This window comes from Bradyrhizobium sp. Gha (assembly GCF_900113735.1).
GTDB lineage: Bacteria > Pseudomonadota > Alphaproteobacteria > Rhizobiales > Xanthobacteraceae > Bradyrhizobium.
Window position 1 is genome coordinate 56,932 of sequence record NZ_FOQM01000029.1, and the last position, 50,861, is coordinate 107,792.

Annotated in this window: 45 protein-coding genes and 4 pseudogenes (1 of these 49 running past the window's edge); 23 read left to right on the top strand and 26 right to left on the bottom strand. The window is 59.9% G+C overall.

Going from position 1 to position 50,861, the window contains the following annotated elements; all coding sequences use genetic code 11:
- Positions 1-595, top strand: partial view of a plasmid partitioning protein RepB gene (gene repB / locus BM222_RS28425; RefSeq protein ID WP_092235482.1) — the 3' portion only. It extends 425 nt beyond the left edge of the window; 595 of the gene's 1,020 nt are visible here — the last part of the coding sequence; its start codon lies beyond the left edge, outside the window; its stop codon occupies positions 593-595.
- Between the two features lie 196 nt (positions 596-791).
- Positions 792-2,024, top strand: a complete 1,233-nt coding sequence (repC, locus tag BM222_RS28430; protein WP_092235485.1) for a plasmid replication protein RepC — start codon at positions 792-794, stop codon at positions 2,022-2,024.
- A gap of 440 nt (positions 2,025-2,464) precedes the next feature.
- On the opposite strand, the gene BM222_RS28435 is transcribed toward repC, so the two are convergent.
- A complete protein-coding gene (locus tag BM222_RS28435) occupies positions 2,465-2,665 on the bottom strand; it encodes a hypothetical protein (RefSeq protein ID WP_092235487.1) in 201 nt (66 codons plus the stop codon).
- A gap of 1,153 nt (positions 2,666-3,818) precedes the next feature.
- On the opposite strand from BM222_RS28435, the gene BM222_RS28445 reads away from it, so the two are divergent.
- Positions 3,819-4,124, top strand: coding sequence for a DUF736 domain-containing protein (locus BM222_RS28445; protein WP_092235493.1), 306 nt, complete (start codon positions 3,819-3,821; stop codon positions 4,122-4,124).
- 62 nt (positions 4,125-4,186) lie between these two features.
- On the top strand, positions 4,187-4,330 hold the full coding sequence (locus BM222_RS41375; protein ID WP_177243523.1) for a hypothetical protein: 144 nt from the start codon (positions 4,187-4,189) through the stop codon (positions 4,328-4,330).
- A gap of 18 nt (positions 4,331-4,348) precedes the next feature.
- On the opposite strand, the pseudogene BM222_RS28450 reads toward BM222_RS41375, so the two are convergent.
- Positions 4,349-4,560: pseudogene (locus BM222_RS28450) on the bottom strand (HU family DNA-binding protein); the annotation flags it as partial.
- Between the two features lie 692 nt (positions 4,561-5,252).
- Between BM222_RS28450 and BM222_RS28455 the strand changes: the two are divergent.
- The 5 genes from BM222_RS28455 (at position 5,253) to BM222_RS43425 (ending at position 10,256) form a co-directional block, all read left to right on the top strand.
- The gene (locus BM222_RS28455; protein WP_092235496.1) at positions 5,253-6,014 is read left to right on the top strand and encodes a ParA family protein; all 762 of its coding nucleotides are present in this window, start codon (positions 5,253-5,255) and stop codon (positions 6,012-6,014) included.
- Positions 6,004-6,984 carry a ParB/RepB/Spo0J family partition protein gene (locus BM222_RS28460; RefSeq protein WP_092235499.1) on the top strand — a complete coding sequence of 327 codons (981 nt, stop codon included), beginning with the start codon at positions 6,004-6,006 and terminating at the stop codon, positions 6,982-6,984. Before BM222_RS28455 ends, BM222_RS28460 begins: the two co-directional genes overlap by 11 nt.
- Before the next feature lie 424 nt (positions 6,985-7,408).
- Complete coding sequence (locus BM222_RS28465; protein ID WP_092235502.1) at positions 7,409-7,927, top strand: plasmid mobilization protein; 519 nt, start codon at positions 7,409-7,411, stop codon at positions 7,925-7,927.
- Positions 7,924-8,997, top strand: a complete 1,074-nt coding sequence (locus BM222_RS28470) for a relaxase/mobilization nuclease domain-containing protein (RefSeq protein WP_092235505.1) — start codon at positions 7,924-7,926, stop codon at positions 8,995-8,997. Before BM222_RS28465 ends, BM222_RS28470 begins: the two co-directional genes overlap by 4 nt.
- A gap of 995 nt (positions 8,998-9,992) precedes the next feature.
- Positions 9,993-10,256 carry an AlpA family phage regulatory protein gene (locus tag BM222_RS43425; RefSeq protein ID WP_143106078.1) on the top strand — a complete coding sequence of 88 codons (264 nt, stop codon included), beginning with the start codon at positions 9,993-9,995 and terminating at the stop codon, positions 10,254-10,256.
- Here BM222_RS43425 and BM222_RS42310 read toward each other — a convergent pair.
- The 3 genes from BM222_RS42310 to BM222_RS28500 form a co-directional block, all read right to left on the bottom strand.
- Entirely contained in the window at positions 10,253-10,498 is a 246-nt protein-coding gene (locus tag BM222_RS42310) for a hypothetical protein (protein WP_244547276.1), read from the bottom strand. The genes BM222_RS43425 and BM222_RS42310 overlap by 4 nt on opposite strands.
- A gap of 1,296 nt (positions 10,499-11,794) precedes the next feature.
- Positions 11,795-12,112 (bottom strand): PilZ domain-containing protein, encoded by a 318-nt coding sequence (locus tag BM222_RS28495; protein ID WP_092235514.1) that lies wholly within the window; start codon positions 12,110-12,112, stop codon positions 11,795-11,797.
- Between the two features lie 34 nt (positions 12,113-12,146).
- Entirely contained in the window at positions 12,147-12,449 is a 303-nt protein-coding gene (locus tag BM222_RS28500; protein WP_092235518.1) for a hypothetical protein, read from the bottom strand.
- Between the two features lie 963 nt (positions 12,450-13,412).
- On the opposite strand from BM222_RS28500, the gene BM222_RS28515 reads away from it, so the two are divergent.
- The gene (locus BM222_RS28515; RefSeq protein ID WP_143106072.1) at positions 13,413-13,613 is read left to right on the top strand and encodes a hypothetical protein; all 201 of its coding nucleotides are present in this window, start codon (positions 13,413-13,415) and stop codon (positions 13,611-13,613) included.
- Positions 13,614-14,124: 511 nt separating this feature from the next.
- Here BM222_RS28515 and istB (BM222_RS28520) read toward each other — a convergent pair.
- The 8 genes and pseudogenes from istB (BM222_RS28520) to BM222_RS40340 form a co-directional block, all read right to left on the bottom strand.
- Positions 14,125-14,988: an IS21-like element helper ATPase IstB gene (gene istB, locus BM222_RS28520; RefSeq protein WP_502690937.1), complete on the bottom strand. Its 864-nt coding sequence runs from the start codon at positions 14,986-14,988 to the stop codon at positions 14,125-14,127.
- 134 nt (positions 14,989-15,122) lie between these two features.
- Positions 15,123-15,320: pseudogene (locus tag BM222_RS43430) on the bottom strand (Mu transposase domain-containing protein); the annotation flags it as partial.
- A pseudogene (locus tag BM222_RS43435) lies at positions 15,319-15,560 on the bottom strand (helix-turn-helix domain-containing protein); the annotation flags it as partial. The pseudogenes BM222_RS43435 and BM222_RS43430, both read right to left, overlap by 2 nt.
- Positions 15,561-16,317: 757 nt before the next feature.
- Entirely contained in the window at positions 16,318-16,563 is a 246-nt protein-coding gene (locus tag BM222_RS28530; protein WP_092235529.1) for a hypothetical protein, read from the bottom strand.
- Entirely contained in the window at positions 16,560-18,380 is a 1,821-nt protein-coding gene (gene ligD / locus BM222_RS28535; protein WP_092235532.1) for a DNA ligase D, read from the bottom strand. The genes BM222_RS28530 and ligD (BM222_RS28535) overlap by 4 nt, the downstream gene beginning before the upstream one ends.
- 117 nt (positions 18,381-18,497) lie before the next feature.
- A complete protein-coding gene (locus tag BM222_RS41380) occupies positions 18,498-18,731 on the bottom strand; it encodes a methyltransferase domain-containing protein (protein ID WP_177243524.1) in 234 nt (77 codons plus the stop codon).
- A 78-nt stretch (positions 18,732-18,809) separates the two neighbouring features.
- Entirely contained in the window at positions 18,810-19,013 is a 204-nt protein-coding gene (locus BM222_RS41385; RefSeq protein ID WP_177243525.1) for a hypothetical protein, read from the bottom strand.
- 160 nt (positions 19,014-19,173) lie between these two features.
- Positions 19,174-19,242 (bottom strand): annotated as a pseudogene (locus BM222_RS40340) (DUF3606 domain-containing protein); the annotation flags it as partial.
- Between the two features lie 95 nt (positions 19,243-19,337).
- On the opposite strand from BM222_RS40340, the gene BM222_RS28545 reads away from it, so the two are divergent.
- The 3 genes from BM222_RS28545 to BM222_RS42870 all read left to right on the top strand — a co-directional run bounded on the left by BM222_RS28545 (position 19,338) and on the right by BM222_RS42870 (position 22,093).
- Positions 19,338-19,628, top strand: coding sequence for a hypothetical protein (locus BM222_RS28545; RefSeq protein ID WP_244547277.1), 291 nt, complete (start codon positions 19,338-19,340; stop codon positions 19,626-19,628).
- On the top strand, positions 19,629-21,308 hold the full coding sequence (locus BM222_RS28550; RefSeq protein ID WP_092235535.1) for a DNA polymerase/3'-5' exonuclease PolX: 1,680 nt from the start codon (positions 19,629-19,631) through the stop codon (positions 21,306-21,308). It begins immediately after the preceding gene.
- Between the two features lie 656 nt (positions 21,309-21,964).
- Complete coding sequence (locus BM222_RS42870) at positions 21,965-22,093, top strand: hypothetical protein (RefSeq protein WP_283810265.1); 129 nt, start codon at positions 21,965-21,967, stop codon at positions 22,091-22,093.
- A gap of 31 nt (positions 22,094-22,124) precedes the next feature.
- On the opposite strand, the gene BM222_RS28560 is transcribed toward BM222_RS42870, so the two are convergent.
- Entirely contained in the window at positions 22,125-25,223 is a 3,099-nt protein-coding gene (locus tag BM222_RS28560) for a GAF domain-containing protein (protein ID WP_244547278.1), read from the bottom strand.
- 813 nt (positions 25,224-26,036) lie between these two features.
- Between BM222_RS28560 and BM222_RS28565 the strand changes: the two genes are divergently transcribed.
- Both BM222_RS28565 and ligD (BM222_RS28570) read left to right on the top strand, forming a co-directional pair.
- Entirely contained in the window at positions 26,037-26,372 is a 336-nt protein-coding gene (locus BM222_RS28565; RefSeq protein WP_092235615.1) for a hypothetical protein, read from the top strand.
- On the top strand, positions 26,369-27,382 hold the full coding sequence (gene ligD, locus BM222_RS28570) for a non-homologous end-joining DNA ligase (protein ID WP_244547281.1): 1,014 nt from the start codon (positions 26,369-26,371) through the stop codon (positions 27,380-27,382). Before BM222_RS28565 ends, ligD (BM222_RS28570) begins: the two co-directional genes overlap by 4 nt.
- Here the strand turns inward: ligD (BM222_RS28570) and rnhB are convergent.
- Positions 27,332-28,156: a ribonuclease HII gene (gene rnhB, locus BM222_RS28575; protein WP_092235542.1), complete on the bottom strand. Its 825-nt coding sequence runs from the start codon at positions 28,154-28,156 to the stop codon at positions 27,332-27,334. The genes ligD (BM222_RS28570) and rnhB overlap by 51 nt on opposite strands.
- A gap of 893 nt (positions 28,157-29,049) precedes the next feature.
- On the opposite strand from rnhB, the gene BM222_RS28585 reads away from it, so the two are divergent.
- Positions 29,050-29,244: a hypothetical protein gene (locus BM222_RS28585; RefSeq protein WP_092235618.1), complete on the top strand. Its 195-nt coding sequence runs from the start codon at positions 29,050-29,052 to the stop codon at positions 29,242-29,244.
- 221 nt (positions 29,245-29,465) lie between these two features.
- Here the strand turns inward: BM222_RS28585 and BM222_RS41390 are convergent, their stop codons facing one another.
- The 5 genes from BM222_RS41390 to istA all read right to left on the bottom strand — a co-directional run bounded on the left by BM222_RS41390 (position 29,466) and on the right by istA (position 34,820).
- Entirely contained in the window at positions 29,466-29,639 is a 174-nt protein-coding gene (locus tag BM222_RS41390; protein ID WP_177243527.1) for a hypothetical protein, read from the bottom strand.
- Between the two features lie 107 nt (positions 29,640-29,746).
- Positions 29,747-30,916: an extracellular catalytic domain type 1 short-chain-length polyhydroxyalkanoate depolymerase gene (locus tag BM222_RS28590; protein ID WP_092235545.1), complete on the bottom strand. Its 1,170-nt coding sequence runs from the start codon at positions 30,914-30,916 to the stop codon at positions 29,747-29,749.
- 4 nt (positions 30,917-30,920) lie between these two features.
- Entirely contained in the window at positions 30,921-31,340 is a 420-nt protein-coding gene (locus BM222_RS28595) for a ribbon-helix-helix domain-containing protein (RefSeq protein ID WP_092235620.1), read from the bottom strand.
- Between the two features lie 1,324 nt (positions 31,341-32,664).
- Entirely contained in the window at positions 32,665-33,513 is an 849-nt protein-coding gene (istB, locus tag BM222_RS28600; protein WP_177243528.1) for an IS21-like element helper ATPase IstB, read from the bottom strand.
- Entirely contained in the window at positions 33,513-34,820 is a 1,308-nt protein-coding gene (gene istA, locus BM222_RS28605) for an IS21 family transposase (protein WP_092235550.1), read from the bottom strand. The genes istB (BM222_RS28600) and istA overlap by 1 nt, the downstream gene beginning before the upstream one ends.
- A gap of 792 nt (positions 34,821-35,612) precedes the next feature.
- On the opposite strand from istA, the gene BM222_RS28610 reads away from it, so the two are divergent.
- Complete coding sequence (locus tag BM222_RS28610; protein ID WP_092235553.1) at positions 35,613-36,095, top strand: hypothetical protein; 483 nt, start codon at positions 35,613-35,615, stop codon at positions 36,093-36,095.
- 158 nt (positions 36,096-36,253) lie between these two features.
- Positions 36,254-36,799, top strand: a complete 546-nt coding sequence (locus BM222_RS28615) for a class I SAM-dependent methyltransferase (protein ID WP_244547279.1) — start codon at positions 36,254-36,256, stop codon at positions 36,797-36,799.
- Here the strand turns inward: BM222_RS28615 and BM222_RS28620 are convergent.
- From BM222_RS28620 to BM222_RS28635, 4 genes are all read right to left on the bottom strand, one after another.
- The gene (locus tag BM222_RS28620) at positions 36,785-39,973 is read right to left on the bottom strand and encodes an adenylate/guanylate cyclase domain-containing protein (RefSeq protein WP_092235559.1); all 3,189 of its coding nucleotides are present in this window, start codon (positions 39,971-39,973) and stop codon (positions 36,785-36,787) included. The genes BM222_RS28615 and BM222_RS28620 overlap by 15 nt on opposite strands.
- A 2,451-nt stretch (positions 39,974-42,424) precedes the next feature.
- Positions 42,425-42,622: a hypothetical protein gene (locus BM222_RS28625; RefSeq protein WP_092235562.1), complete on the bottom strand. Its 198-nt coding sequence runs from the start codon at positions 42,620-42,622 to the stop codon at positions 42,425-42,427.
- Positions 42,623-43,736: 1,114 nt separating this feature from the next.
- The gene (locus tag BM222_RS28630) at positions 43,737-45,044 is read right to left on the bottom strand and encodes a caspase family protein (RefSeq protein WP_092235565.1); all 1,308 of its coding nucleotides are present in this window, start codon (positions 45,042-45,044) and stop codon (positions 43,737-43,739) included.
- Between the two features lie 7 nt (positions 45,045-45,051).
- Positions 45,052-45,960, bottom strand: a complete 909-nt coding sequence (locus BM222_RS28635) for a DUF4399 domain-containing protein (protein WP_092235568.1) — start codon at positions 45,958-45,960, stop codon at positions 45,052-45,054.
- Between the two features lie 385 nt (positions 45,961-46,345).
- On the opposite strand from BM222_RS28635, the gene BM222_RS28640 reads away from it, so the two are divergent.
- Positions 46,346-47,092: a formylglycine-generating enzyme family protein gene (locus tag BM222_RS28640; RefSeq protein ID WP_502690939.1), complete on the top strand. Its 747-nt coding sequence runs from the start codon at positions 46,346-46,348 to the stop codon at positions 47,090-47,092.
- A gap of 1 nt (position 47,093) precedes the next feature.
- Positions 47,094-47,525 carry a hypothetical protein gene (locus BM222_RS28645; RefSeq protein ID WP_092235573.1) on the top strand — a complete coding sequence of 144 codons (432 nt, stop codon included), beginning with the start codon at positions 47,094-47,096 and terminating at the stop codon, positions 47,523-47,525.
- Between the two features lie 223 nt (positions 47,526-47,748).
- Here BM222_RS28645 and BM222_RS28650 read toward each other — a convergent pair whose 3' ends face one another.
- Positions 47,749-47,982 carry a DUF6894 family protein gene (locus BM222_RS28650; protein ID WP_092235576.1) on the bottom strand — a complete coding sequence of 78 codons (234 nt, stop codon included), beginning with the start codon at positions 47,980-47,982 and terminating at the stop codon, positions 47,749-47,751.
- Positions 47,983-48,438: 456 nt separating this feature from the next.
- Positions 48,439-48,897 carry a hypothetical protein gene (locus BM222_RS41395; RefSeq protein ID WP_177243529.1) on the bottom strand — a complete coding sequence of 153 codons (459 nt, stop codon included), beginning with the start codon at positions 48,895-48,897 and terminating at the stop codon, positions 48,439-48,441.
- Positions 48,898-49,087: 190 nt separating this feature from the next.
- On the opposite strand from BM222_RS41395, the gene BM222_RS40345 reads away from it, so the two are divergent.
- The 3 genes from BM222_RS40345 (at position 49,088) to BM222_RS28665 (ending at position 50,817) form a co-directional block, all read left to right on the top strand.
- The gene (locus BM222_RS40345; RefSeq protein WP_143106075.1) at positions 49,088-49,390 is read left to right on the top strand and encodes a hypothetical protein; all 303 of its coding nucleotides are present in this window, start codon (positions 49,088-49,090) and stop codon (positions 49,388-49,390) included.
- 335 nt (positions 49,391-49,725) lie between these two features.
- A complete protein-coding gene (locus BM222_RS28660) occupies positions 49,726-49,941 on the top strand; it encodes a hypothetical protein (protein ID WP_092235581.1) in 216 nt (71 codons plus the stop codon).
- 663 nt (positions 49,942-50,604) lie between these two features.
- Positions 50,605-50,817: a hypothetical protein gene (locus BM222_RS28665; protein ID WP_143106076.1), complete on the top strand. Its 213-nt coding sequence runs from the start codon at positions 50,605-50,607 to the stop codon at positions 50,815-50,817.
- The last annotated feature ends 44 nt before the right edge of the window (positions 50,818-50,861 follow it).

Consider the following 50,861-nt stretch of genomic DNA (forward strand, 5'->3'; position numbering starts at 1 on the left):
GCTGTCGGATGAAGCGCTCGTCGTGGCGCAAGGACTCGAGAACGCACAACGCGAAGACCTAAGTTTCATTGAGCGCGCTACCTTCGCGATGCATATCGAAGATGCCGGGCATAGCCGAGCAATCGCGCAAGACGCCTTGTCGATTGACAGGGCGGAGGCCTCGAGGCTCCTCGCTGTCGCTCGATCAGTTCCAGCCGATGTCGTTCAAGCAATCGGGAAGGCTCCGAAAGTTGGCCGCCCCCGCTGGCAGACGTTCGCTGAATTGATCAAGGACGCCGCCGCGCTCGAACGTGTCAGAGCGTCGATCGCTGACCCGAAATTTGCAGAGCGTGAGACCGATGCCCGATTCCTTGCCGCATTCACTGCGGCGAGCCGTTCATCTTCCGCGGGGACGTCGAAGCCCTCGGAAGATAAGCCGGTCTTTTCCGTATCCGGCGATAAGATTGCGCACGTGCGTCAGGCCGAGCGCGAATTGACGCTTACCCTCGACAAGAAGGTCTCGGCGACATTTGCGGCATTCCTTGTCGACCAACTCCCGGCCCTGTTCGACGCCTTTTCCAAGACGAGCAGCGGTCAGGAAACTAACGAGGCCTAACCGCCTCGTCCCGCAATACGAACCAGGAGCAGACAAGGCAAAAGAAAAAGGCCCCCGAAACGGAGTTCCGGAAGCCCTTCTCTTCAAGTTTGGCGACTGACAGAGAATCACTTTCGCGAATCGCAGTCAAGAGTTTCTACGCGATTTTATCGTCGTTTCGGCGAGCAGGTTTCCTTTGCCCAGCTGAGGCAAAGACATGCAGTCACACTCCCCAACGACGCCCTTCGGGCGGCGATCGTTGACGCTTGCCCATGTGGCAAGCCAAATGGTCGCAACCGAACGCCCTCCGGAAAAGATCGTCCATAAATGGAAGATCTTCCACGCCATCTGCACGGCACGGCCGCGCCTTGGCGTGTCGGAGCGCTCGCTCTCGGTCTTGAACGCGCTTCTGACCTTCCATCCTGAGACAGCGCTCACAGGCGAGGATGATCTGATCGTCTTCCCTTCGAACCGTCAGCTCAGTCGGCGGGCACATGGCATGCCGGCATCGACGCTACGGCGTCACCTCGCTGTGCTGGTCGACGCGGGGCTGATCGTTCGCCGGGATAGTCCAAATGGCAAGCGTTATGCGCGGAAGGGCGATGCTGGCGAAATCGAGCTCGCCTTCGGCTTCGATCTGTCACCGCTCGTCGTACGCTCGGAAGAGTTCGAGAACCTGGCGGCCGACATCGAAGCGGAAGCCCGTGCACTTAAGCTGGTCCGTGAGCGAATTACGCTGTGCCGGCGCGACATCGCGAAGATGATTGCAACGGGCATCGAGGAAGGCGTCCCCACGCGAAGGGCAGGGCAGGGGCCTGCCGATTGGCAGGAGGTGCACGCCGCCTTCCGAGCGATGGTCGCTCAGATTCCGCGCACCGCGACGCCTCAGGAGCTCGAGCCGATCGCCGACGAACTGTCGCAGCTTGCGGACGACGTGCTCAATCTTCTGGAAGCACACATCAAATCCAAAAATCCGAGCGCCAATGAGTCCCATTCTGAGCGCCACATACAGAATTCAAATACCGAAACCTTTACTGAACTTGAACCTTGCCTCCGAGAAGGCAGGGCGGCGGGAGCCGAGCCAAAACCTCAACCACCGCGAGTCGGGGAAATGGCGTATCCGTTAGGAATGGTCTTGAGTGCATGCCCGGACATCGTCGATTATGCCAAGGGCGGAATTTCGAACTGGCGCGATTTCTTCGCCACGGTGGCCGTCGTGCGGTCGTCGCTGGGGATCAGCCCGAGCGCCTGGGAGGAGGCGCAAACCGTACTGGGTGAAATGCAGGCCGCAGTGGTTGTCGCCTGCATCTTGCAGCGTGGCACAGCGATTAGATCGGCTGGCGGCTACTTGCGCGGGCTGACGCGGAAAGCGGACCTCGGGGAATTCTCGCTTGGGCCGATCCTGATGTCGCAGATCAATTCCCGGCTCCATGAAAAACGGACGGCCTGACGGATGGGTAGCGACTGTGCGCCATCGCCTCCGCTACGGCTGACGCGTCGTGGTCTGAGCCGTGCGCTTAAGGTCGAATGGGCCTCGGGAGCGGCGTCCAATCCCATCAAGCGCCGGGCAGAAGACTGGCGGCCTCGAGATCGTCCGTGCGGCGATCGCGCACCCCGGGATCATGCGCCGGCGGGGTCGGATCGCGACGTTGTTTTACCGAGCACGCCGCTCTGCCGATCGATCGGGACCCGCGTGAAGGCTGCGGCGCCCCAAGAAACGTCAGGCCGACGCTGCGAACGATCAGCCTCCCAGCAGAATACAAAGCGTGGGCGGCGAGGTGGGCCTCTGGACCGACTAAGACAGTGAGTGAACAGCCGCCTCGGTCGATGGAAGACACGGAAAACCGACGATCCGGCAGCGATCGGACCCAGTTAACGGGATGGGATTGGTCAAGCTTCGCCGGAGCCGGAAAACAGGACGGTCGGCGGCGTCGCACGCGGCGGCGGGATGGACCGACCGCCTCCGGATCCTGGTCTGCTCTTGAGGTCGTATCGTTGGGCCAGGTCGAGTAGCCGCCGCCTGGTGAACGGGTCCGCATTTTCGGCCAAATCGCGCGCCCGCTGCGCGAAGCCCTTGTAGAAATCTTCCACGACGCACCCCGCAACTTCACTGAAGGGATAATTTCAGTCTTGACGCGCCGCGCGTCAAGCAACCGGGACGCATTCGGACAGATTTCGGCGCTTATCGTCGAAGGCGTAGACCTGGTGTTACCGGCACTCCGTGAAGCCGCTCGTGCACGTCGCGATCTCTTTGGCCATGGATGGGCACGGCTACGCTGGAATCATCGGCGCGGACTGAGCTCTCTGCAACTGGCCCAGATCCACGTTTTTGCGCTTAGCCCATTCCACGAGGTTCGCGGGCGATAGGTCTGATCGGCCCGCATCGTTTGAAGACGTTGGCGTTGCGACGCTATTCCACGTGCCGTCGAGAAAGACCGCCCATCGCATCTGCTGCTGCTGATTCCACGGCGGCGAGGCCAGATTGGTTGGCTGCCACCCTTTTCCCCCGGGCGGCCATGAAGCGCCGATGGCGATCATCACACGCCCAGGGGAACGATCGAGCGCGCGATCCGCCAGACCGAATGCAAAACTTCTATTCCTCACCTCGATTGTCTTGGGGGTGGTTAGGATGAACTCATTCGGTCCCGGCAGGGCTTGTCGTCAACCCCGCCGCGAGTAGACCCACAGTTGCTCGTACTGCTCATGGAGCTTGGCGCCTGGCCCCCGGCGGGCAGCGAACGCTTCCGCGGCTGCAGACGGATTCGACGCGGACGGAGGCGACTGGACGCGAGCTCGGGATTCTGGTCGGCGGCTTCTCCTGATGCTGGCGGACCGGGGCAGGCCGGATCGGCGAGAGGAAGCATCAGATAGTTGGCCTGCTTAGGGTGAACTGCGTTTTGCTGCTACGCCCGTTGCATTGGGATACGAATGGCTGAATCGATTGGGGCCGCCTGCAGTCATTCCATGTGTTTTCGCGATGGGCGCACCCATCTGCGTCCTCGATAGAGGCTGGTCTGACCGAAGGCCGATCCCGCTTCGCGGGCTCTCGATCTTGTCCCCGCAACGTCCGTCCTCGACTTTCTTCCCCTGGCGCTGCGCGCCATTCCTCGCGGTTCAAGAAAGTCGCTGCCGGTCGCCCTCCATTTCATTTCGGCCCTCTGGGTGCAGGTCGATCGCCTCCGGTCTCACGGCCGCCATCGAGTTCGCGATAGGCGCGGCCCGAGAAAACCAAGGGAATGAGACAATGGCTACCATCGGCACCTCCACGGGCAATGGCTTCTCCGGCGCGATCAAAACGCTCAATCTCAACGTCAAGGTCAAGCTGATCCGCGTCGAAAGCCCGTCCGACAAGGGACCGCAATTCCGCATCTACTCGGGCAACGTCGAGTTGGGCGCGGCTTGGCAGAAGACCGCCAAGGACACCGAGCGCGACTACCTCTCCGTCAAGCTGGACGATCCGAGCTTCCCCGCTCCGATCTACGCCACCCTGACCGAGGTAGAGGGTGCCGAGGCCCTCCAACTGATCTGGTCCAGGCCGAACCGGGACTGAAGCTCAGTTAGCGGGCTCCGCTGCAAGGCGGGGCCCGCTTCCCTTCGACAGCAGATACGGTCATGACCATCGACACCATTGAAGAATTGCGCGCCGAGTTACGCGAATGCGTATTCACGCCGGCGAAGCGCAAGGCGCTCGAACGCGAGCTGGCCGAACTCATCCGCCAACGCAACGAAGCGCTCGCGGAAGAGGAGGGGGCATAAGCCCCCTCCTCTTGCATCTTACGATGTACCGTCGTTGGGATCCGCTGCTCTGTTGAGAACGTTTTTGACAGCTTTGGCGGGCGTAAAGGTCAGCTTCTTGGAAGCTGCGATCGCGATCCTTGCGCCGGTCGACGGATTGCGGTCCTCACGAGGGGGCTATCCTTGACCTTGAATTTGCCGAAGCCTGGAAGGCTCGTCTCGGCTCCGCTGACGGCCGCACCGTCCAATGAGTTTCATGAATCGACCGGGCCGATCGGTTCATTTTATCGATAGGTCGGTTGCTCCGGAAAGACCGGGACGCGTTGTCCGATCAATACTTTCCTCAACGGACACTTCGCTATCGGGACGCTCGCGTCGCAACGCCTAGCTTGCAATTGCGCCAGTCTTCGTCGCGACAGCCAGCCGTAAGAGAGCGGCCTTTGATTCAAAGCGTCCTACCGCCAGCGTTTGGTAGTGTCGGCACTTTGTCGCTACAGCGGGCGACCTCAAGAGGGGCGACACGAATTTTTCTCGCGATACATAGAACGTGTTTCCTTCGATGCAGATAGCCCTCGCATAGATGAAATCGTTCCAGATTCTCCACTCTAGCAGCGGTTGGGCGAGCCCCTCCGGGGAGGCTCTACTCGCGCCGCGGGGTGACGTCCCGGAGCCCACAAACGGTCTCCCGCGCATTTGCGTGACGATCCTCTCGCGACCGAGTCGCAGTGCCCCAGCGACGAGCTTGAGCCCAGTCTCGCTTACGAGAATTTACCCCCAACGGTTGTAGGCTGACCTGACTCTTCTGGCAGGGGATTCGCTGGATGAATTTGGGGATCGTTCCCACGTTCGGATTCGGAATCGCTGTTGGTTCAAACCAACATTCCCCAAGACATGATGGACGAGGATATGCCCCCGTGCCGTCAGGACCCATTTCGGATTAAATATGAAGACCATTGTCATCAACAATCAAAAGGGCGGGGTCGGCAAGACGACTCTTGCTGTGCATTTAGCTTGGTTCATGGCGGAGACGAATCTCCGCGTTCTCGTGATCGACGTTGATGCGCAGAGCAATGCGTCAGACACGTTGAGGCAGTACGCCGGTTCAACGTTAGCCGCGGATTTGTTCAAACCGGGGATACGGGTCGTACCTCGAGCCGATGAAGGCCTGACGCTCGCGCCGGGCGATAGCTCACTGACTGATCTCGATCGCAGCAACGCAGCCGCCATCACGACATTGCAAGAGAACCTCGCTATCGCGTCGGATCAGTTCGATGCCTGCGTGATCGATACGCCGCCGTCACTTGGACTTCGCAGTGTCGGCTGTTTGGTTGCGGCGTCGCATGTGCTGGCCCCTATCTATCTGGAGGACTATTCGATCAAGGGCGTCAAAGGTCTGATGCAGACCGTGGTCGGCGTGCAGAGGCGCTATGGCCTTCAGGATACGAAGTTCCTCGGGCTGCTGCCCTCGAACTTCAACACGAAATCGCCGCGTCAAAGGACGCATCTTGAGCAGCTCTTGCGCGAAGCTGGCAAGTATGTGTTCCCGGGCCAGATCGTTGCAAGGGACGGCTACGCTGACGCCGTCGCGGAACGCCTGCCGGTCTGGAAGCTGAAGCGGCGCTCTGCACACGAGGCTGGTCGGGAAATCCGCGATGTTCTCGCCAAGATCGTCGCGCAGATAACCGAGACGGCACATGGCGCTTGATCTCAGCTTTAAGCAGCTCATCGCCGCCGCGGAAGATGATGCCGCCGCAATCGGTCAACCGACTTGCATCTCTATCGACCGTGTTGACGAGGATCCGGACCGGCCCCGTCGCAGCTTCGACGAAAAGAAGCTCGATGAGCTTGCGGAATCGGTTCTGCAGCATGGAGTGCTGCAACCGATCGTGCTGCGGCAAGCGAGCGAGGAAGGCCGGTACGTGATCGTAATGGGTGCGAGGCGGTATCGTGCTGCTAAGCGCGCTGGGCTGCGCGACATTCCGGCCTTCATTCATGTGGCTGGTTCTGCGGATCGTTATGTTCAGATGATTGAGAACATCCAGCGCGATGACCTCAATGCCCCCGAAATTGCGGCGTTCATCGCGGAGCGCTTGGAGCAGGGTGATAACCAAGCCGACATCTCGCGTAAGCTCGGTAAGCCCAGGGACTGGGTGTCTCGCTACGCGTCGGTCCAGAATATGCCGGAGTTCCTTCGCTCGAAGCTTGCCAGCTCATCAATCCGCGCTGTGTATGAACTCTTTCAGGCCTGGCGTGAGCAGCCGACCGCTGTCGAGACTTTTTGCGCAGCACAGGAAAGCTTCACCGACGCGCACGCCCGCCAACTGGCCCGCGAAGTTCGGGCGAATGTCCGCGGTTCCCCTGCTGATGACGAAGGGGCTCCTAGAGCTAAACCGCCACGACGCCAAGCCGCACCGAAACTGACATCACACCCCATGGAGAGAAGCCGTGAGGCGGCGAGAGCGGAGAAACGCCGGAGCTCCTCGGTCGATCGGCACGAGCGAATGGGTCCATCGTTGACGATCAGAGTGCGTCACCAAGATCGCACGGGCCGTCTTCTGGGTGATCGACTCGCGTCTCAAGGCTCACGCTATGCCGTGCTGCTGATCGATGGCGCAGAAGTAGCGGAAGAGGTTCCAGCATCGACGATCACGATCGAGGAGATCGTGTCGGCATGAAGCTGCTCTCAAACAGCCTCCTCGGAGGCGGTACTACAATTGGTGCGACGGCGGAGCGGATTTCCCATCCGAAGGATGGCGCGTTAGCGCAGCAGCCGGAGGCCGAACGCGCCCCCCACAGCGCTGTAGAGAGGCCGGAGGCTGCTGGAAAGCCGCGGTCCACAGATTCGGTGTCAATGTTCAGAATCTGCACGCGCAGGCTTCTTGGAGCACAAGCATTAGGGGTGACGGCTGCGTCATTCACGGAAGAACTCTCCTCATCGACCGTCGGTTCGGTTGGATCTCACCTGCAGCAACTGCCGAGCCTTGGCTGCCGAGCCCAATGGGTTGAACCAACATGGAGGACGTTGAGAGATTCGCGTTTTCTAGTGCAGGATAGGCTTCGCGCCAGCGATGTATTACATCGCGATTGGGATTGGAGTGCATGGCTCTGATCTCGCTTCGTGTCTCGGACGAAGTCGCGGCGCAGTTTTCCATCCTTGCAGCGACCCAGGGCGGCAAATCCGCGCTACTGCGGCGTCTCATTGCTGATGAATTAGCTGCACAAGCGCCGCGCATCTTGGCCTTGCCGGTGGGACGACCGGAAAAGGTGACGGTGCGGTTTCGCGAGAGCGAGATGCGGCAGCTGGCGGAAATTTCACATCAGCGTGGTATGACGCGAACCGGTTGGATCGTCGCGCTGGTGCGCTCACGGCTGGGGTCGCCAGTGCAGCATTCCCCGAACGAGCATGAGGCGCTTCGCGCGATGGTGCGCGAGCTCAACCGGATCGGCGGCAACATCACCCAGATCGCGCGGGCCGCAAACAGCAGTGTGCTGCAGGGCAGGGCGGTTGAGACCGATCTGTCCGCAATTCAAGAGGCCAAATTGGTCATCGAAAGAGAGCTCGCGGAATTGCGTAATGTGCTGCACGGCAACGCCGATTATTGGGATGGACGGCCATGAGCCGGCGCTCGCCGCAGCCGACCGATGTGGTCTCCGAACTTCCGCCGATCTCGTATGTCTGGGAAACGCCCAATCGGCGCCCACGGCGGGCCGAGTGGGATATCCCAGATCCGGCCGCTCCAGGCCGCCTTACGCCGGCGATGCGTGCAAAGCTCGAGCGCATCGTGCGCCGAGCACCAGAGGTGATGGTCAAGATCACCAGCCGCACAAAGGGTGTGGCGCATCTCAAGTCTCACCTTGCATACATCACGCGAAATGGCGAGCTCGATGCAGAAACAGAGCAGGGCGCGACACTGGCGGGTCGTTCCGGCTTGAAAGATCTACAGCAACGCTGGGAAGACGATGCCGGTCTCGACGACAAGCGCCGTCGCGATGGATCGCTCTCGGTCAACATCATTCTGTCGATGCCGGCCGGCACCGATGCCGTTGCCGTCAAGGAGTCAGCCAGGGCATTTGCCATCGAGACGTTCGGCTGCAATCACGACTACGTCTTTGTCCAGCATCTTGATGACAAGCATCCTCACGTGCACTTGACCGTCCGGTCCCACGGGCATGACGGCAAGCGTCTCAACCCTCGCAAGGCGGATCTTCAAGCGTGGCGCGAGCGATTTGCTGCCGAACTAAGGCTTCGCGGGATTGCGGCGGAGGCAACTCCGCGGCGAACGCGAGGGCGAGTTCGAAAGGCCGATCGCGCGGCGGTGCTCGCTTTGCGGAAGCGAAAGATCACACCCGACGTCGATCGACTTGCTCGTAAGGACGTCGTTTCGGAGGTGAGGGTCGGCAGGACAGCCAAAGATCCTTGGGACGAACAGATCAAGTCACGTCAGGATGCGATCCGGCGGCGATATCTCGACTATGCTGCCGAGCTGCAGCGCTCCAGAGTGGCATCAGATCACGTGCTAGCGCGTCATATTCAGCAATTCGTTGACGATATGCCCGCTATCGAAACTCGCCGGCATGCGTTGAAGAAAGAGCTTTCCGAGCTTGTTAGCAATCGGCGCCGCGGAGCAGAGCAGGGGGGCAATGACGACGTGCGCGCTCACAAGCGAGATGATGAGCGAACAAGGTGATTGGACTCGCATAACCAGATGCTCTTCGAGCAAAAAAAAGCCGGATCTCCGGCGGCGATCGGAATGGCTCAAACCCGTTTTCCCGGGAGGCGTCACTGCGACGAGACACGGGGTGAGCTTGCTGCTTCTGAACTTTCTATCCGGGGTTCGAGTCGCTTGCCCGCTATCAACGATCCCCCCGACATGGCTATGTTCGGAACGCGCGGCTAAGCGCCCTTTAATGACACAGCCTATAAATGTCATTGTCATCGCGAGGCGGGCGAAATCCATCGACGCATCCGTCGTTCCCATTTTTAGCGTCACTGAGGATTTTGTTCACGGCGTTCTGGAAAATCTCCTTCAGAACTCCACCGGAAACGATCATCAGTTCCGCGTCGGTCAATTCGTGGACGGTGTCCCTCATGGCTCCCCCCCTTGGATCGATTGGAGCAGCCTACCGGCAACTTAAGTGAAGGAATGTGCGGAGGGTCACACAAGCGCGCGGATAAGCTCGTTGGCTTTAATTTGGATCGAGTATGGGTCGACAAACAGCCTGGTGTCCTCTCGACATCGATGTCAACGAGGCGCGGCATGACGCAGGACGTCGGTGTCATGATCCTCGCGCGCGAGCCTCTTGGCAGCTCCCGCACAAACCGGAGAACGGCCTCGTCAGGCCCTTGCAGCGAGATCATGGGAGGCATGCCCGCGTTCGACGCAATCGCAGTCGGCGCCTGCAACGGGCGTTCCGGCGTCGTTGTCAAATCAGGTGGATGCTTGCGCTTCACCCGCAAGCATCAAGCAAATGGCTCCGCTTCGCACAATCCGCTTATCCACGAGCAATGTGCTGCACACCGCCGTTCCTGGTGGAGAGGCACACGCTCCGCTCTGATGCAGCGATGACCTTATTCTTCACCAGCACGTAGTCTAATATCGAGTTGCTGTGGGTAACCCTCTTCTCAAATCGCAAATTGGGTCTGGTTAGGGTGCGCTCTTACGCGATGAGGGTGCAGGTCGAGATGGATTGGCGTGCTTACTCAGAGACAGGAGCACGACCAAATGTTGTATCGCAGCAAGCGGCTGTGATTCCTCAACTGCGCGACCACGGTGTTCTGTTCGGACGCCGGCACATCGATCGTCTCGAATCTGAGGGGAAACGTGTTCCGATGGGCGCGAAGCGCGTCGGGTGGGTTGCCGCCGAAGTGGAAGGTTGGGTCAGTGCTGCGATTGCGCGGCGCTCGGGCAACATGGCGGGGCAGGCGGTGTCCGAGAGCGCTGCTTAGTCAAGCGAAAGGCGGCCCGCGACAGGCCGCCCTCCATCGTCTTTCTCAAGGAATTCAAAAATGTTTCTCAACAATAGCAGCGCGGGGCCGCGCGCATAAGCTGACCCGACGAAGCCATCTCCGCCATCGACTTCATCAACGATCCAGGGATATAGGTTGGCGCAGTCGTAGCCGCCGCGCGTGATCAGGCGCACGCGGTCGCCATCGCGCTCCAAGAGGAGGCGATAACCGTCGTATTTCACTTCATGAAGCCGGGGCCGTTCGGGACGATTGTGCCCTTGGTTGGCAGGCAAAACTCAAATAAACGCATTCGGAAAAGATAGATATTGTGGCCCGATTACGCGGTTTGTCATGGCTTGGGGGCCACATTCCGGTCGACATCGCTGTCCTCGCACTCGCTCATAGCTTGCTTCACTGCCGACGCGAGCACTAGGGTTCGGCTAATCGGGCAAACAACTCGCGCTTCTTGGGATCAGTCGTCAAGTCCCGAATAAGGGCGCACTCAGCGGCGTCTCGGGAAAGCTTTCTCGAACTGGGCCTGCATGTCTTGCATCTGCGGCCTCGATGTTCCGTCGTGGGACATTACAAATGCGCACTTGAGTTCAGAAGTGGACAGAGCGAAATCCGGGATTGGGACTAGCGTTAGATTTGCATGGCGCACTCCTCACGCGCCAGCCGTCGGACCGCCTGTCTCTATGTCCCCTCCAGCCCCGCACAGAGCACAGGCTGGTCCGAGGGGGGTGCGCAGGATCAAAGCAAGTCCTCCGTACCTGGCTAGGTTGGAAGCGTAGCCGAACAACCTGTTCTCAGGCTGCTGAGGTTATGGGACTCAGGCTCCTAGGCGGCCGGGCCCCTCTTGGGGCCTACTTATGCATGAGCTCGTTGGAGCCTCCAAAAACTGTGCTGACATCTCAACGCAACTGTGCGTTATGCGCTAGAGAAAATCCGTGCAGTTGTCTGCCTCTTCCACGCTGAAGTCACGATCCGTGGGCGATGATGCAGCCGAAAGCCATGCCCTTGAGCGCGCGAAGACGTTCGTCAAGAGCGACGACACGAATTGGAGGAATTGCATCAGCTAGGCCCTTCCGCGCGCGCGTTCGGATGATGCCTACTTCTTCAACAGTATTCCGACCCTCCGCGCCATACGCCTCACCGATCCGACGTGGCGGCCGAGTTCGGCGGCTATCCGCGATGTGCCAACTCCCTGCCGGGTGAGCCTGACTAATCGTCGGACCTCTTGGTCAGCCCAGTGCTTTGGCTTTGGTGTTTTCAAGGTGAGCGCGATCTACGGGGGAAAGTTCTCGGTCGATAAAGATCGTCATTTCCAGAGAGGAGATATGCCGGTCTAAGACGGTCGGTCTGACCGCCGTCGAACAGCACCGTCACGCCGGGCCTGCGAATACTGGTTTCGACAATGGTGCCGACCTTGTGGGCCAACTGTGGGAACTGAACGCTCCCCAGCTCGCTCATCTTGAAACGACTGCCGACAACAAGCCTATCAGCCTGCTGAGCCGTCATTTGGCAAACCCAAACCCGTCTCATTGTGAGCCGACAAGACCCTTCTGTGGGCTTGCCTTCGCCTTCGTCTTTGCTGTGACGAATTGAACTCCGACGTGAGATCCATCCACCCAAATCAGCTCGCAGCGCCGAAATGCCAGTCCAGTGGACGACAGAACCAGGAAGAATTCCTGTGCCTTCAGGGGGTCCGTTGAGCCTTCGACCTCAAGCTTGGCACCGCTTGCAGATGCGTCGAGGAGAATGCAGCTTCTTCGCCACGTGCCATCAACACCCATGATGCTCACGATGTGCTTGTGTTCAAATTGAACGCGGTGCGCCTTCCGATTGTTCTCCATGATCCGTAATCTCCAATTTCAAACCATCCTCTCCAAATTAATGCGCCGCCTCCGTGCGCGTCTCTGCAATAAGCAAATCGATCCCTGCCGACTGAGCCAGCGAAGTTCTTCTGGTCGTTTCGTTCAGTGTGGTCTGTCCAATGAGCATTCGGATGCAGTCATTCGCGAGTTCGAGAATGAACATGGCCTGACGGATGTCATCTGTTGTCTGGATGTCGAGAGTTCGAACTTGCGACAACAGAGCGGCGATGTTGGCGAGAATGTCAGGTAGTTTCGGGCGCGAGCGGTACGTCTTAGACTGCGCGTTGTGCGGCTGGCGAAATTTAAGCACCGACGACATCGTCGCAATCTCTATTTGGTTCGGCTGCGGTGCCGGAAGGGATCAAAAACGCATGAAAAACTATGCGCGAGTACAAACACAGCTCGACTACTCGGAACTAAGCCTCGTCACGACAACCATGACGCTGGCCCGTCCTTAGAATATTCAACTACTTTATGCCAAACTGGTTGATAAAAAATGAGGAGGTTGCGAGCAGCAGGTATCGTAGTGTGGAGGTTGCGTCCAGAACAATATCAAAATTTGGCGAGAATGGCTGTGCAACGCGCAGACCCCTCGCGGCTTGCCGGTTTAATGGTGGCGAGGACGCCGAGATCGCGCCCGAAGGGCAAGGGGTGAACTAGATCGGTCGCTTCTTCGCGATCGGGACACTTCGGACGTAATAGTGAACCTTGGACCTAATCCCGTCGCTTTACGCTGAGAATTCGCTTTCTGCTCTTGCGCCATTTGTTTGATGAGTACGCCGCGGGTATCGCGGCCCCTGTGATTAGAATGAGAAAGTGCCGCTTGGCATCGCGATAGACATCAAACATTTTGCGTCCCCACTGTTCGCATCAAGTAAACATAGAATATGCGTCGGCCGTCGCAATGGACGGGACGGGCTTAGTATCTTGAATGGCGAAGTGCCGCCCATCTCCCAAGTTTCGCACGATCTCCGGCGCCACCATGAAACGGCCGCGGACATCGATTTGAGATCCGATGTACCGGTCCGCAAACCAATGTTCGATAAATGGTGGATAGGAGAGGTGATCCTGAAGTAGAAAAACGAAGGCCTGCAAAGCTTACTTTAGTAAGCCGGCTCTTGCGATCGGATGGCCGGCGCGCCCCTTCTTCGATAGTTTCCAAGGAAGGCCGCTGTTCAAGGTTTTTGACAGCTCAATGCTCTGCATCTTGTACTGATTGATGGCCGCTGCGAGGCATTCTGATTGCGCCGCCATATCGGCTCCGGCCTGCAACGAGCTTGCTGTGAAGGCAATTGGGAACGAACGAGAACATCAACAGCAGGCAAAGTCGCTGAAGAACCTTGATTTGCCGACCGCGCTGCCCGGCGTCAGAATGAACATCAGCGAGAGCAACAAAATGATCTGGACGCAGCGTCAGCTTCAGCGCTGGAACGGCTCACGCTGGGAACAATTTGGCGACATTCTCGATGCGAGCTCTGAGTAGTGGATTTGCTCTGACGGGGATGAGAAATCCATAATGGTCGATGTGCGCACCTTCTCATATCTTCCGAACCCCGCGATCTGGAAGGCAACCATTGCGGCGTGAATGTTGAGTCAGAGGGGGCGCCCGCCAGGCACCAGCTCTACGGGGAAGGCGCCTATGAAGCCGGGATCGACAGCTTTCTCGTGTCAGTTTGGTCCTTGCGAGGAATTCGCAGATCCATATCCTCGCGCGCTATCGGGTGCCCGATCGACGGGCCCATTCACGCCCGTGCGAAGGAGGCATTCGCGATCTTATATGTCGCAGGCCTTGTTGCCACAGCGAAATACGCTGGTCGGGAATGGGATCACGCTGGCTGACATCTGCTTTGCGGCCGAAGTTGCGCTGTTCATGAACGAGTAGGCGCGGGCTGAACAACTGACCAGGCAAGGTGTCGACAAGATCCTGCTGTCAACGGCGCACGGAATCTCCTCAGAAGTGGCACCGCAAAATTCCCCAGTTGGCGGGATGGCGATCAGCCGTCGACGTGATCAGCACCTCCGTCTTTTGGTGGCCGGCCCCGGCGTTTCAGGGTCGGGGGAATGGGGTTCGCGGTTGCCTGCGTTTTGTGTCGGATTGTCTCGGGGACGAGATCAGCATGTTCGCGTAGGCGATAGCTCGAGCCCTCGATTTGGATGACGACGGCGTGGTGCAGCAGGCGATCGAGCAGCGCGGTAGCGACGACGGAATCGCCGAAGATCTCTCCCCACTCGGCGAAGCCGCGGTTCGAGGTTAGGATCATGGCGCCTTTTTCATATCGGGCGTTGACGAGCTGGAAGAACAAGTTGCCGCCCCCGGGAGTGACTGGGAGGTAGCCGATTTCATCGACGATGAGCAGCGCGAACCGGCAGTAGTAGCGGATCCGCTCGCGCAGAGCGCCGTCACGTTCGGCCTTGGCAAGCGAGGCGACGATATCGGCGAGAGAGCTGAAGTAGACGCTGCGCCCTGCCTTGACGGCCTCCACGCCGAGAGCGAGGCTCAAATGGGTCTTGCCGGTTCCTGGTGGCCCGATGAGATGGACGGCCTCGGCCCGATTAATGAACTGCAATCCGGCGAGCGCCAGGACGCGGTTTTTGTCGAGTGACGGTTGGAAGGCGAAGTCAAAGCCGGCGAGCGTCTTGATGGCCGACAACTTGGCCATTTGAACCGCCATTTTGATGCGACGGGTCTCCCGCATCGTGAGTTCTTCGGTGAGCAAGGCGTCGATGGCGTCGAGGGCGCTAGTTTCGCCGCGTTCGAGGCCGCGCAGGGTGACGTCGAGGATTTCCAGGGCGCGCGGCATCTTCAGGCTAACCAGATTGGTCTTGACGCGCTCGATGACGGAGGAAGCACTCATCATACGATCTCCTGGGCTGCCAGGCGACGGCCGACGGCCGCGTAGAAGTCAAGCGAGCGACGAACGGCGTGGTCACCGGCGCGCGTGAGGGTGACGGGTTCTGCACTGCCTGGACGGCGTCGGCCGAAGCTGGCGAGCTTGCGATGTGCCGGATCGAGCCGCTTCTGGCCCCGACCTTCGAGCGGGGCATGACTTGCCACCAGCACGCTGCCCTCGAAGATGCGGATTTCGTCAGCGAGGACATGGACGTCGAAGACCCGCCGCCGCGTCGTATCAGGCACGCTATACAGATTGCCGGCGACGCTCACCATGCCTTCGTGCGAGGCCCGTCGCTCGCCACAGCCGCACGGCGGTGAGCGCAGGATAGGCAGCCAGCCGCTCACGCAAATAAGCTTCGAAGTGGTCGACAATTCCGGGCCGCGCCGCTCGCTTTTTGTAGACCGGCGGCTCCAATCCTTTGGCGATGTAGGCCCTGACTGTCTTTCGGTCGACACCAAGTTGCCGGGCGATAGCGCTGACCGACAGACCTTGGCGATGCAAATCAGGATCATGACAAGTTCCCCAAGTTTGAGCACCGCGCCCTCCCTTCCGCCTGCAGGAGCAACGTCGGCGATTCGACGCTCCGGCCGACCGTCCAGGGCATGCCCTGGACGGTCGGCCGTCACGAAAACTGGGGAATTTTCAAATGCCATAAGTGGGGAGAATTACTCCGCCACTCACACCTGCACGCGGGCGGCCGCAGCGATTATCCTCTGGCCTTTGCTCATTCGGCCAGCTGCTCGCGCACGAGCACTTTCGTGCTGATCTCGCACACTATGTCGAGAAGCTGCTGGCTGGAGGCGCCGCATGAAGGCCGCCGCCGTAACAGGGAGTCTGATCGCATGACCGCCAGTTTGCTTGATTTCAGGTGTTGGCCTCGGTATGGGCTCGGCTATTGCCAGGAGCTTCGCCGATCGCGGGGCGCTGCTCGCTCGCAATGAGGAGCGCCTTGTGGCGCTCGAAGCGCAACTGCCGGGCCCAAGGGATTTCGCTGTGGTCGGGGTCGCAGAGAGGCGGCGGCGAACCAGACCGAACTGTTGAGGAACGTGCTCACGTCTCACTCCTTGACGGGGTATTCTCAAATCTTGCCGTTGGCAGCGTTCTGCTCAAGCCATTTTCGGCAGCTTGCTTGGCGGCGAACAACCTGGCCCAGTTTGTATCTTTGATGGCATCGAAGGTGGATCCAGGCTGACGTCTCTCGCGAACCGCCTTCGATTCCGTATTCCCACGCCACGCCTTCAGGATCGTGCTGGTGGAACCATGTGTCGACAGCTTCCGAGGACGCGAACAGCATCATTCGTCCAGGACCCCCGGGCTCGACTGTGTTCCGTTGTTGTGGTCGTTAAGGTAGATCCACGCAGTCCTACCGGTCCGACTCAGCTCGGCCTGATGCTCAACCGCGGGGTTGACCTTCTGCTGGTCCGCGTGATCCTCTTGAGGCAGAGACATCACCGTGGCGTAGATTTCGGACGCGAACCCCGCTCTTCTGCCGGACGGCCTGTTGGCCCATTCAATCCAACGGTCGAATGCGTCTGTCATGTGGATCTCCTCTTCAGCCGGAACGGGCTCTCGATCGTGAACGCGTCCGGCCGGATGCCTTTTGCCATACGGGCCCAGGTCACCGGCGCAGCGATCGGAAAGTCTTCCCGTACTCGTGGCGAATACGTGCCCACGGCCGTCGTGCCGCGGCCGTTGCGCAAATAGTCGAGGAAGATCCGCCCGCTGCGCCTTGCCTGGGCTGACAGGATGTAGCGCTGGGGATCACGCGCGGCGAACTCGGAGCACAGTCCACGCGCGATCCGGTGCGCTCGGTCGTGCAGCATCGCCTCATCGAGCGGCGCCATCAGATGAACGCCCTTGCCGCCGGTCAGCTTCGGCCACGGGTCGAGCCCTTCTCGTTTCATCAAGGCACGAAGCTCGAGCGCCGTGTCGGCGACCTCCTGCCACTCCACGCCTTCGCCCGGATCGAGGTCGATCACGACGCGGTCGGCGTGCTCGAAGTCCTCGACTCGAGCATTCCAAGGATGCAGCTCGACAGCGCCGATCTGCACCAGCCCCAAGAGGCCATCCAGGCTGTCGACCCACAGCCGCGTGCCCTGGCCCCCCTCTCGCTTCTGGATGCGGAGCTGGTGAACCGCTTCTGGAATGTCCTTCGGAAGCGGCCCCTTATGGTAGAACGTCGTGCCGTGCACGTGCCTCACCAGCTTGAGAGGGCGGTGGCCGAGATGAGGTAGGGCCTTCTTCCATACCCGTTTCCAATAGTCCGCGAGCGCTTCCTTGGACGGGACGACCGCATCGGGAAGGAGTTGAAGGATGTTTTCTTTGGGCACGCCGAGCTTCGGCCGCGCCGCCGAGGGGGGCGCCAGCCTCGGCGCTTTCACCTTCCGCACTGCGAGGTCGTCCCGAACGCCTTTGAACACCGCTTCCCGCAGCAGCCCGTCGTCCGTGAGCGCGCCATACTCCACCTCGGCTTCGATGGTCGGTTCGACCCAGGTCGCCTTCGGCTTTTTGATCCGGACATCGAGCGGGGTTGTTCGCCGGATCAGCGGATCCAGCCGCTCGCGCAGTTCACGCGCGGTCGTCTCGGTGTACCCGGTGCGAACCTTGCCGGCGTACACGAGCTTGCCGTCCTCACGGCGGCCCACGTAGAGCGAAGCGACCTTGCGTGGATGGGCGCCCAATTTCTCGACGAAGGCGACGATCGGAAACGTCTCGCTCTTCTTGCACTTCAGCTTGATCCACGTCTCCTGTCGGCCCGAGCGGTACGGGCGGCCGAGCCGTTTGGCGACCAGGCCTTCTAGTCCGAGCTGACAGGCCTTCGCGAAGATCTCGTCGCCGTCCGCCTCAAGAGCCTCGACATAGACAAAGGTTTCCGGTGCGTTCGTCAGGAGCTGCTGCAGCAGACGCTTGCGATCCTCATAGGCCGCGGCGCGTAGGTCGTAGCCGTCGAGGTACAGGAGGTCGAAGGCGTGGTAGCGCACACGCTCGCTGCGCTTGCGGCCGAGCTCGCGACGGAGCTGCTGAAAATCGGGCAGGCCGCCGCTGCCGTAGACGACGGCCTCGCCGTCGATGATCGCGTCCTTCGCGTTCAGCTTGTGAGCCGACGCTGCAATCGAGGAGAACTGCTCCGTCCAGTCGAGCCCTGTGCGCGAATAGACTGCGACATTGGCACCATCAAGATGCAGCTGTGCGCGATATCCGTCTGCCTTGATCTCGTAGACCCAGCCCTCACCCCGGGGCGATCTTTCGCGCAGCGTGGGATCGCACGGCTCGATGTAACCTGGAATAGCGGTTTTGCGGGCGCCTGCGACGCGCAATACTTCCGATCGAGACTGACGCAACGCCACGGCACACATGCAGATTCAACCTCGCAGACCTGAATCGTTCCCTTGCGGCGAGCGCCAATGAGCCTACTTCGGTGCGTTTTTCCCGCTGGCGCGCTTACTGAGTTTTTGCGATGCATCTTAAGTTTTCTAAATCGGGAAACGCCCGGTGCCGGTTATCACAGTGTCCCACGACTGAGGGGCACTCTGCGATGTTCGACGCGCAGACCACCGCGCTGCTCCGCGCGGTCCTCGACGCAGCCCAACGCGCCCCGACGCCCTGAGGACGCGAGCCATCTCTCTAAAAGCCTGCGGCCGGTCAGAAAAGAATTGCAGTCCAACTTGGCAGAGCACGACATCGAAGCTGCGCGATGCGAAGGGCAAACCCAGCGCGCTGCCCTCGGTCCACCTCCACCTCGCTGGATTTCGCCCCGGCGACGGCCAGCATTGCCCCGTTGAGGTCTATGCCCACCAGTCTTCCAACGCGGCCGCGCTCGGCCAGACGGGGCGCCACCACGCCGGTCCGCACGCACCGTACGCTTCTCCCTTCGTCGGCCCGATCCGATCGAGCAGGCCATCGGCCCAGACCGACGTGAGGGGGACGAGATAGCGCTCGTACAGCTCGGGAGCGCTGGCATCCATCTGCCAACGTTCGTGAACTGCCATAACATCCTCTTGACCGGGTGAAACCGAGACGCGATCAATACATATAATCCCGATGCTGGCCGATAAGGACGGCAACACAAGGTCCCTGAAGATATGCGTGGTTTCCCAAAGGAGGCGCCGACGATCGGCAGAAATTGGCGAAGAAGACCGACCGCTCAGTTCAGCGTCCTAGGCGCTTCTCGACCCGCTTGCGGCTGTTGCCGACCTTTTTGACAGCCTTCTTCACGGCCAACGTCGCAAGCATTCGCGGGTTCCCCGAATGGATGATGGGAGACCGTCCGTCGAGCAACTCGGAGTCCATCGAACTCCCGGCGGGAGCCGGCGTTGACCGACATCATGTCAGACGCATTCGACTACTTCAGGGCCTACGCCGTCCAAGCTCTCTGCAAAGCGAGATCCATGCCGCGGGGTAGGATGAAGCACCTGCAGGTGGTGGCCGGTCGTATCTACAATCTCCTCAAGAAAGAGGCTGCTTACGGCCCCAATATCCAGCACCTTGAGGACTTTCGCGCAGCCCGGAAGCTCGAAGGCTCACTGGATAGCCGCCCAAGTGACCGCCGGGGCGATCGCCTTAGTCCGGCTGCGCCGCAAAGCGCAGACGGGGAGGCGAGCTGAATGCCTTCGCTCGACGCCCGCGGTGTAGCAAGTCTCCTGCGAGAGTACGCGCAGCGCACAGCCTTGCGAGGCGGCAATCCCTACCGCGCGAAAGCCTACTCTCGGGCTGCCGACAGCTTGGCAGCCCTTGCCGTTCCTCTGGACGTGCTCGTCGCCGAAGACCGGTTGACTGAGATCCCCGGGGTCGGCGATGCGATCGCCGACATCATCACCAAACTCCACAAAACGGGCAGTCATCCCAGCCTCGAAAAGCTGCGGAAGGAGATTCCCAAGGGCGTGCTCGAGATGCTCACTGTGCCCGGCCTTCGTCCAGAGAAAGTGCTGCGGCTCTACAAAGATCTGGGCATCGACTCCCTAGCCGAACTGGAGGCGGCGGCCAAGGACGACCGGATCAAGAAGGCGAAGGGGCTCGGCGCCGGGCTGCAGACCAAGATCCTGCAGAACCTAGCTATCGCGAAAAGCGGAGAAGGTCGCCTTCACCTGCACCGAGCCGCCGCCCTGCTCGCGCACGCCAAGGACTCGATCCGCAAGTCCCGCCCCGAACTCAAGCGCGTGACGATCGCCGGCGATTTCCGTCGAGGCTGCGAACTCGTTGGCGATCTCGCAATCGTTGCGGAGGCTGCCAAGACAGATAAGTCGCCGGAGCCATTAGCCAATGGCCTGCAAATCTCCGTCTCGGACCGCAAACATTTCGGCGCCGCCCTTCTTTTCGCCACCGGCTCCGTCGCCCACATCGAGCAGCTCCAAACCCTGGCCGCGGAGAAGGGCCTTCGATTGGAAGCCGACGGTCTACACAAGGGGCGCACGGTAGTGGCAGGCGACGAGGTCGACATCTATCGCGCTCTCGGCTTGCCTTTCATCGATCCCGAGCTCCGGGAAGGGCGCGGCGAGGTCGAGCTGGCCCTGAAGGGCAAGCTGCCGAAGCTCGTCACCGACGAGAATCTGCGCGGAATCCTTCACTGCCACACCGATGCCTCGGACGGAACCGAGACCTTGGAGACAATGGCCAAAGCGACGCGCCAGCGCGGATTCGAGTATTTCGGGGTCGCCGACCACTCGAAGTCGGCCCACTACGCCGGCGGCCTTTCGATCGAGCAGATTGCCGAGCAGCACCGGGAAGCCGAGCGACTCAACAAGCGCTTCGGTAAGGACTTCCGGATCCTCAAAGGCATCGAGTCCGACATTCTGGCGGATGGCTCGCTCGATTATGCGGAAGACGTGTTGGAGCGCTTCGACTTCGTCGTGGCGAGCATCCACGGCCGGTTCAAACTGGACCGCAAGGCGCAGACGCAGCGGCTGCTACGGGCCGTTTCCGATCCTCACACGACCATGATCGGCCACATGACCGGGCGGCAGCTTCAGCGGCGGCCGGGCTACGAAATCGACATCGAGAGGGTGCTGCGGGCTTGCGCCAAACACGACGTGGTCGTCGAGATCAATGCCCACCCATGGCGGCTCGACTTGGACTGGCGATGGCACCAAGCCGCCCTCGAATTTGGCTGCATGCTGAGCATCAATCCGGACGCGCACTCGATTCCCGAGCTCGACCACATGCACTGGGGCGTCGAGATGGCCCGCAAGGGCGGCGTCCCCGCCGGAAGAGTCCTGAACGCGATGAAACTTCCTGAGATCATGCGCTACCTCCGTCAGAAGCGGCGCTCGGTCGCTCGCGCCGCCTGATGCCGCAAGTGCGGGGTTTGTCGCTCGAGGGAAGGGCGGTGGCTGTCGCCGCCGATCGCGGCCACCACTTCAGCTAGCCGTCACGGCATAAGATCATGCTGGTGGAAGGCCACGGCAGGGACGCACACGCGGGCGAGTTCGTACGGCACCGCTATCTCGCCCGCCGCCAACCCGCCTTCCCAATCCGCGGCAGGTTCACCTGAATCCGTCAGAGCTCTTCGCGGCTCTCCTGGAAGCTGGCTTCGAGATCGCAGCGGGCGATTGATCGAGAGTTGGGGCCCGCGGCGATCATCGAGTTGACAGGACTCCGGACGCCCTGTGTCCTCATCGATCGCTTTCAGTCTGGCTTGAAACGGCATGTGCTCTCGTCCGCGAAAACGGGCCCTCCGTTCAGATGTGGGGTGCTGGGTGTGCGGGTCTCCCGGCCACCGCGGCGCTCGCCCTGGCCTACTTCATCCCACACTGCCATCGTCCGCTGCGACCCCCCTCATCCTCTTCGTCCTCACGAGCATCAGCATCGCCGAAGCTGCTAGCGGATCCCGACTCGTCGGAAGATCGGAAGGCCGATCGCGATTGCCGTAACCAGCGCGAGTTCGTCAAGAGCCACTTCGGCCACCCGATCGGGGTGCAGCTGGCTCTGCCGCTGAGGCCGACCCATGGTTAGACCGGGCGCGACGCCGGGTGGAGAGGAGATCAAGGAGCGGCCACTACATCATTGCCCGATGTTCGGCGAGCTGCTCGACATGCGCGACCACCATGACATCTCGGGTTGCGCTCCTCGTTGAAGACGAGAATGTAACGCTCAACTCTAGCCTCCTATTGTCTTATATTGCTACGCGGTAGGGTGATCATGAACTCCGTAAATGCTCCCGGCTCGGTCTCGAAGCCGATCCTGCCGCCGTGCTGTTTGACGATGATGTCGTGGCTCATCGAAAGCCCCAGCCCCGTGCCTTCGCCGGCGGGCTTTGTCGTAAAGAAAGGACTGAAGATATTCGCTTTGACCTCCTCCGGAATCCCGAGGCCATTGTCGCGGATCCTAATCTCTACTTCATTTTCGAGAGCTCTCGTGGTGGCGCTCAATGTCGGCTCGAAGTCATCGTCGGCAGCTTCCTTACGCTTGTGAGCCGCATAGAAGCCATTGGAGATCAGGTTCAGGAGCACCCGCGTGATCTCCTGCGGATAAACCTCCGCCGTTCCGGCGTTCGGGTCGAGGTCGCGTTTGAGCGTGATGGTAAAACCGGATTTCTCCGCGCGGGCGCCGTGATAGGCGAGGTTGAGGCTTTCCTCGACAATTGCGTTGATGTCGGTCGGACGACGTTCGCCTGTCGCCTCGCGCGAATGAAGCAACATGTTCTTGACGATGGAATCGGCGCGTTTCCCGTGCTGGACGACCTTGTCGAGGTTGGCCTTCAGCATGCCCGCAAGCTCGTCTACGTCTGCGCGGATCTTCTCGTCGAGTTCCGCCTTTCCGAGCAGCTCGTTGAGTTCGTCGATTAATTCGGCGGAGAGAGACGAGAAATTGTTGACGAAATTGAGTGGGTTCTTGATCTCGTGCGCGATGCCGGCAGTGAGCTGGCCAAGCGATGCGAGCTTCTCGGTCTGCACCAGGCGATCCTGTGCGGCCCGCAATTCATCAAGAGATTTCGCCAGTTCGCGGGTGCGAGCTTGCACCTTCTCGAACAGGCGGGCGTTGCCAAGCGCTATCACCGCCTGATCGGCAAAGGTCTGCAGGAGCGCGATCTGCTTGGCGCTGAAGGGCTGCACCTCGGCGCGGCGAAGTACGACTGCACCAATGCTCTCACCTTCACTTAGCATCGGCACAGCAAGAATGGTCCGGCAACCATCCTGCCGTGACATCGCCTGAGCAACAGGAAACTTGCTGCCTTCATAGGAGAGGACGTCTTGCAAGTGTATGGGCACCCGTTCGGCAATTGAGAGACCCGACACGGAGGTGCGGTCGTCGGTCCACGTCCGAGTTCCCATTCCGATTGGTCCGTGGTGCGCGCGAACGACGAGATCCTGCCCCTCCTTCAGAACTACCACCGAATCATAGGCTTCGCAGAGCTCGCAAGCGCTCTCGACGATGGTGCGCAAGACCGGCTCAACGTCCGTCGGCGACGATGCAATCACCTTGAGAATGTTGGAACTTCCGGTCTGATAAGTTAGAGCCTCGGAGAGGTCGCGTGTCTTCGCTTGCACTTGTTCAAACAATTTGACGTTCTCAATAGCGATCACCGCTTGATCGGCGAACGTCGCTACCAGCTCGATCTGCTTGTCCTCGAAAGACCCGACGGCGAAGCGAAACAGGTTGATGACACCGAAGGCGTGCCCCGCCCGGACGAGCGGGACACCAAGTGCGGCACGCATGCCAATGAGCTTTTGTGCTTGCGGGCGATTGAAATCGGGATCAGCAAGTAAATCCGGGACGCAAACGGGACGCCCATCGAGAATAGTTCGGCCGAAAATCGAGCCGCGATCTGCCTTCGTCGTGTAGGTCTGGAAGTGCTCGATCCATTCGGGTTTGCAGCCATAGGCAGCGGCAAGCCGGTAATTTCCCTCCTGCTCATAACGGATCGTTCCAATCTCGGCGTCGCACAGCCGACAGGCTGAAGAGAGCAGGGCATCCAGCACCGTTCTCAGATCGAACGCCGAGCGACTGATCACCTTGAGTACATCGGCGGTCGCGGTCTGCCGCTGCAACGCCGCGCTCAACTCATTCGTCTTGAACCGAACCTGCTCGAACAGACGCGCGTTCTCGATAGCGATCACTGCCTGGTCGGCGAAGGTTTGCAGTAACTGCACGTGGTGATCTACGAACGATCCGGCTTCGAATCGCGTCACGCGGATCAGGCCGATCGGCACATTGTCGCCCATCAACGGCGCGAGCAGCATGCTGCGGAAGCCGCGCGCTCGAGCGATCTGCTTGATCTGGGAGTCCGGAAGCGTCTCGATATCGCCAATCTGAATCGGTTTGCCAGCTTGTGCGAGCATGAACGGCTCGAAGCGATCGACGGGCGTCGGAAATCCTGCCTTCAGCACCTCATCGGCGGCTGAGCTTGTGGGCGTGAAGGCCGCAAGGTGCGCAATATCGTCGACGAAGCGGAATACCGCCGCCGAAAAGCCGCCGATCAGCCGCTTGGCGCTGCTCGCGATGGCGTCGAACACCGGCTGTACATCGGACGGCGAGGACGCAATCACCTTCAGAATGTCGGCAGTGGCGGTCTGCCGTTCCAGTGCTTCTCTGGTCTCGTTGAACAGGCGCGCGTTTTCGATTGCAATGACAGCTTGGGCTGAAAAATTCCGAACTAGTCCGATCTGGTTACTTCCAAAAGGCCTGACCTCCCGGCGATAGATGGCAAAGGCACCGACCAGTTCGTCATCTTTGAGCATCGGTACGAGAAGAAGAGTGCGGGCTCCCGCGATGTCGACGAGCTCGCAGAATCGTGGGTCGCGATCGATGTAGCTTTGTTCGTTTCTGACGTCGCCGATGTGGATAACCTCTTTCGTGCGAATGATGCGGTTTAAGGGAACATCCGGATGCGGGTGAAGGACCACACCGCCACGGCGCCGTGCCTCGGCATAGGCGGCCGGAGCGCCATGCAGTGCCGCAGTAGCAAACTCCTTGCCATCGTAGATGAACAAATTTCCGAACTCGGCCTGACAGAGTCGGAGCGCATTTTCGACCATTGCGTTGAATACCGGCTCCAAATCGCCGGCCGATGAATTCATGACCCGAAGCACTTCGGCAGTGGCTCTCTCCCGCTCGATCGCCTCGTCGCGCTCGCGTCTTAAGCGTCTGTGCTGAGCGGTCGCTGCCGAACGATTCTCGCGCATCGCTTTGGATGGACTTACCGTTGCTGCCTTGTTGCGCGCCGGTTCACCTGGTTTGGAGCTCGTGCTTAAGCGCCGCTTCATTGTCTTTCCTCGGTGCCTCGCCAAACCTATCCTAACTGCTTCGGCCCACGTGCCGAAGCCCTCATTGCAATGCAACAATTGTGGCCTACCCACTTCGTTTCGGCCAAATGAAACCAGCATGGCCCTTTCGGGAAAGCCGCGTTGCGAATACGCCACCGTAAGTCCCAATGGAATGGCGCGAGTAAAACCCCGCTTAATCACCATCTGGGCGTGTCCGCCCTAGCACTGGCGCGTTGGCAGGGACGTCAACTGGCAGAGGCAGGTGAGCCAGATGCAAAAAGCCGCGGTGGAAGAACTGCGCTGGGAGCGGAAGATGCGTGCCGCGCCAGCGCACGGGCCAGGTCTATCAACGTGACGGCGCGAACGCGTCGTCCGAAGCAGCGGCGAAGTCCCCGTATGAAGCGAGCAGCAATGCCGGCAGCATCGCCGACCCTTGAATAAGCTGGCGTCGGTTCACGCGATCACCTCGCGACTACCGCCGCCGCCAAGCAGCCGCCGCCGCGCTCACGAGTTCCACCGCGCATCATGATTGAGGCGAGGGCAACAAGGCGCACGGACTCGACGCTTTGCGATGCGAACCACTTGCACTCTGCCCACCGTGGTCCCTTGTCGTAGGCCGCGCCTGCTCCGCCAGGCAGCGACCTCGTCCTCCAGGTCAGATGTTCGCTGCTCGCTATTGCCATCGTGGTCGCTGGCGGGGTCCATCCCGTGTTCCTTCGTTCGGTGCCGCCGGCATCAACGAGAAAATGGACGTGATGTTCCGTTATCGGGAACAACCGGCAACCGCGGCCGTTCTGTCCGGAGGAGATGTCAATGAGCTTGAGACGGTCGATTGAAAGACTGGGTCCGTACCCCTCGTTATTCATGCTGGCGCTGCCGACCGCTACCGTCGAACCCTTGAAGCTCGTTGCGGTGGCCGTGGCCGGAAAAGGCCATTGGATCACCGGGACCGCGATCATCGCCGTGTGTTATGCAGTCAGCCTTCTCGTGGTCGAGCGTCTTTTTGTCATCGTGAAGCCGAAGCTGCTCACAATCTCTTGGTTCGCAAAACTTTGGAAAGCGTTCGTTTCGGTTCGGACGCGCGTGCTAGGGATATTCCGTGTCGGCAGCACCGAGAGAGTTCTCGATCGGCAGTCGGCTTCGAAATGAGCCGAAAGTCAACGCCTAAGCGCCTGCAGCCGATGCTGGCCACGCTCACCGATGCCCCGTTCGACGATCCCCATTGGGTGTTTGAGGACAAGTACGACGGCTTTCGGATGGTATCCGAGATCTGCGGAGGCAAGGTGGCTTTGTATAGCCGCAACGGCAAGATCATCAACCATTCGTATGTGGAGGTTGCGCAGGCGCTGGAAAGCGTGAAGAACGACGCCGTGATCGACGGCGAGCTCGTCGCTCTCGGCGCGGACGGCGTTTCGCACTTCCAATTGCTGCAGAACGCGTTGAGACACGAAGCCAAGCTCCTTTACTGCGTGTTCGATCTCATGTTCGTCGACGGCGAAGACCTCCGGAATCTTCCTCTCCTCGAACGCAAGAAAAGGCTGAAGACCATCTTGCCGCGCCACAGGCTGATCGCGTTCAGTCGGCACCGAATAGCCGATGGCAAAAAGTTCTTCGCAGAGGCCGAGAAGAAAGGCCTTGAAGGAATCATGGCGAAGCGCGCCGACAGCGCTTATGCATCTGGAGGCCGGAGCGCGGACTGGCTCAAGGTGAAAACCGCACAGCGGCAGGAGGTAGTGATCGCCGGTTTCACGGCGCCGAGGCGAACCCGGCCGTTCTTCGGCGCCCTGGTGCTGGCGGTACGCGAAGGGGATGCATGGCGGTACATCGGCCACGTCGGCACCGGATTCAGCCACCAAGTTCTCGCAGACCTTCACGGAAAGCTCATGAGGCTCAAGACAGCCAAGTCGCCGTTCTCTGCCAAGGTGAAGGATGAGCGGGTCACGACCTGGGTGCGTCCTTCGTTGGTCGCGGAAGTGAAGTTCGCCGAGTGGACGAGCAAGGGCGAGCTGCGCCAGCCGGTCTATCTCGGCCTGCGGTTCGACAAAAAGGCCAAGGACGTCATTCGCGAAAAGAAGTGCGCCGCCGAGACGAAGCATACGACCTGGAGTTCAGTCGGCGGCACGCTCGAATGCCGAAGGCCACGGCGGCAGGGGCGGTAACCCGAGAGCCTTACGTACGGGTCCGAACGACCTTCGGTGAGCTGCGCATGCACCAAGCCTGGCGAGCGCCTCATAATGAGCCGGCACCGGGTAGCCCTTGTGATCCGCGAATCCGTAGCCGGGGTGACGCAGGTCGAGCGCCCGCATGACCGCGTCGCGCTCGACCTTCGCGAGGACGGACGCGGCGGCGATGCTGGCGGACTTGGCGTCGCCCTTTACGATGGCCTGCTGAGGGATGTCGATTTCCTTCAACCGCTTCGCATCGATCAGCAAGTGCTGGGGCGTCAACCCCAGTCCGCGGACCGCACGCTGCATAGCCTGGATGCCTGCCCAATAGATGTTGATCGCGTCGATCTCCTCGACCTCGACGAACGCCACACACCAACTCTCTGCCTTTTCCTTGATCTCCTTCGCGAGCTCTTCGCGAGCGGCGGGATCGAGCTTCTTCGAGTCGTCGATTCCGATTATCCTTGTCCCGGGTTTCAGGATCACGGCGCCCGCGGAGACTGGCCCGGCGAGAGGGCTCATTCCGGCCTCATCCACGCCTGCCACGGCATGATGGCCGCTTTCCCAGAGAGAGGTCTCGAAGCGGAGCATCTTGCGGAGGCGCTGCCCTTCGGACCTGTTTTCGAAACGCCGCTTATCGATTGAAGCCAGGATGGCACGGGCTCCCGCGCGGGGGTCGGCCCGCAAGATCTGCTCGACGCTGGTCTCGAGCGGTCTTTTCTCGACGACATAGCGCTGACGCAATACATCGAGCGAATATTGGGACATAGCGGCCTTGGTGGAGACTGACTGTAGGCAGCGTGTCGGTGAACTTTATGGCGATTGTCTGAAGTTAAGCATGCTTTCATCGACTCCGCAGCGCCCTCTCGAAGGAACCGGCCAGCTTTCATCTGACGTCATTTTGCGCGGCCGGTGCTGCGCGACGTAGAGATGTCGCCGCCGTACGTTGGCCACCTCTCGGGGTGCAATGCGGCAGCAAGCGAGTACGGCTTCTCGTTCCGACCGCATGATCGCCACGCGGGATTCACGCTGCTGCACAGGCGGCGAGCTGAGACCATGCCAGAGGCGAAAGCGTTCGCTCCCGTTCAGCTTTCGCAAGAACGGCCGAGCGACCAGCGGCCTGGGGCTGGCTAGGCCGAAGGTGCTCGACCGCCTGGTCGCGGACAACCCGCGGCCAGGCTCTAAGCATCGATCGAGCCGGCAAGGTTCAGTATCTAATTGTGCGCATCCGAGATTAAATTTCGGACAAGGCGAGCCGCGCGGAAGGCTTCCATCTGGCGACGGGCGAGCTTCACTGCTTGACGAGACCACTGTGGCTTGTCGATCGGCCCCTACTTGGCCGGAGCGGAGGGGGCTGTCAGCCCACCTGCGGGCCTCGGGATCATGCATCGGGTCGGCATCGCAGTGCGTGCAGGCTTATCGCTGCCGCTCCGCTGCGACATCGTCCGGAACAGCCGACAGCGGCTTGCCGCAAGTCGGACACAGCTTCCGGCTCGAAAACAGCACCGCCATCGGATTACCCCTGCCGACCGCGCCGTAGGTCCGCCGGGGGCGCGGGTGCAACAGTGTCGCGGAAAATTGTCCGCGATCTCGTCGGCCCTTGACCTGTTCGCCGCCCGCTACTGAAATCCCAGCTTTCAGTGATGTTGCGGGGGTGCGTCGTGGACGAGTTTTATGGATGCTTCGCGCAGCGGGCGCGGGACCTGGCGGAGAAGGCGGACCCGTTCACCAAACGGCGCCTGCTCGATCTGGCAAAACAGTACGATCTCAAGGGGCGCGGATCGAGCTGTCCACGGAGGCCGGCGCCGCGAGCAACGCCGCCGACCGTGCTCTTCTCGGGCCCCGGTGAGACCTGAGGGCCTCAGTGCTTCCCGTCCCTCGGGTCCGGCGAAGCAGTAGCCGGTGTTCGTATGCTTCCGCCCCGGCGGTGAGCCGCTCGATCACCTCCGGATCGGTGATGAAGCAGCCAGAGGCCTGCATCTCTGGGTTTCGGCGAGCAATCGGGTCTTCTCGTCTTCCATGCCAATTCCAGCCCGCTTCCAGGCGGGCGCGGCGTCCTCCCGCGGTAGCACGTGCGTCATCCGTCCTTCAGCGCATCCTTGGTGTCCCTCGCAGGCCAACTGTCGCCGAAAGGCCTGACCCGCACCTTCCCGCCGCCGCCCACCAGTTCGTGGGTGGCGACCTCGTCTTCGGCCTCGACGACCGTCAGCTCGGTTTCGGGCTTCCAGTCGAGTCGAGATCCGCGCGACAAGGTGCTCGTGTCGGAACATGATCTCGTCCAACAGGCATTTCATGCGAAGGACGCGAAGCGGGCCCTGAAACAAGGTACAAGACCTGATCGACGCGTCCGCAGGGCTGCTAGTTTCGCCTGAGAAGGAGCGAATGCTCGAGGAAGAAACGCAGCATTTCCCTTGTTGCATCCGGTCCGTCCGGATCGGTGTAGGACCCGGCGGGGCTGCCTCCCGACCATGCGTGTCCGGCTCCGTGGATTTCCCAGTGCTCGAGGACGCTGCGTCCGGAGACGTCAGTATGGACCGTGCGAGTGTAGGCATGCCCGCCCGGCACCCGTCCGCGATGCACCTTCGTCGTTGTGCTTGTCCCGCCGATGGTTTGCAGGACAATTCGCGCGCCGTTTTTCGAATTTACCATGTTGTCGCGGTCGCCGTGGAAGACGATCGTCGGAATGGACGGGCCATCAGCCGGCCTTGCATGGGACCCGCCGCCTTGCTTCATGGCAATCAGCGCCGAGGGAAGGTCGGTGGCCGCCCCGCAGGCTAGCCCGGAATGGATCCCGATCGCCGCGTACAGATCGGCGTAGGCGGATCCCATGATCGCAGCGGCCGCAGCGCCGGCCGACAGTCCGGCGACGTAGACGCGTTCGGGGTCGACGCAATGTTCGCGCATGATCTGGCGAGTGATCCCGGCGATGAGTGAGGGCTCGCCTGCGTCGCGCTGTTGGTCGCCCGGACGAAACCAATTCCAGCATTTCGCATGGTTAGCTTCGGCCCCCTGTGCGGGATAGGCCACGAAGCAGGTCTGTTCTTCGGCCATAAAGTTCATCCGCGTGCCGGCGGCGAAATCTTCCGGCGACTGCGTGCAGCCGTGGAGCATGATGACTAGCGGAATCGCCTGGCCATGATAGCCGCTCGGGATGAAGAGGCGGTAGGCGCGGCTTCCCGCAGTATTCGCATAGGTGCCTTCGACAAACCTGGCGCCCTCAGGCACGATCTGCGCCATGGACGGCGGAGCGCGCCTCAGCGGTCCTTGGCCTCCCAACCCTGCAAGACTCCGAGCGAGAGCCATCGATGGACGCTCCCTTCGTCGGGGACTCATCGTCTTTATGGCTTGTGCCTTGGCGTCGATGGTCAGCGGCTCTCCTTCTGTAGAGGCGGAGCGGTGTGTGCTGGGGGCGGTGACGTCTGGCGCTTTCTCACCCCGAAGCATGCGTTGGAGCAGCGCGGTGGCTTCGACGAGCTGGCCCGAGCGCGTGAGGCGTGTGGCTTCCAGAAGGATGTCCTGATTCAGCATGGCCTTACCTCGTTCTGTCGGAGAGAGCGGATTTCACGGCCGGGCTGGCATGCAAAGCTCCCAGTACGGAAACCGACCCAATCGTCGCGCGAGCAAGCTCGGGCGTGACGTCTGGGGCGATGGTGGCAAGGCCCAGAACATTGATGTGCAGCATTTCACCGATCCGCCGTACCGCTTCGAGATCCTCGCGGCTGTAATGTCGAAGTCCAAGGTCCAAACTCTTTCGAACCGTGGACTGCTTGACCACGTCGGCATGACGTTCGAGCTGATTGCGGATTGCCGTTCGGATGAAATCAGTACGATTCGAGTAGAACCCTTCCTGGACCATCAGGTCGACCTGACCGAGATCGACAAAACCCAGATTGATTGTGATTTTTTCCGAGTCCGACGGCTTTGGTCGGATTTCGCGGACGTTACTGGCCACTGCTTCCACTCCTCTTTCCATCTGTCTGGATGGTATATGGATGGAGGATCCCAGCGTTCAAGGGGGTGCCCAAACGATATGACGTGAAAGCAAGGGATGGGGGGGGGTCCTCCCAATCGATCGCTTATGTTTCAGGAGGCGCAATCAGCGCGGCGCGAGCCCCGAGAAGGGGGGCTGCTCCCCCCAATAATGCAAGCTAAGGGTCCTGCGGTGACGTTCTTCAGCCATCGCCATGCGAACGCGAGCGAGCAATTATAGTGAGATTTCTAGGCCCAATGCATTCGCCCTTCGCACGTTTTCGGCTGGCCCTCGAGGAAAGCCGCAGTCTTCGCCCACAACACCAGCACCTTGCCGACGGGCAGCACGGCAAGTGGTGGAACTGAGCGGGTCCTCCGTGCAAGCTCGATGGTCGGGCCGAGAGCGAAGCGCAACGCGGCGAAGACCGAAAAGCGTGATGTGTGGAAAGGCAATGCAGGGATAAAGGTTGCGGTGCCGCGAAGCTCATTCGGTGCTCGCCAGACATTGCAACCTCCCGTGGCTCCAGGACTGTATATGCATCGGCGAGGTAGAGTCGTATCGGTGCACAAGTGGCTTCATGAGCCGGCCACCGCAAAGCCGAAGGAAATCACCACTCGAAGCGCTGACTCATGTCGCTGCGGCCGACCTTTCTGTCCCGGCGCACGCGGCGCGGTGACGCCGAGGTTTAGCTTCATTCGTCGGCTGGATGCTGTGAAGCAAGCTCTCGCCTCATCCGCGCGATCGCCTTGGGTCCACCCGCGGCCCGCTCTTTAGCAATGGCCCCCAATTCGGGAGCGGCGGAGCGATGACGGCTGCCCCAATCGCCGAGACTCACCAGCACGGGCAACAGGTCGATTCCTGCCAGCGCCGGCTCGCAAATTACCATCAACTCCGAATCCTTCGAGCCCTATCATTCGTCTCAACATCGAGCACCGCGTCGGAAGAAACAGACAAAATTCCGAACGAAAGATCGATGGCTTACTCCCGGTAGGGGCAGGAATCCATCGCGTTTAGGCTGACAGAGCGTTGCAGCGTGCTTGATCGTACAGAAGGGCTAGGCATCCCAAGCTCCAGCTAGGGCTAGTGCAATGCAGACAGGCTGTTTGCAGATCACCGCTCCTCCGCACTGGAATACCCAACACCTTGGACAGACAAAGTGCTTCTTTCAGACCGCGGAGATTCGCGCAGCAAGCTAGGGTGAGTAGCTTCGAAATGCAGCCTCGCAACAGAGGCCGGTCAATAATCTGTCAAACGCCTTCCGGAACTGCCCCCTTTGCGTCACGAAGAACTGCCCCCACCATCGGGATTATGATCTCGGTTGAAGGTTGTTTGCGCCGGTGACGGGCCGGAGGGAGGCGGAGCCGACCGGAGGGCCGTCACCGGCGGTCGGCGTCTTGATGAGGCCGCTTTTGCGCTTGGCGCGAAGTCGGTAGCTGTCGCCGCGGATCGTCAGCACGTGGCTGTGATGCAGGAGCCGGTCAAGGATCGCGGTGGCGACCACGGGATCGGCGAACACCGTACCCCATTCGGCAACGCTGCGGTTCGACGTGATCAGCATCGCGCCAGTTTCGTATCGCCGGCTGACCAGTTGGAAGAACAGATGGGCCGCGTGCAAGTAGCCGAGTTCGTCGACGATGAGCAGCTTTGGCTTCGACAGCGCGAGAAGTTTCTCGTCCAGGCGTCGCTCGCCGTGCGCCTTGGCAAGGCTAGCGACCAGCGTCGTCGCCGTGGTGAACTGCACCGTGTATCCGGCCAGGATCGCCTCTCGCCCGAGCGCGATCGACAAGTGCGTCTTACCTACGCCTGGCGGCCCGAGCAGCAGCACGTTTTCTCCGTTGGCTATCCAACGTGATGCGGCAAGATCACGGATCTGCTTTGGATCGATTGACGGCTGCGCCTCGAAGTCGAAGCCAGCAAGCTCCTTCACCGCCGGGAAGTGTGCGAGCTTCAGCGCCATCTCTATGCGGCGATGGTCCTTGCGTGCGATCTCGCGCTCGCACAGCAGGATCAGCGTCTCACGCGCCGACAGGTTCGAGCGCGCCGCCTCGTCGAGCAGGGTGTCGAGCTGATCGCGGATACCGGAGAGCTGCAGTCGCGCCAGCATGGCATCGAGCGGATCGGCCGTTGCTTCCATTATGTTCTTTGCCCGTGCCATCAGAAGCTTCCTCCGACCACGGCTTCGTATTCGGCAAGAGGGCGCAACAACGACGGGGGTGAGGACGGCGCCAGCACCGCCGCCGCGATCTCAGCCCGGCGGACCGCGCCATTGCGACCAGCAACACCATCGAGATGAGCGGTGTCGATGATCCGCAGCCGACGTCCATCCGATTGCTTGTGGACCGCAACCTCGCGCATGCCATGGCGGATGCGCACTTCGCCCGCCGCGATCGTTACCGCCACGCGCTCGCCAATCAGGCGCCACGGCACTGAGTAGCTGTTCGTGTCGATCTCGACGGCGCAATCATGCCCGACGACGCGGGTCAGTTCACGCAACGATCCGAACGACGGTTGCCCGCTAAGCGGCTTCAACCGATGTGCCTCGTCACGCGCAAAGCGAGCAATCGGCGCCTCCCCGGTCGTGCCGTGGATACGCACGTTCGCCACCTCACGCTCCCATCCGGCCAGATGCGCCTCGAATGCCTCCCAGCTCGCGAAGGAATGCCCCGCGATCGCGTTCTTCTTCACGTAACCGACGCCATTCTCCGTCTTGCCCTTCGTCCGCGCCCGATACGGCGCGCAGGCGCGAGGACGGAAGCCCCAATGCTTCGCGAACGCGATGAGCTTGTCGTTAAATTGGACCGACCGGCTCACGGCGTCGTGGCGCACGACAAGCGCCCGGGGATTATCCATCAGCACCTCCTCCGGCACACCGCTGAAGGTCGTGAACGTGCTCTCGAGCCCGGCGAACCAATGCTCCTGCCTCTCGGCCCGGAACGCACGCACATGCAGCCGCCGCGAATGCCCGAGCGTCGCCACGAACACGAATGCCTTGACTCTCGCCCCTCCGATCTCGACCAGACGCTCGCCGAAGTCGATCTGCAGCTGCCGGCCTGGCGGCGTCTCGAAGCGCGTCGTCGCCAACGCCTCCGCCTTCAGCGCCTGACGATAGGGCTGCACGGCGCGTTGCAGCGTCCGCCGGCTGACTGCCACGCCTTGCTCGGCCAACAAGTCCTGGCGCACCACGTCGGCATTGCCGCGATGCCGAATGAGCCTCTCGCGCAGCCAACCCTCAAGGCCGTCGAGACGCTTCGGCCGCTCAGGCGACTTGAACGGCTTCACCCCGCCCGCCGCCACGTAGTCCTTCACCGTGTGATGACTGCAGCCCAGCTGCCGCGCAATCCGCTTCAGACCCCACCCGCACGCCCTCAGGCGCAACATCTCCGCCACGTCATCCGGCGTCTTCATCACCTGCCCCCGTGGATCAATCCACGACGAGCTTTCCGCGATTCGTTCCTCTTTCATTCACTCTCTCCTCGGCTATCCAAGGAGGGGGCAATTCCTCATGACGCCGAGGGGGCAGTTTTCCATGGCGCGCGACAAATAATCGTAACTACGAGCGAGTTTGTGAGTCAGCCTCGTGCGCAGGACTGTCTCATCAGTGGCTCAGGCTCTCAAAAAGAAAATGCCTGATCTTTCGGGCCGGGAGCGTGAAACGTCTAAATGAGACGAACCTAATGCGGGCGGGCCTATTCAAGGCACTTCCGTTTGGAAATACCATGTCGTGCAAGGGACATGGCGCCAAAGAATGTGAAGAAGACAGCAATGTGAAACTCGGTAGCCTGTTTCATTCTCGCTCATGCAAGTCGCATCTTCAACCGGAGCGCGGTCGAGCCCAGCGCGTCTGCTTTTTGTTCCAGACCTGAAGGGCGCGCTGATATGTAGCCAATCGCCAACAGTGATGACAGGGAGCAGCGACTTTTATCTGCGGCTAGTTGGTGATCGCCGTTCTATGGTGGAGATGGTCATCTTGAGATCGTCCCGCGTCTTCCAAAGCAGGGTACGAGGGTGCGATCGTCCAAGGTATTGGCCCGCTTTTCTTCGGTTGCGATATCGGATTCCATAAGTTGGACCATGAGAACCAGATCAGCCAGTATTTTGGAAATCACGCCGAGCTGGGCCATAACGAAGCGTCGGAACTCACGGCAAAATCGCGCAAACCGCAGGTTAGAACGCCGTCGCCTTGCAATTTAGCGGAATTGGGGTTCAAATGCGTATCGAAGCATTGACCCAGCTCTGTTACTCAAGGAGATCGGTATGGGTTCATTGGTTGGTGACGACGACCCATATATTGGCTCGTTTCTAGAGTTGTTCAATTTGAGATTTGGAATTGAGCAGACAAGTGCAGAGCATACCTTCGGTGGTATCACCGAGATGGCAGCTCTGCAGAAGGAATTCGAAATCTTCAAGGTGGGGCGACCCTTCGTTGAGAGTGCGAAGCTGCTGGGACTTGGCGGGCTGCAGAACAACCGCGCGAAGAATCGTTGGTTTGCGCTCCTGACATGGCTACAGAAGATACCATCGGACGACCCTGGCGAATACGGCGATCCGCGCATTGTCAAAGCGCTGATCGCCAACCTTGTGCCTGGAGGGGCCCAGCTACCATGCTTTATGACGGCTCATGACTCGCGGAAGGGATTGGGCTTGAAAGTTGTCGTCTCGGTGGGCCAACCAATTTTCTACATACCCAGGGATCACCTGACAATTTCGTTGCCGATGGCACCAGACGTGCCAAAGTAGGGATGGGGACCTCCTCTTCCGCTAACCAGCGCGCTTCCGACAGGAGCGGAAAGCTGGACGCCATCTATTCGGGGGTCGCTGCTTACTATTCAGCGAAGGCAAAAAAGTTCGGGCCTACGCCACTCGGCGTGGACTGGACTTGCCAGGCCACCCAGGAGATGCGCTTCGTCCAGCTTCTGAAGTTGTGCGATTTCACGTCGGCGTTTTCGTTGAACGATCTGGGTTGTGGTTATGGGGCGCTGGTGAGATATTTGGACCGGCGCCATCCGCACCCTCTAATTGACTATCTGGGTATAGATCTTTCGGCCAACATGGTTCGACAGGCGAGACAGCTCTGGGGTGGTCGACCAACGGTGTCGTTCGTACAAGGCCATATTATCCCACGTACGGCGGATTATGCCCTTGCCAGCGGTATCTTCAATGTCGAACTTGGCCAGCCTCGGGAAGAATGGGAAAGATTCATTCGAGAAAGCCTTGACGCCTTGTACGAGACTAGCCGGCGCGGCTTTGCCGTCAATTTTATGAAGCGACTAGCCGGAACACCCGGTCGCGAGGGGCTTTATTACGCCGAGCCTGCGGATTGGGCACGCTACTGCGCCACCAGATTCGCTGCGGCAACGGAGGTGCGCGAAGACTACGGAATGAGGGAGTTTACGTTGATTGTCCGAATCTTTGGAGAGAAAGCGAAATCAGGCTCTAAGTGACAATTGCCGCCGTGCCTCTTCCAATAGCCGTCTATAGATGCTCGCCCCTGTCGCCTCGATTGCGGCTTCAGCGCGGGCAACGAGCATGGCGGCTTCTTCCGATCTATCTGGATCTTCGCTGGCGGCGTAAGCGGCCGCTAGTGTGATCATTGCTCGACATTCCGGCAATCGAGTATGGCGATCCTTCGCAATGTCAATTGCTTCTTTGGCTTTCTCGATCGAAGCTTCCCACTCGCCAGAGCGCAGTTGATATTCGGCAATATTGGCAAGCATCTCTGGCTCGATCTCCATCGCGACTCTTGCCGCGCGCACAAAATCGACGCCTTCCGAAAGCGACTGAATGGCTGCGCGGTAATTCCCTGCAACCCCATGGGCAATGCCCATACATACAAGCGAGTATGCCCGCAAGTACGGGCTCGCTTGACGCGTTGCCAAATCAAGGACCCGCTGAGCGTGTGCAATGGCAATTCCCGCATCGCCGACACACCAGGCTAGATCAACGTAGCCTTGATTGGCGATGAACTGCACAGTCGGATCGATCAACGCCGGTTCGATGGTAAGAATGCGATCAAAGCAACGCCGCGCCTCGTCGAAGCTGCCAAGCCGTGCAAGAATGCGGCCGCGGAGGGCTATAATCCAATGCTCCACCTTGTACCCAAGAAATTGGTGATCGAAATCAGCCACGCTAGACACACCTGCCAACGCAGCGTCGTTTGCAGCCAGCGCCTCTTTGAGCAATCCGGCCCACCCGTAGGCTTGGCTGAGCGAAGCGTTTAGTGTTGCAGTTCTACCCGAATCTTGGCGCGACTCCGAAAGCGCCAGCGCTTCCTTGACCGCAGTGACATAGGCATCCGCCTGCCCACCGCTCGCGCCGGCAATGCGCCCTTCAACAAAAAGCAGCATCGGAATCATCGAATCATCGATGTCTCGCGCCCATTCGAGCGCTTCTCGGATGAACGGTTTTGCCTGCTCAGAGGTCATGCCCTCTCGCCAACCTAACCAGGCAATCTGACTGTTGGCGACGATAACGAGTTTGTCACGTGTCGCGCTACGCGACTCTCCGGCCAACAGCCCGCGCACCTTGTGCCAATGCTTAATCGCCTGCGCCGGACTGGTCGACCCGATCCAGCGCGCAGCGCGTGCCGCATACTCGGCGGCGCCGTGTGTTTCTCCCGCTTCTTCGAAATGATGGGATAGCAGGGCAGAAAATTCATCGAGCCGCTCGGGATAAAATCGCTCTATGGCTCTGGCTACTCGAGAATGTAATATGCTGCGCCTTGCCCGCAGCTGGGTGGAATAGGCGACTTCTTGAATAAGCGGGTGGCGAAAACTGTAGCTTTGGCCATCCTGCCCACCCCGTGGCTGTAGCATTTCTGCAGTGCAAAGCCGGACCAACGTGGCTTCCATCTCCAAGGGCGGTAGGTTTGCGACGGTTTGCAGAACCGCTAATTGAAATTCTTTACCGATAATCGCAGCTATGTGCAGAAGATCGCGCTCAGTTGCGGTGAGCCGATCAATGCGAGCTTGGATTACAGCTTGGACAGTCGCCGGTAAGCCGTCGGAGTTGCTCGGAAGACCGGGTTGGTAATCACCGGGCTTTCCCACCGTAGCAACATGCTCAAACAAAGAGCGAATGAGTTCTTCCGCAAAGAAGGGATTGCCTCCACTGCGCTCAGCGATACGCCGCCGGACGTCGCTTAGCTCTTGTCGTTGTCCCAGAAGCTCGTCAACAAGCTCATGTGTGTTCGTCGGACTTAGTTCGGCAAGCTCGATCTGTTGATATTGTGGCCCCTGCATCCAAGAAGCGAAATACGTCGGGCGGAAATTTACGATCAGCACCGTCTTTGTCCCGATGACAGCGTCAACCACGGTTGCGACGAATTCTTCGCTGACTTGATCCAGCCAGTGCAAATCTTCTATGATAACGACAGACGCCAGTGCGCCGCGCTGACGTACCATGTGTCGTACAATGTCGAGCAAACGGGCATTGCGAGCCTTCGGGTTGAGCCAAGAGGGCGGCCCCTGACCGTGCTTAACGCCAAGGAAGTCGCAGACCAAGCCTAGGTCAGCCTCAAACGTCGATCCAAGTTCGGTGAGATGTGTTGCAATCTGTTTCACCGCAACGTCCGGATCGTCTTCGGGCGATATATTGAAGTAGGTGGAGCGTAGAAATTCGAGCACAGGCTGCAGAGGGGATGCTGCGCCGTAAGGCTGGGCGCGTGCCTCGAACACCGGGATGAAGCGTGACCGACACCATTCTGCAAATTCAAAGCAAAGTCGGCTTTTTCCAGTTCCGGGAGCTCCGACGATTCCGGTTACACGTGATCTTTCGGTTTCTACCGCTGCGAGGGTCCGCTGCAGCAGCATCATTTCCCGGTCGCGGCCTCGAAATGTTGCCAGTGTGACGCCACGGAATTGCTGGCTCGCCACGGCCGGCTTGAGGCTCTTCAATAAATAGAGCTCGATTGGCTCGGCAAGACCCCGCAGCCGACGACGGCCTAGGGACCCGACATCACAAAATGAACGAACCAAGCGATAGGTGTCTTCGGTCAAACAAATTTCCCCCGAGTCCGCATTTGCCGGCAAGCGGCTTGCGAGATGTATCGTGAGGCCGTAGGCGCCAGGTTCTGTCAGGGTCTCAAGCAGCGGAGCGTCGGCGACGATCTCACCGGAATGCAGACCAATGCGAATTGACATTGCGTCTTCTCGAGCTCGAAATGCGTCTCGCATGGCCAACGCAGCTTCGCACGCGAGTAATGCGTGTCCCTCCTGAGCACGAGGGGCGCCAAAAAAGGCAAGAATGCCGTCTCCTAATGTTCGAACAACGGTGCCATCGAAACGTTCGACCGAGTCGCACATAGTATCGAGTGCAGGTTTGAGACGCTGCATCGCACCTTCAGCGGTGAGGCCAGCGACCATTTCGGTTGAACTAACAAGATCGGCAAACAGTACAGTCACTTGCTTCAGCTCACCGAGAGCTGCGCCATCCGCCCCGGCGAGGGAATGCGGGCGCCTGAGCGTCTGTGCGAGCGATGCTCCGCATCCACCGCAAAAGGCCGAACCAGACGGGTTGATATGGCTGCAAGCAGGGCATCTCAGCGGCAAGGGGGCGCCGCAGCCATGACAGAAACGGTTCGTCGCTGGATTGTGACCACCGCACCGCTCACAAAGCATGTAGCCCTCTGATGAGCTATCGACGGACCAGGAGGAAGCACCCGCATGAAATTTTGCGGCAGACCGCCGCCGGGCCGTCATCGTAACTCGATGGCACCACCTTTGAGCTGCCATCGCAACCCAATTATTGAGTTGGACTGCTGCGCAATATTAGAAGTTGCTCAGCTCGAACCCTCGCAAATAGGTCACGAAGTACGGATGATCGCAGTAGTTCGCGCAAACTCCAGCAGTTGAACGATGAAATCAACTCACTATCGTGCTGCAGCGCATGACCAGAATGTAGTTGTGCGAACTTGTCTCAGGCGAGACAGACAGGAAGTTTCGGCTCCGACGTTCATAAACGCCTTCAAAATTGAGATCCAGGTGCCGCCGAGAGGCCACTCGGCCAAGCTCCAGGCGAGCAAGCCGACAGCAGGGCGGGGCTGCCGGGCGCGCACGGAATGAACGCCAAATCTATCTTGGCTCCCGCGACGACTGGCAGAGGTCGCTGAGCACCGCGGGGCCGTTCGACCCATTGTCCGAGCGGCGCAATTTCGGAAGGCATCGCGCTGGTTTCGCGACGGATCTGCAAAATCATCGGGACGGTGAAGATAGGTAAATTCTGACTTTGAAGCGTGCGGTCACTAAATGACTAAATGAGGCGCGCCGTGAGAAGCAAAAGACAGCCACCTATATCTTTTAATGGTAAAGGGCGGTTACTGGTAAGGGCGGTCTTCGATATCCCGTTCGTAAACGACGAGTTCGCTACTGAATTGGCTGTACTTGGGCTGGCGGTGCGGGAGCCAGGGTGAGGGGACACGAAGCACGGGAAATCACCACGGTCCATCAGACCGCTGTCTTCGTCACGCTAGATTGTCCGAGGGTATTCAGGCGGGGACGCGACGCCAGGGGCCTTTCATCCGGTCCAGGGCAAATTCCATCCGGTACGGCTTGCCATCACCGAAGGGCACCAGCGCGAGGTGGAGCACCAGCCCGGCGATTACTGACGCGCCCCTCGAGTTCATGATGACAGAAGATCGCGGTTCGTGATCGTGCTGTAGCCGAGCAAAAAAACTGAGAGGGCTGTGGCCAGCGGTTTTACTGAAAGGCCGAGCCCGAAGAAGGTCAGAGGATATCCACTCCTCCAGACCTGAACGACCACGTCATTGGATGATTTGGGGTTTCCTACAACTTAGTGGAAAGCTTGCGTGACAATCTACGGTGACAAGCTACGAATGAGTGCCATTCCGGGAATGGCGGACGAGAGAGGGCTCATTGTCGGGCAGGGGAGACGGCAACTCAGGTAATGTGCTTGACCTGGTGAGGGCAATTAGGCGCTGAATGGCAGAGCAAATAAGCGTTTTCTTCTACGGACTTTCATTACCTCTCGAAGCCAATGGGCTGCGTCAATCGAAGGTTAGGCAGGCTCATGTCCAGCCTTTTGAAATGAGGCTTGGTGAACGCGCCACGCTCGTCCTAGCGGAGGAGCTGGCAGCCCGTCGCCCTTTCTATGCCGCTGGCTTAAGGCCGCCGAGTGAGGCCTTCATGTTCGGCGAACAAATCTCACATCTAAACCGCCCTACTCTAGAGCCTTGGTCTGCGCCCTTCCAAGGCGGCGGCCTCTAACGCAGCGTCGATTGTCGTAAACCGCGTTCTCTCGCTCTCGCGCTTAGGAGACAATCTCAATGCCTTGGTGATTAGCCACATGCTGCTAGTGCAGCCAGCGCATTCATAAAGCTTTAGCTCGACGCCTTCAGCGACGGGAAAAAGTGCCTTTAGCACTCTAGGTTGGCAGCAACTTATGCAGCCCGCTTCGCCGTGCACGCTCGCCTCCCTATAAGCATTCCGGCATCCAACAAGAAGCCAGAGTCTAGCGTTAGAGGCAACGGCAGCGAGTGGAATATTGGAAGGCGTGGTTAAGAGGCCACAGAAACGCACGGCCTGCCGATTTCCGATAGTCGGCAGTATTCGACCGGTGGTGCACCCGCTTTCCAAGAAACTTACTCTGCCCGCAATGACGAGAAGCAATGCACCGATCCTTATTTGCAAGGAATGCAGCAGACCTATGGATTACCTTGCAGTGCTGCCACACGTAGCAAAACTGCCCGCCATATACGTCTATAGATGCTTGCCCTGCCGGAGGATCGACAGGATTACCATTCCGCCCAGATAGATCGCGCGCGCTGATTTGGCCCAGGAACCAGTTCGGCAGAGTCCCGTTCACATCAATGACGTTCACTGTCGAAATCTACGGGACGGCGTTAAACGGTTCGGAGGTCAGTCAGTTTCTCCCAAAGCGGCGGCGATGTTGTCCGCGCCTATCTGTGCGTGAACCTCGCCGGCGTGAACTCATCTTCCGCGAAGCTGTCGTACCGAACCGACGCTCCCCTTGATCGTGGAGGCGCGGCCACCGACGCTCGCTGATGAGATTCGTAGCGGCATCCCGATGAGTGTCCCAAGCAGACCTGCGAGTCAACCAAGCGAGACCGCCTGCGCCACCATCAGGCCGGCCCCGAGGATGCAGATTAGGCCAGCAAAAAGCTCAAAGACCGACGGTCCGGGGCGGCCCAGCGCTAGCAGCGCGAGGATGGTCGCGCTGCCAAGCCGAATGCCCTGTGGCGTGAGGCTATCCCATCCAATAATGTCCCAGCCGACCGAAGGAAGACTCATTCCTGCCTCCTGTATTTGAACTTTCTGTTCCCCGGATTTCTGTGCACGCAAAGCCTATGACGGCGAGGATAGCGCGTGTCGAATGGGAAGCGGCGGCGATCTCATCGCAAGAGGCATTGCTAACGGCCGGCACCGCCGAATGCTGCGGCAAACGGAAACAAAAGAGGCCGCCTTACCGAGGCGGCCTGACTGCCGTCACCTCCGCTATAGGATGGCGTCACGATGCTCGCGATACCTTCACCTCTGTGGTGGGCCTTTCCTCGCCGAAAGTGGCCATCCCCTGATATGCACATCGGAGAATGCTTGTAACCGGTTCAACCGCAACCTTACGCCGGTGGACGATACGGATATGCGCACCGCGTATGGTCCGCCAGCTGTGGGAAATCCTAATCCGAGTCATTTAACCTCCGAGGTTCAATGAATAGTGACGGTTGGCTCAGCAGCGTGCCTTCCAACTCACGCCTGGGATAGCCGATCCGAGGGTCAATGACCGTGATGCGCGTCACTGGAACTTCGAGGAGCGAATTGGCTCATGACTTGTAGCACTAGACCGCTGGGACGTCGGTGAGCTCGGCGGCCGGCACTCTCAGCGTTTATGCTGCACAAATCGACGCGGACATGTTTTAGCGGATTCGGATGCTCGCTAGCGATCAATACGGCCGAGCGGCGTTCGCTGGGACGTCTCAACCACGAAAAGCCGGTCAACCATCGCGCGGCAAGGCAGCGAACAAGCACGCGGCTTTTTGCAACATGTGACGATGATCACGGACCTGACGCACGATCTATAGGATTGTCGCGTCTATCAGTTCCTTGCGGTTCTTCGAGGGAGCACACTATGAGCGTCGTGATTCAAAGACTTAGCGGCCGGTGGCACCTCGTCGTCGGGTCGTGCCAGCTCCGAACACCTTTCCTTGAGACTCAGGACCGAGAGCGGGTCGTTACGTACGCCCGGCGAATCTACCCTGGTGCCAAAATCTTCGAACGCAGCTGATCTCAAAGCAACGCACTCGAACGGATGCTATCCGGTAGTTGAGTGATTGGCAGGCGCGCAGAAGATTGTGTCGAGCTTCTATCGAGAAATGTCCCGGACGCGCCGCGAGGTGTGCAGACGAGATCACGGAGCGACGCTCTCGCGCAATCGGCGGAGCTGGGACCGGAGCCGTTCGCAGCCTAATTCCCTCTCGAAAGTGGTGATCGCCTGAAGCGTAGGTTCAGCGCGCAGGCTCTGCAACCGTGCCATGTCGCGGGTGCAAGAATCTTCGGAACGGACAGACTCATTCTGTGCCTGCTGCTTCGGAGCCGCTTGCGGCGCCGCATTTCCGCTAGAAGGCAGAGCGGTATTACCAACAATACTCTCAAACAGACGCTGTACTTGTGGACGCAGCCGCTTGCAGGTGACCTCGCTTTGGAAGTTGGTGATCTCGTCTGGTGCAGGGGTGGCGCGCAGACGTGCCAGCCTCGCTTCGTCGCGGACACAGGGATCCGTGATTTCAGGGGGCGCCTGCGCCGGAGCCGGCGGCTTGGGAAGTTCCGCCTTCAGCGCCGGTGGCGCGCTTGGCTGCATTGGATTGACGGCGACCGGCTTCGCGAGGGTCGGCGCCGAAACCGGCGGAGCGGGCGGCGGTACTGGCGCTACATTTGCTGTACCAAACTGCGGCACCAAGGCGATGGTGGCACCGCCGAGAGAACCGTAGATGAACGGCTCCTGCCGTCCACCGGTCATGGCGATGACCTCATCGCGCACGCGGCCAAGCGCGATCCGAATGTCGATGCCGGGCTCAGCAAGGTGTCGGAGCAGAGCGGTTGCGTAGGGACTATTCACGCCGTCGCCATCATAAGAAATCGACCCTGCCTTCGCCGCGAAGGCCACCAGCGTGTCGGCGCTGATTTCATCCAGCTTCGCGAGGCCGCCTCTCGTCGGCGACCGGCTTGCGGACCGCAACTTGGCCGCAAAGGGGTTGTCGCGACAGGCGTCGAGCAGTATCAAGCGCAGGCGGCGTACCGGTTGCAGCGCCCAGATGATGCGATCGAGCGCGATAGCCTCGTCGTCGACGTCGTAGTCGTGGCTCAGCTTGGCATCCATCGGGATCAGATAATTCACGCCGCCGATCTCGATGCCGTGGCCGGCGTAATAGACCACCGCCACATCGGCATTCTCCGCAGTGATGAGGAACTCGCGTACAGTGCGCTTGAAGTCGACGACGCCGAGATCGTTACGTGCAATGACGACGTCGAAACCGATAGATTTGAACAGCGCTGCAATCGCTTTGGAGTCGTTGCCGGTATTGGGCAGCGGCGGTGCGTTCGTATAGGAGGAGATTCCGACCACCAGCGCGACCCGACGCTCCGCTGCGGCCGCATCCGCGAACATCGCGCTGATGATGAGGCAGAGGACGTGGATCAAGAGCCGGTGCGGTTTCATCGTTGCATCACAATCCGTAACTCCGCCAGGGGCGATGGCGGTGCTTGCGCTTTTTCGGCGGCAGACCGTTCTCCGTCACGGTGACGTTGATGACATCGGAGAACACCGGTGGATCGTGCGGCACGTGTTGAAAATCAGCGAACAAAAGGCGCAACTTGTGCTGGCCGATCGGGAGCGTGATCTTCGCTTCGGTCTGGCCAGCGCCGAAGTGCAGGTGGTTGAAGTCGTTTGGGATTGGTTGGTCGAGTGGAGGCAACTCGGCATCCACTAGCAAATGATGATGGCCGGTGTTGGGTTTGTCGAAGCCCGCCGGCGCCACGCCCATGTTCAACAAGCCGAAGCGGATAACCGGGTTCGGAGAAATATAGGAGCCGTTCTTTGGATAGATGAAATAAACCTTCGCGTCCTTGGGCGAGGAACGGCGTCCACCCGCCGCAGGGGTTGCTTGCGCCGCCGCGGGGCTGGTTTGGTCAGCTACCTTGACCTTGATCCGCTCGGAGATCACCGGCGGCGAATGCGGGACGTGATTTTTATCGGCGAACACCAGCTGCAAAGTGTGCTCACCGGGGGCCATCGAAATCTCTGCCTCGGTCTGTCCGGCCCCGAAATGGAGGTGCTGGAAATCGTTAGGAATTTCAGCATTCAGCGCGGGCGTGGGCGAGTCGATGATCAAATGATGGTGACCACTGTTGGCGCGGTCCGAACCTGCCGGAGCAACGCCCATGCCGTGCAGGCCAAAATGTAGAGTGGTCTTGGTTGGCAGGGTGTCGCCATCCTTCAAGCCGATGAAATAGACGGCCGCCCCTGGCGGCGAGGGCGTTGGTCCGCCCGACTGAGCTTGAGCCTGTGCGGCGTGCCAGTGCATCAAGCCGCCGATAAATGGAACCAGAACCGATATTAGCAAACGTTGCATCATCGCAATCTTCCCAATGGATAGACCACAATCTGGACCACAGGAGCCGCGGGAATCTGAAATAAGCTGCAACTATCGAAATTAGGCCGTCCCACCCAAAGCGGGACGAGCCTGAAACGATATCCCTTTGCTCGCCAATGTAAACCACAATCGAGCGGGGCGACTGTCGCCTTGCCGGTCGCGGCCGAATGAAGCATGCTATGCGGCATTGAATGTGACGTGTGCATACTCCTGATCGTTCGAGTCGACCGGAGATCACAAGATGAAATCCGCCGCCTTGTCTGTGATTTGTCTCACAGCACTATTTGCAAGTACTGCTGCAATTGCCCAGCGGGGGCTAAGCAGCGGCCCATCTAGCGACCAATCATCAGCGCCATCCGACACCAGAGTGGCTCAACAACAGGGCGCCAGTGTGGATCCTGGAGAGTTGTTTCGCGATTGCGATAATTGCCCTGAGCTCGTGGTTGTGCCTCCGGGAGACTTTGTGATGGGATCCAATGACACGCCCTATGAGAAGCCCGAGCACCTGATCCGCATTCCCAAGCCCTTCGCGATCGGGCGCCGCGAGGTGACGTTCGCGGAATGGGACCCGTGTGTCGATGCTGGCGCCTGCAAAGTCCGTCCCGAGGATCACGGTTGGGGTCGCGGCGACCGTCCAGTCATCAATGTCAGCTGGGAAGATACCAAGCTGTACGTCGCCTGGCTGTCGCAGAAGACCGGACAGAAATACCGTCTGCCCAGCGAAGCGGAGTGGGAGTATGCCGCGCGCGCGGGGACCAGAACACCGTTCTGGTGGGGCAAAGAGGCAGGCGTGGGTCATGCGCAGTGCGACGGGTGCGGAAGTCCGATCAAGCAGCAGGTCGTGCCAGTCGGCTCCTTCCGTCCGAATGGCTTTGGGCTCTACGACACCTCCGGCAATGCTGCGGAGTGGGTCGAGGATTGCTGGAATGATTCCTATCGCAATGCGCCGAAGGACGCGTTGCCTTGGACGTCGGGCGACTGCCGCCTGCGGGTGCTGCGCGGCGGCAACTTCCTCAGCAAGGTCAGCGACGTCCGATCTTCGGCGCGATTTCGCTACGACGTTGATGTACGTTACTACGCCAACGGCTTTCGCGTCGTGCGGGAGCTGCCGTAATATGCCGCGCCCCGACTTAAAGCGCGCGATCGTCGCGGCGATAGTTGTATCGTTTGGTGCAGCCACTGCCGCTCGGGCACAGTCCTACTCCGCGAGCGGGCAAATCGGCTATCTGCACGAATGGGAGATTACGGGTAATCTCGCGAAGACGGTTACGAGTCCAGGTACAGAATATTCAGGGACCATCACGCTGCGCCACGTCGGCCTGTGCAGCGTCAATGGCGCAGAGCAGAAGCAGGCGAGCATGCAGTTGAAAGTGTCGTACGGCCGGCTGGAAGGCATTTTGATCATGGATCAGGACCAATGCCGCATCGTTGCGTCCGGATCGGCAGGTGCGGGACTGTTGCGCTGCGGCAGCGGACAAGACGTCCCGATCAATCTCCTGATTGGCAAAGCGGTTGAGACCGAAGCAGCTGATCGCGCGCGATTTTAGATCGCCCCGATTCCGCAGTACTGCCCGCTCGCCGTGCGACAGTGCGCTACTGCTATGACGCCAACGCTGCGCCAACACACGCTCCATCGGCCGCTGGGCGACAGAAGTGCCGTTGGGCGATCATCGCTCCGGCGAAGGCCCGCCGAATGATTGCTGTCGTTATCGCATCCGCCCCCTGACAAAGAAGCAGGAATGATGGCCACTGTAGGAGCATGGCATCCTCTCAATGCGGCCTACCGACCACGAATGCGAACGGCAGAATGAAAAGCTCCTCGCCAGCCTCATCGCTGACATGCAGGGCCCACTGGCGCCAATCTTCCAGGTTGGCGGCTGTGACGAGGGATCGCACCCTGCGGGTGGCCTCCTCACACGCCTCGATCAGGTCGGATACGAATGTACCGCGACGATCCATCAGTACTCCTTTAGCGTTCGAGCAATGGAAATAGACCTGAGTCATGTATGCCTCCTTGGAAAATCCGGGTGAGCAAGCTCAACCTTGCATGTCGAAGTCATATGAGGCCGCAAAGCGGATTGTCCGTGATCATCCGCACATTGTACGGATTGCTAGGCTCGCGGGCCTCGATCGGGTCCGAGGCAGGGATCCAGGTTTAGCGCTGAGCCGGCGCAAGCCATGCTTGCGCCGCCGGCAGCCGAAGTGTCCGCGCCAGCTGTCTACCCTGCTACATCCAGTTTGGGCTCGGGCTGCCCGCCGCCGCTGGAAGCCGGTACGTGCCGGCAGAGGGGGTAACAGAACGCGGCATCGATTTTTTAGTGCTTGCAATACGACAGAGGGAGGAGGCCAGCCTAGGACGGTACCTCGCGGCCATATCTTTCGCGATCGTCGCGGCTGCTTGCGCCGGCGAACTGGATTGCGTTCCGCGACATTCTGGCTCTCAGCATGCGGCAATGCCTTTCACGGCGTCGGCCGGACGGGCCTTCTAGCAGCCGTCTGCCGTGCGCGCGGCTCATCTTTCCGCGCCTCCAGCCGCATTCCGCCGATGGTATCGAACTCGCGCGCCGCCAATGGTACGGCGATTGCCGCCCCGTGATTTTCGTCACAGATGGAGGAGCTGTCTTCCAGTATGGTTCGGTCCACATGTTGTTCCTTGCAACCCCGAGGAGGGAAGTCATGAGTGGAATGCGTGAACTGATCGATGCGGAACTCGACGTCGTGAGTGGAGGTCATGGACACCATGGACACCATGGACACCATGGGCACGAGGGGCTCTTCAGCTTTGGCAATTTCGGCAATATCGGCCAGTTCGGCAATATCGTCATAGAGCAGAACATTGCCGTGCAGATTGGTATCGCTATCGGCAATAACGCAAGCGTCACACAGCAACTCGGTCAGCTGAACTTCAGCTCTATCCACTAAGCTGCGGATGTCCGAACTCCTATGCCTGCTCGAAGGGTGTTCGGATACGAATTAGATTGGGAATTCTGATGGACACGGGCACGTACAGTGCCCACTTGCTACAAGGCTTCGTTCGTTGCCGTCGGGCCGGCGTGCGGAGCCTTATCACGGACGCGCTTGCAGCACTCAATGATACGGCTGTCCAATCATGGACAACTCGATCGTTGGTATGGATGCGGCATCAACCAGAACAGACTTCAGTCGATCAGACGGTCCACGAGGTGGGTTAACGCGCTGGGTCATGCGGCGGTTGATACCAACGCTTGCCGACTCAGTTGGCGGCGACGCCGACCACGATCAGCTTGTCTGGATGTTCATGCCTTGCCTGAGGCTCGATATTGTTTGTCCACCGCGCGACCAGAACGAGTGGATCAGAGAATTCGCAATGAGTATGGGCAGCCGTGCCCACGATCCGGCGAACAGCCGCCGCATTAAACCAATCTGCTCTTAGCTTATACGCCTACGAAACTCGTCGTCTTCTTCAACGCCTTTTCCGCTCGATCGAGCAAGCTCGTCGGGTTCGGAGCGATCCGCAACAAGCGCGCGGCCACGTGGCCCGCGGTCGTTCATCTCGCCGTCAAATACCATGTGGCTCAGCGCTCCTTAGCCCTCCTGCCTGAGACAGCGTCGTGGGCCATATGGGAGCGAAAGCGGACTGCCGCTGCGAGGCGCCCGTGATTTTTGTCACAGATGAATAGGCCATCCTTGAGTATCAACACGCGTAGTGAGGCACTGGCTTGCTCTGGGCTGGATGTCGTTCACCCCGCAATTCCTGAGGAGGGAATCATGAATGAAGTGCGTGAACTGATCGATATGGAACTCGACACCGTGTGTGGCGGAGGGCTCTTCGACGTGAGCAATTTGTCCGGCAACATCGTCGTACAGCCGCAGATCGCTACGCAGGTTGGTGTTGCCGTCGGCGGCTTCAGTGTCTTCGGCAATGGTGGCGGCGCTAACCTGACACAGTTGCTCGCTCAGGCGAATGTCAGCTCGATCGGCTAGGTAATGCATGCCCGCACACTCCTTGGCGGTCCGGGGTGTGCGGGTACAACTCGGTACCTGACCGCAACGACATTCCGCCATCGCTGAATGCCGCTGCGGTGGGGCCGATCACTCCCGCAACATCGAGTGGACACATCCGCTGAAGAGTTATTCAGCGGATCCAGGAATGGCTTGAGCCGCCGCGCGAGTTCATCTTCCATTCCAGCACGGTCGCCCCTCCAACGGCCTAACATTCAACAACATTGAACATCTGATTGCGGAATCCGATTGCGATCGGCAATCAACTATTTGCCAAACGAGGGAGCCGGTCGCTTTGGTGCACCGAAATTGGATCGCAGCGCCAGACGCGTCGTCAACGGCATCCAGCAATGTGCCTCGCATTGTCTCGGCTTACGACGAATAGGCGTGTGCTCCGCGCGTTAATGCGTTACGCCCCCACATGATTTCGGTGCATGCGGGGATCATGTTGGACGGACTAGAAGCGGCGCAGGAAGTACGCGCACCAGTACGTCCGAAATCACGCGTCGTATCGCAGACGGTTGATGTGGGGCGTGCGTGATTCGTCTCACAGATAAAACAGCCACTCTCCGGTAAGAACACGAGCAGTGAGGCGCTGGTTTGCTTTGAGCCAGATGCCGTTCACGGCAACCCAGGAGGGAAGTTATGATGGAAGCATGTGAACTGATCGATATGGAGCTCGACGGCGTGTCTGGTGGGTTCTTCGATTTTAGCAATTTGTCCAACAACATCGTCGCGCAGGCGAACACTGCGACGCAGGTCGGCGTGGCTCAGGGCGGCTCCAGCGTCTTCGGTGCCGGTGGTGCCGCTGCCGTCACCCAGCTGCTCGCGCAGGGCAACACCAGCTCGATCGGCTAAGTCAAACCCAACTGAGGAGGAAACGTCATGATTGAAGCGTACGA

What these genes read in the sequence shown, in the direction of transcription:
- BM222_RS28460 (WP_092235499.1), top strand. Translation starts at nt 6,004, where the DNA reads ATGGCGCTTGATCTCAGCTTTAAGCAGCTCATCGCCGCCGCGGAAGAT.
- BM222_RS28660 (WP_092235581.1), top strand. Translation starts at nt 49,726, where the DNA reads ATGAATGAAGTGCGTGAACTGATCGATATGGAACTCGACACCGTGTGT.
- BM222_RS28500 (WP_092235518.1), bottom strand. Translation starts at nt 12,449, where the DNA reads ATGTCGTCGGTGCTTAAATTTCGCCAGCCGCACAACGCGCAGTCTAAG.
- BM222_RS28650 (WP_092235576.1), bottom strand. Translation starts at nt 47,982, where the DNA reads ATGACTCAGGTCTATTTCCATTGCTCGAACGCTAAAGGAGTACTGATG.
- BM222_RS28590 (WP_092235545.1), bottom strand. Translation starts at nt 30,916, where the DNA reads ATGCTGAATCAGGACATCCTTCTGGAAGCCACACGCCTCACGCGCTCG.
- BM222_RS28645 (WP_092235573.1), top strand. Translation starts at nt 47,094, where the DNA reads ATGCCGCGCCCCGACTTAAAGCGCGCGATCGTCGCGGCGATAGTTGTA.
- BM222_RS40345 (WP_143106075.1), top strand. Translation starts at nt 49,088, where the DNA reads ATGGACAACTCGATCGTTGGTATGGATGCGGCATCAACCAGAACAGAC.
- BM222_RS28550 (WP_092235535.1), top strand. Translation starts at nt 19,629, where the DNA reads ATGCCTTCGCTCGACGCCCGCGGTGTAGCAAGTCTCCTGCGAGAGTAC.
- rnhB (WP_092235542.1), bottom strand. Translation starts at nt 28,156, where the DNA reads ATGTCCCAATATTCGCTCGATGTATTGCGTCAGCGCTATGTCGTCGAG.
- BM222_RS42870 (WP_283810265.1), top strand. Translation starts at nt 21,965, where the DNA reads ATGGTTAGACCGGGCGCGACGCCGGGTGGAGAGGAGATCAAGGAGCGG.
- BM222_RS28635 (WP_092235568.1), bottom strand. Translation starts at nt 45,960, where the DNA reads ATGATGCAACGTTTGCTAATATCGGTTCTGGTTCCATTTATCGGCGGC.
- istB (WP_177243528.1), bottom strand. Translation starts at nt 33,513, where the DNA reads ATGGCACGGGCAAAGAACATAATGGAAGCAACGGCCGATCCGCTCGAT.
- istB (WP_502690937.1), bottom strand. Translation starts at nt 14,988, where the DNA reads ATGATGAGTGCTTCCTCCGTCATCGAGCGCGTCAAGACCAATCTGGTT.
- ligD (WP_244547281.1), top strand. Translation starts at nt 26,369, where the DNA reads ATGAGCCGAAAGTCAACGCCTAAGCGCCTGCAGCCGATGCTGGCCACG.
- BM222_RS41385 (WP_177243525.1), bottom strand. Translation starts at nt 19,013, where the DNA reads ATGGCAGTTCACGAACGTTGGCAGATGGATGCCAGCGCTCCCGAGCTG.
- BM222_RS28620 (WP_092235559.1), bottom strand. Translation starts at nt 39,973, where the DNA reads ATGCTTTGTGAGCGGTGCGGTGGTCACAATCCAGCGACGAACCGTTTC.
- BM222_RS28630 (WP_092235565.1), bottom strand. Translation starts at nt 45,044, where the DNA reads ATGAAACCGCACCGGCTCTTGATCCACGTCCTCTGCCTCATCATCAGC.
- BM222_RS41375 (WP_177243523.1), top strand. Translation starts at nt 4,187, where the DNA reads ATGACCATCGACACCATTGAAGAATTGCGCGCCGAGTTACGCGAATGC.
- BM222_RS28625 (WP_092235562.1), bottom strand. Translation starts at nt 42,622, where the DNA reads ATGAGTCTTCCTTCGGTCGGCTGGGACATTATTGGATGGGATAGCCTC.
- istA (WP_092235550.1), bottom strand. Translation starts at nt 34,820, where the DNA reads ATGAAAGAGGAACGAATCGCGGAAAGCTCGTCGTGGATTGATCCACGG.
- repC (WP_092235485.1), top strand. Translation starts at nt 792, where the DNA reads ATGCAGTCACACTCCCCAACGACGCCCTTCGGGCGGCGATCGTTGACG.
- BM222_RS28565 (WP_092235615.1), top strand. Translation starts at nt 26,037, where the DNA reads ATGAGCTTGAGACGGTCGATTGAAAGACTGGGTCCGTACCCCTCGTTA.
- BM222_RS28615 (WP_244547279.1), top strand. Translation starts at nt 36,254, where the DNA reads ATGCGCTTCGTCCAGCTTCTGAAGTTGTGCGATTTCACGTCGGCGTTT.
- BM222_RS28610 (WP_092235553.1), top strand. Translation starts at nt 35,613, where the DNA reads ATGGGTTCATTGGTTGGTGACGACGACCCATATATTGGCTCGTTTCTA.
- BM222_RS28665 (WP_143106076.1), top strand. Translation starts at nt 50,605, where the DNA reads ATGATGGAAGCATGTGAACTGATCGATATGGAGCTCGACGGCGTGTCT.
- BM222_RS28470 (WP_092235505.1), top strand. Translation starts at nt 7,924, where the DNA reads ATGAGCCGGCGCTCGCCGCAGCCGACCGATGTGGTCTCCGAACTTCCG.
- BM222_RS28445 (WP_092235493.1), top strand. Translation starts at nt 3,819, where the DNA reads ATGGCTACCATCGGCACCTCCACGGGCAATGGCTTCTCCGGCGCGATC.
- BM222_RS28530 (WP_092235529.1), bottom strand. Translation starts at nt 16,563, where the DNA reads ATGACAGACGCATTCGACCGTTGGATTGAATGGGCCAACAGGCCGTCC.
- ligD (WP_092235532.1), bottom strand. Translation starts at nt 18,380, where the DNA reads ATGTGTGCCGTGGCGTTGCGTCAGTCTCGATCGGAAGTATTGCGCGTC.
- BM222_RS28465 (WP_092235502.1), top strand. Translation starts at nt 7,409, where the DNA reads ATGGCTCTGATCTCGCTTCGTGTCTCGGACGAAGTCGCGGCGCAGTTT.
- BM222_RS28455 (WP_092235496.1), top strand. Translation starts at nt 5,253, where the DNA reads ATGAAGACCATTGTCATCAACAATCAAAAGGGCGGGGTCGGCAAGACG.
- BM222_RS28560 (WP_244547278.1), bottom strand. Translation starts at nt 25,223, where the DNA reads ATGAAGCGGCGCTTAAGCACGAGCTCCAAACCAGGTGAACCGGCGCGC.
- BM222_RS43425 (WP_143106078.1), top strand. Translation starts at nt 9,993, where the DNA reads ATGGATTGGCGTGCTTACTCAGAGACAGGAGCACGACCAAATGTTGTA.